The sequence below is a fragment of the Cupriavidus sp. GW822-FHT02D05 genome, from assembly GCF_058802485.1.
In genome coordinates this window covers 1-57,671 of the sequence record NZ_JBXAOE010000005.1, presented here as the reverse complement: position 1 = coordinate 57,671, position 57,671 = coordinate 1, and the positions used below count along the sequence as shown (strand labels likewise).

Below are 57,671 nucleotides of genomic sequence, written 5' to 3'. Positions count from 1 at the left end.
TCCGCACTCCAGGCAGAGGCGATAGAGCTGGACTGGGCCTGCGCCCCAGGCCTCGGCGTCAATGCTGCTCTGGCGCATGCGTTCGAAATGGCGGTCGAGCCGGGCGAGCCACGGGCGGAACTGATTGAACAGCCGCAAGGTGACGATGCCGGTGACGTACTCGACCAGCAGCCCGGACGCTTCGCGGAATTGCTCCTGTTTGCGCCGTCCGGCGCGCAGGAACAGCGCGCGCGCGGCATTGAGCAGCCACAGCGCCAAGGGCAGCGCCAGCAGCAGGCAAGTGGCCAGGCGCCAGTCCAGCCAGGCCAGCGCCGCCAGACCGAGCAGGGGCACGGCGAATGCCGTGACCAGATCGGCGGTGACGTGGGTGAAGATGCTTTCCACGTTCTTGATGTCAGCCGACAGCACTTCCGCCAATTGCCCGGCGCGCTGCTGCCGCAGGGTGTGCAAGGGCAGGCGCTGTACGGTGGCGAGCACATGCTCGCGATAGCCACCCATTAGCCGGTAAGCGCCCAGAAAGCAGCATAACTGGCCGACGTAGCCGCACAAACATTGCGCGGCGAGCGCCAGCAGCAACGCCAGGGCCAGCGCGCCGATGCTGGCCGGCTGCGCCGTGGGCGCGCCGCCGGCGACGGCGTCGCGGAACCAGGCGTAGCCGATCAGGAACGGCGTCAGCGCCAGCGCGCGTTCCAGCCCGCGCAAGCCAAGACCGAGATAGAAGGTGCGCGGCGAGGCGCCACTGAGCGCAATGACTCGCTGCAGCATGCGCAACAGGCCGGGCTCGGACTGGCGGGTGGAGGAGTTGGGGTCGTGCATCTCAGCCTCCCGCCGTGGCCGGCGCGGCCAGGTTGCCGGCATCTTGCGGGAGCAGCCGCCAGTCTTCGCTATCCAGATGGCGCCGCCACATGCCGCGGTACAGCAGATTGCGGTGCAAGAGCACCTGGTGGCGGCCGCAGTCCTGGACCCGGCCGTCCGCCAGCACCACGATTTGATCGGCCTGCGCCACAGCGTGCATGCGGTGGGCGACGATGAGAATGGTCTTGTCAGGATAGGTTTGGCGCAAGGCCTGGTAGAAACGGTGCTCGGTCAGGTTGTCGGCAAAGGCGGTGGCTTCGTCCAGCAGCAGGATGGGGGTGGCGGCCAGTAGCGCGCGGGCGACGGCGAGACGTTGGCGTTCGCCGCCGGACAGCGTCAGACCGCGTTCGCCCAACTCTGTATCGTAGCCGCTTGGCAGCGCCTGGATGAAGGCGTCGGCTTGGGCGACCCGCGCTGCCTGCCGCACTTCCTCGTCGCTGGCGTCGGTGCGCGCCAGGCGCAGGTTTTCCAGCAAGGTGCCCTGGAACAGAAAGGCCTCCTGGGTGGCGACACCGATCAAGAGGCAGCGCTGCGCATCGGACAGCGTGTCGAGCGCGATGCCATTGAGCGTGATCGTGCCCTGCGACGGCTGCAGAAGTCCGCCCAGCAAATGCACCAGCGTGGATTTGCCGGCGCCCGAGGGGCCGACCAGCGCCGTGACGCTACCCGCCGGCAACTGCAGGTCGACCGTGTGCAGCACCTGGCGCGTGCCATAGGCGCAGGACACGGCGCGCAGTTCGACGTTCAGCGGCGCCGGCATCGCCTGCTCGGGCCCGGGGGCCGCGGTTGCCGCGTCCAGCAGCGGCAGGATGCGCCCCAGGCTGGTTCGCGCCGCTTGGAAGTCCGAGAAAAACTGGGTCAGCTTGAGCAGCGGCTTGAGCATGCCGGCGCCGAGCATCATCGCTAGCATCACGCCGGCCAGATCGATATGACCCTCTCGGTGCAACCAGGCGCCCAGCGGCAGAATCAGAAAAGCACTGGCGCTCAACAGGACCGTAAACAGCGACCAGCCGGGTACGGTTTTGTGGGTCACCTCGCGGATCAAGGCGTAATAGTCGTGCAACTGTTGACGCAGCTGCTCGAAGCGCGTGACGTCCTGATTAAAGGCCTTCATTACCGGCATATTGCGCACATATTCGACCAGGGTGGCATTGAGCGCTGCTTCGGCACGGGTGTAGCGCTCGAAGTGTGCGTTCATCCGGCGCAGCGGCAGCGCCGAGGCCAGCGCCGCTAGCGGCACCGTGGCCAGGGTGGCCAGCGCTAGCCGCCAGTCGGTCCAGAACAGCAGCAGCGCGACGCACAGCGGAGTGACCAGGGCGGCCAGCAGTTCCACCGTATGGTGGGCAATGAAGGATTCCAGTTGTTCGACGTCCTGCAGCAGAATGCGCTTGAGCTCGCCAGAGCGAAAGCTCTGCAAGTCGCGCAGCGGCAACCACGACAGGCGCCGCGCCAGTTGCTGCCGCAGGTAGGCTAGCAACTGGTAGGCGGCTTGGTGGCTGAGGGCGTAGGCGGCGGTGTAGCACAGATATTTGCCGAGCAGCGCCAGCGCCAGCCAGGCAGCCAACTGGTACAGCGCGCTGGCCGCAAGTGCGTCGTCGGCCAGCAGCGTCAGTGCGATGGCGCGGTACAGTATCCAGTAGGGTAGTAGCTCCAGGGCCGCAGCGGCCACCGTGAGCGGCAGGGCGGCGAGCAATCGTTTCTTTTCCGTGCTCGCCAGGCAAAGTAACCGGCGGAGGAGAGCGGCGGAGGTCGGCATCTTTGGGTTCTCGCGATAGGCGCAGGCAGGCCTGATGGGCTTGCAGGATTGATGCCGACCACTCTGGGCCAGCCGCTACAGGCCCGCTCCCCGCAACGGTAGTGCTAATGGCCGGATCAGGAATATTTGTTGCATCCGCACGTCGATTTGTCCGGCCGCGCAACTGTGTTTTCGGGGGATTCGCTCCGCTTTCGGGTAGCCGACCGACGGCCGCGACGACTAGGATGACCTTCCTTACGCTGAGAGAAGGACGTCGTCGATGAAGCGAATGCTGCAATGTGCTGCGCTGTTGGTCGCGCTGCTGGCTGTCGGGCCGGTGCTGGCCGACACGTTTCCTGTGCGCGTGCAGGACGGCCGCGGCAAGGCCGTAACTATCGTCAAGCAGCCGGCGAGGGTAGCCTCGGTCTCGGCCTTCGGTGCCGACCTGATGGGCGCCTTGGGCCGCGATGTAGTGGGCGTGTCCTCAATGGGCAATCAGAAGCCGGCCTTTCTTGGCCGCCATGTCGCCAAGGCGGTCGATCTGGGCACAGCCAACGAGACCAATATGGAAATGCTGGCGCAACTGGCGCCGGATCTGACCATCGGCATTCGCACCTACACGGAGATGTTCGAAAAGCAGTTCGAGGAGATCGGCGGCTTCCTGGCCTATGACCTTGTGACCTACGAGCAGTCCCGTTATGCCATCGCCTCGGCCGCAACGGCGGCCGGCTTCGCCGAGCAGGGGCGCCGCTTGAACGCCGACTTCGCGCAGCGGCTGAGCGAAGTCGGACGGCGCGCTCCTGGTGGGGCGTCCGCCATCTTCATCTGGCACTGGGCGGATACCCTGTGGGCACACTACGATCACCATATGACCGCCACGCTGATGCGGGCGCTGAAGGTCCGCAACGCGCTGGGGCCGAGTCCGCATCCACGGCAGATGAACCCACATGGCAAGGCGATCAGCATGGAGCAACTGCTGCGGCTCAATCCGGATTTTATCTTCTCATTCCAGGCCGGCGATGCGCCGATCCGCGCCCATCCGGTCTGGCCGCGCTTGCGGGCGGTGCAGCGAAGGCAGGCGTATCGCGTTGGCAATCAATATGCCGAGGTACACGGTCCGCTGGCGCGCGACATGGTGCTGCGGGAAATGGCGCACTTGTTGTATCCAGGCGTCTTTCCCCCGGTGCAAGACATTCCGGATGCGGCTCGGGCGCGGCCGCTGAGCTTCAGGGATTGAGCGGGATGGCTGTATTTTCGGAGGGCCTCGCCAGAGTCGCGTTGATGGCGGCAACGGCGGTGGCGCTGACCGTCGGCGCTGCCGTGCTGTCGTTGACCCACGGCGACGCCGTCGTGTCGCTGCCGCAATTGGCTGCGTTGTTGTGGCGGCCGGACGACTCTGCCGCTGGCTTCGTGTTGTGGGAGTTGCGCTTGCCACGCCTGCTGGCCGGCATTCTGGTCGGCGCGGCGCTTGGGATGGCCGGCGCGATCGCGCAGTCAGTCACGCGTAATCCGCTGGCCTCGCCGGATCTGCTCGGCGTCAGCGCTGGCGCCGCATTGACTATCGTTGTTGCCACCATATGGCTGCCGCTGTCGGTGGCGGGCATGGTGCTGGCGGGCATCGGCGGTGGCCTGCTGGCGGCGCTCATGACTATGCTGATCGCCTGGCGCGCTCGGCTCGATCCGATCCAGTTGACCTTGGCAGGCATGAGCGTGGCGATCCTTTGCTCGGCGGCGATCATGGTGGTTCTGGTGGTGGCGGCCAATGAAGCCAATGGCCTGTATTTCTGGTTGATCGGCGGCTTGGCGGACCGCACCTCCGCGCATCTGGCGCAGCTGTTTCCCTGGGTGGCGCTGGGTCTGGTGCTGGGCTTGCTGTTTTCCCGGCCTCTCAATGTCCTGATGCTGGATGACGCCGTCTGCCAGGCATTGGGCGTCAAGGTGTTGACTTGGCGCGTGCTGGCCGGACTGGCGGCGGTAATCCTGACGGCGGCCAGTGTGGCCGTGGCCGGGCCGATCGGCTTCATCGGCCTGATGGTGCCGCATATCGTGCGCCTCTCGGTCGGCCATGCAGCCAGCGACCACCGGGTGCTGTTGCCATTGGCCGCGCTGGTCGGCGCGGCGTTGCTGGCGTCGGCCGATGTCGTGGCAACGAGGCAGGACATACCAGTCGGCATTCTGATGGTGGTGCTGGGCGGGCCGCTGTTTCTGTATCTGATCGGTCGACGGGTGCGTTGACGATGACGGAGATCCGCGTAAAGGCTTTGTCTCGGCCACCAGCCTGGTCGGCTGGCCGCTACCCCTTCTGGCCGTTGATGGCGGCGCTGCTATTGGGACTGACGGCGCTGTTGCTGGCGGCGCTCGCTTTTGGTTCAGTGGCCCTGCCCATCGAGCAAATTTGGGCCGGCCTGACCCGGCCGGCTGCTGAGGCGCCGCTGGCCCACCACTTGGTCTGGCGCTTGCGTTTGCCGCGCAGCTTGCTGGCGCTGATGGTGGGTGCGCAGTTTGCATTGTCCGGGTTGTTGTTGCAGACCGTGATCCGCAATCCGCTGGCCGACCCGGGCGTGATGGGCGTCTCGGCCGGCGCCAGCCTGTTCGTGGTGGGTTTCATTTTGTGGCTGGATGCCTTGAAGCTGGTGGCAAGCGCCCAGGCGCATTTCGAATTGTCCATCGGCATGCTGCCCTTTGTCGCCATAGCCGGCGCGGTGTCGACCGCGCTGTTATTGCTGGGTTTGAGCTGGCGCCACCGGCTTCATCCACTACGCATGGCTTTGTACGGGGTGGCGTTGGGCGCCATGTTGAACGCGGCGGTGATGTGGGTGGTGGTGGGCTGGGGCGGCGGGCGCACGGAAATCACCCTGCTGTGGCTGAGCGGCAGCCTTTATGGGCGCGATGTCGAACATATCGCGGTGCTGTTGCCCTGGCTGGGCGTCGGCGTGCTGGGCGTGGTCGTGGTGCTGCGGCCGCTGGCCGTGCTGCGCTTTGACGACGACATGGCAAGGTCGCTAGGCTTGGCGGTGCGCCGCTGGCGGCTGGCGGCGGTGCTTGTGGCGGTTGTATTCGCCGCCAGCGCGGTGGCGGTAGCCGGGCCGGTAGGCTTTGTCGGCCTGGTGGTGCCGCATTTAGCGCGGCAGTTGGTCGGTGGCGAACTGCGCTTCCTCGCACCGGCCAGTGCCGTGTGCGGGGCCGGCCTGATGCTCGCGGCCGACCTGATGGGGCGCGTCTTGTTTGCGCCGCTGGAGCTGCCGGCCGGCGCGCTCACCACCTTGATCGGCGTGCCGGTGTTCTTGACACTGTTGCAGCGACAGAGTGGGAGGTGTCCATGATTCTGCAAGCCACGGCATTGCAATTGGGCTATGGCCGGCACGTGGTGGTGCGGCCCACTTCGCTGACGTTGGAGCCGGGCCGGATCACCTGTCTGATCGGGCCCAATGGCTGCGGCAAATCCACGCTGCTGCGCGGTCTGGCCGGGATGCTTGCGCCGCAGGCAGGGCAGGTCTCACTGGACGGGCGGGCGTTGTCCGCCTGGCCGGCCGCAGCGCTGGCGCGGGCCATGGCAACACTGCCGCAGTCGCCCTCCGCGCCGGACGGGTTGTCCTTGCAGCAACTGGTGCGATATGGTCGCTATCCACATCATGGCTTGCTCGGCGGCTGGTCGCGGGACGATCAGACAGCACTGGATTGGGCGCTCGAGGCCACCGGCCTACGTCGCTTGCGTGAGCGCGATATCCGGACACTATCCGGCGGAGAACGTCAGCGCGCTTGGATCGCCATGGCGCTGGCGCAGCAATCCGCCTGGCTGCTCCTGGACGAGCCGACCACGTTTCTGGACATCGGCCATCAGATCGAAATACTGAGCCTGTTGCGCGCGCTCAATCGCGCCTACGGCCTGACCATTGTCATGGTCTTGCACGACCTGAACCAAGCCAGTCAGTTCGCAGATCGCCTGCTGGCGATGCAGGCCGGCCGCCTTGTCGCCGACGGTGCGCCGGACGCGATGGTGTCGCCCGAGCTGGTGCGCCAATTGTTCGGCATCGAGGTCGAAATCGTGCGGCGCCAGGATGGCGACGAAATCTATCCCTATTGCCTGCCGGCGCATTCCGCCGCGCGCGTGCCGGCAGGGGCTTAGCGTCGCGGCGCAGTTTTCCTTCCATCACGCATTTCCCGTTGGGGCAACGCGCGCGCCGCCATCCCTTCGACGTCGATCGAACATTGCGGCGCCGATTCAAAATCCCGATGCGGCCATTTCAATCCCGTTTCGAGTATTTGCTGGTAGCGAGAATCATTACTATTTGCGCATGGCGAATGCACGCCATCGGCCGCGATCGGCCAACGGTGACTTAACGGTCGCGGCACAGACCCGCAGGCAAGGCACGGCGGTGCTCGGCGCGGCGGCGAAAGGAGAGTAGTAATGATGATCAGGGATTTCACGCCTTGGCCCGAAGTCGAATGCCGTCGTTTTGAACAGGCTGGCTACTGGCAGCCGCAGACATTGGGCGAATGGCCGCAGCACTGGGTGGACAAATACGGCGACTGCACCGCCCTGGTCGAGGGCGACCACCGCTTGTCGTATCGGCAGTTGGCGCTCAAGGTTACGCACCTGGCTGCCGGCTTGCACCAGTTGGGGATAGGCAGCGGCGACAGGGTGCTGGTGCAACTGCCGAACGGCGTTGCTTTCGTTGCGGTCTGCTTTGCCTTGTTTCGCCTTGGCGCGATACCGATCCTCGCCATGCCGGCGCACAGAAAAAACGACATCGCGGCCCTGTGCACGCTGGCCGAGCCGTTCGCCTACATCTTCAAGGATCATTTCCTCGGCTTTGACTATTCGGCGCTGGCGCGCGAAGTGGCCGCCAGCCAGCCGACGCTGGCCCACCTCATCGTCGACGGCGAGGGCGGCGCCGACACCGCACTGAGCGCCATCGAAGCGGACGGCGCTTGCGCGCCGAGCTTGTTGCCGCCGCTACCGTCGCACCGCGATGTCGCGCTTTTGCTGCTGTCGGGCGGCACCACCGGAACGCCCAAGCTGATCCCGCGCACGCATGCCGACTATAGCTATAGCGCTCGCGCCTCTGCCGCCTTGTGCAGGCTGACGCCGGCCAGCGTCTACCTGGCGGCTTTGCCGGTGGCGCATAATTTTCCGCTGGCCTGCCCGGGCGTGTTCGGCACCTTGTCGGTCGGCGGCACCGTAGTGCTGGCGCATACGCCGGGGCCGGACGAGTGCTTCGCGCTGATTGCGCGCGAGCGCGTCAGTTTCACGGCGCTGGTGCCGCCATTGCTGCAGGCCTGGCTGGAGGCGCGCGAGTGGGATAGCGCCGACCTGTCCAGCCTCGCGTTCCTGCAGGTGGGCGGCGCGCGCTGTGAGCCGGCGCTGGCGGCTCAGGTAGCGCCGGGCTTCGGCTGCCGTACGCAGCAGGTGTTCGGCATGGCGGAAGGGTTGCTGTGCTATACCAGGCTCGACGACAGCGACGAGGTGGCACTGCATACCCAGGGGCGGCCCTTGTCGCCGGACGATGAGATTCGCATTGTCGATGCGCGCGGGCAAGACGCCGGGCCTGGTGAGGTGGGTGAGTTGCTGACTCGCGGACCCTATACCTTGCGCGGCTACTATCGCGCGCCCGAGCACAATGCCGGTGCTTTCACCGCTGACGGCTTCTACCGGTCAGGCGATCTGGCTCGCATGACGCCGCAAGGCAATCTGGTAGTCGCGGGGCGGATCAAGGAGCAGATTCAACGCGGCGGCGAAAAGATCGCCGTCCCGGAAGTCGAGCAAGCGCTGTGCCGCCATCCCGAGATCCGCGGCGCGGTCCTGGTCGCCGTTCCGGACGAACGCATGGGTGAACGCAGCTGCGCCTTTCTGCTTGCCGGCGAACGGCATTTCAGTGTCTGCGAGATCAGCGCCTTCCTGCTGCGCGAGGGGCTGCCGCAGTACAAATGCCCGGACCAGATCGCGCACATCGCCGCCTGGCCGCTGACCCCGATCGGCAAAGTCGACAAACAGCGGCTGCGCGTCCTGGCGCAGCGGCCGGCCGAGGAAACGGTCGAAGGCGCTTCCGGCGCGCTGTTTGAGGCCGCCCGCTACATGCAGCGTGAAGTGGCGATCAGCACGGAACCGCTGGTCCTGGCCGCCGCCATCGCGCAGGCCGGCTGGGCCGATGACTATGCAATTTATGAACGTCACGGTGAGTGGTCGTTGGGGCTGGGCGTCGCCGCTACCGTGCACGCCGATGCGGCCGGCGTGCACGTCCGGCATGGCGATCTGCAGCGCACCTGGCCTGGCGCACAGCCGTGCGAGAACATGGGAACGGCGCTTGCTGCTATCGGCATCGAAGGCTGGCGGGCATATGGTTGCGCTGATTTCGAGTTGGCCGACGCGATCTATGGCATCGGCGCCCCGTCGCTGGACGCGCCGCTATTGCAGTTGTTCATCCCACGCCAGGAAATCCGCTTGCGTCAGGGGACAGCCTTGCTCAGAAGCCTGGACGGCGCTCGCTTGCCGGACTTGGCCGACAAGCTGGCCGCGCTGGATCGCCAATGCATCCACGCGCCACCGGTATCCGGTGCTGGACGGAGCAGGCTCGCTGCGCCTGTCGCCAGCCATGATGCGCAGCGCTATCTGGGCCAGGTCAGCGATGCGCTGGCCGAGATTCGCGCCGGCCGCTATCAAAAGGTCATCCTGTCGCGAAAGGTGCCGGTGTGGGGCGACGTCGATCTGATCGCCAGTTACCTGTTCGGGCGCCGCCATAACACGCCAGCGCGGTCCTTCGTGTTGCAGCGCACGGCGTTGACGGTGGTGGGCTTCAGTCCAGAAACGGTCGTGGAAGTCAACGCTGCCGGCGAGGTCAGCACCCAACCGCTGGCCGGCACCCGATCGCGGGGCACGGGGCCGGACGACGAATGCCGCTTGCGGCATGAACTGGAAAACGACATCAAGGAGATTGCCGAACATGCAGTATCGGTCAGGCTGGCGGCGCAGGAACTGGCGTCGGTCTGCCTACCTGGCTCCGTGGTCGTGAGTGAGTTCATGACAGTGCGCGCGCGCGGCACGGTGCAGCATTTGGCCTCTCGCGTAAAGGCGCAGCTTCCGGCCGGCTGCAGCGCCTGGAGCGCCATGCAGGCGCTGTTCCCGGCGGTGACGGCTTCGGGTATTCCGAAGCGGGAAGCCATCGACGCCATCCACCGGCTGGAGGCGGATGGGCGCGGTCCCTATAGCGGCTGCATCCTGATCGCGGACTGCGACGGCAGTCTGGATGCGGCGCTGGTGTTGCGTTCGCTGTACCAGCGGCGCCAAGAGACCTGGCTGCAGGCCGGGGCCGGCATCGTCGCTCACTCCACGCCGGAGCGCGAGTTGGAGGAGACGATAGAGAAGCTAAACAGCGTCGCGCAGTACCTGATAGCCGCAGCTCTGCCGGCCCAGCTGCCAGCGGAGGCTCGCCGCGACGCGACGCTGCAGGAGGGCTGCTGATGTCCGACCCGAATCTTTTGGCGCCAGCGGCGCAGGCGACCCGGGCGGCAGTGCGCAAGCAGGTGTTGGATTTGCTTGGGCAGGCGCAGACGCCGGTAGCGGACGACGACGATCTACTCGGGCATGGGTTGGCATCCTTGCACATCATGCAGTTACTCAACCGTTGGCGACGCTCAGGCGCGGCATTGACATACGCGCAATTGATCGAGTGCCCCACCATCGCGGGCTGGTCAGCGCTGCTGGCGCCAAGCGGTAGCTTGCAACAGTCGGTTTGCCTTTCCGAGGAGCGGCGCTAGTGAATACACAGCAGAAGAATGACGGCGGTCAAGCGCAGTGGCGCAAGGCTGCACTCGGCGCCCAAGTGCGGGCTTTGCTGCCCGATCCCGATGTGCGACTAGCCGGCGATGACAACCTGATTTCGCTTGGACTGGATTCGCTCAGTGTCATGCGCCTGGCCAGCGGCTGGCGACGGGCGGGCGCTGCCGTGACCTTCGCCGACTTGATCACGGAACCGACGCTCAATGCGTGGTGGCGATTGCTGCTACCGGTGGCGGCACCTGGCGTTGTCGAAGCACCTGCCGCCAGCGCGGCCGTGGTCACCGGTAGCGGCACCGACGGTCAGCCGTTCGCATTGACCGATGTGCAGCACGCATACTGGATCGGCCGGCAAGACGGCCAGGCACTGGGCGGTGTCGGCTGCCACGCTTATCTGGAACTAGACGGCGACGGCGTCGATGCGCACCGGCTGGAGGTAGCCTGGCATCGGTTGCTGGCGCATCACGCAATGCTGCGCACCTGTTTCACCGAGGATGGACAGCAGCGCACAGAAGGGTTCGTCAGTCGCCCGACGCTGCCGGTACACAATTTGCGCGGGCAAAGCCCAGCGGCGGTCGAGGCCGCGCTGGCAGATATCCGCCAGCACTTGTCGCATCGGAGGCTAGCTGTCGAGCGCGGTGAGGTAATGGGCATGACCCTGAGCCTGCTGGACGCGGGTCGAACCCGCCTGCATTTCGATATCGACTTGCTGGTTGCGGATGTGCAGAGCTTGCAGATCATTCTGCGCGATCTGGCTGCCGCCTATGCACGCGAGGCGCGCCCGGCCGCAAATCCGGATTGGCGTTTCGGGCCGTATCTGGCTCAGGAGAACGCATGCCGGCAGGCGGAAGGACAAGACGCCGGCACCTATTGGCAGCGCCGGCTCGCCACTTTGCCGGGCGCGCCGGGCTTGCCTTTGCGCACGGAAAAGCTCGCCGTGCCACGCTTCTCACGTCGAGAACATAGGCTGTCACCGGCTTGCTGGCAAGCCTTGCGCCGCCACGCCGCCGCGCATCGGGTAACGCCGGCCATGCTGTTGCTGACCGCCTATGCGGAGGTGCTGGCGTGCTGGAGTTCAACGCCGCGCTTTCTGGTCAACGTGCCGTTGTTCGACCGGCAGGCAGGGCAGCCTGGCATTGATGAGGTAGTCGCCGACTTCACTAATCTGTTGTTGCTTGAAGTCGATTTTTCCGCGCCGCAGTCGTTCCTGGCGCGGGTGCGCCAAATTCAGGCGCAAGCGCATGCCGATATCGCGCACGCGGCCTATTCCGGCGTGCGGATACAGCGCGACCTGGCCCGGCAGGGGCAAGGCGGCGGCGTGGCCGCGCCGGTGGTGTTCGCCTGCAATCTGGGCACGCCGCTGATCAATGCCGAATGCCGTTCGACGCTCGGTCAGCTTGGCTACATGATTTCGCAGACGCCCCAGGTTTGGCTCGATCACCAGGTCTATGATCTCGACGGCGGCGTGCTGCTGGCCTGGGACGCGGTCGACGCACTGTTTCCCGATGGCGTGCTCGACGCCATGTTCGCGGCCTATGTCGGCCTGCTTGACTGGCTGGTGCAACAGGACGGCGCGTGGGAGCAGCTTGCGCCGGCATTGCAGCCGCCGACCCAGGCGGCGGCGCGGCAGGCGGGCAATGCGACGCGGCGCGAACTGGGTGAGCGCGTGCTGCATGCCGAGGTCTTCGCCCGGGCTGCGCTCCAGCCGGAAAGGGTGGCGCTGATCGCCGGCGACGGCACTGTGCTCAGTCACGGGGAACTGGCGCGACGGGCCTTGCAGGTGGCCGCTTGGCTGATGGCTAAGGGTTTGACTCCAGGCATGCCGGTGGCGGTGAGCCTGCCGCGCGGCGTGGAGCAGGTGGTTGCGGTGCTCGGCATCCTGGCAGCTGGCGGCTGCTATGTGCCGATTGGCATCGGCCAGCCGGCCAGCCGGCAGGCGCGCATGCACCGCGCGGCGGGGGTGAAACTGGTGCTTTGCAGCCGGACGCATTGGCCGCAGCTGACGGCGGACAGTGAGGTGGCGCGGCTGGACATCGCAGCGGCGGCGGACTGCGTGCCACTGGCGAGGCCGGTCGACGCTTCCGCGCAGCAGACCGCGTACGTCATCTTCACCTCGGGCTCCACCGGCGAACCGAAAGGGGTGGAAATCGCACACCGGGCTGCGGCCAATACAATAGTCGACATCAACGCGCGCTACGGCGTCGATGCCGACAGCCGCGGGCTAGCGGTGTCGGCGCTGGACTTCGACCTGTCGGTCTACGACCTGTTCGGCGTGCTGGGAGCGGGCGGCTCGCTGGTGCTGGTCGATGAGGCACACAGCCGCGATGCGGCGGCGTGGCTGGAACAGGTGAAACGGTACGACGTGACGCTGTGGAATTCGGTGCCGGTGCTGCTCGACATGCTGCTGACGGTGGCAGGTGCCGAGCAGCGCTTGCCCTTGCGCCAGGTGCTGTTGTCGGGCGACTGGATCGGTCTGGATCTGCCGCGGCGGCTGCGGGACGCTTGCGGTGGTGAGGCCAGACTGATCGCGCTGGGCGGGGCGACGGAAGCCTCGATCTGGTCGAACGCGTTCGAGGTGAAGGGCGAGCTGCCGGCGCACTGGACCTCGATCCCCTATGGCAGGCCGCTGGCCAATCAGCAGTACCGGGTGGTCGATGCACAGGGCCGGGATTGCCCGGACTGGGTGGCCGGCGAATTGTGGATAGGCGGCACCGGGGTAGCCCAAGGGTACTGCAACGAGCCGGCGCTGACGGCGCAGCGCTTCGTGAGCCATGACGGCGAACGCTGGTACCGGACCGGCGATCGGGGCCGCTACTGGTCGGACGGCACGCTGGAATTCCTGGGCCGGCAAGACCACCAGGTAAAGGTACGCGGTCACCGCATCGAGTTGGGCGAGATCGAGACGGCGATGACGGCGCAGGCTGGGGTGGCGCAAGCGGTGGTGGTGACGGTGGGCCAACCGGCGGTACTGGCGGCGGCCGTGGTGCCGGCGTCGTCGCCGGCCGAATCCGAGACCTTCCTGACCGCCTTGCGGCAGCAGCTGGGACAGGTCTTGCCCGATTTCATGATACCGGCATTGCTGCTGATGCTGGATGCGCTGCCCTTGAGCGCCAACGGCAAAGTCGACCGCCAGCAGATCCGTCAACAACTGGAGGCGCGGCGCCACGGCGGCGCATTGCCGTTGACGCCGCCGCAAGGCGAGCGAGAGCAACAGGTCGCGTCGCTGTGGCAAAGCCTGCTGCAGTTGGAGCGGGTCGGGCGCGAACAGAGCTTCTTCGCGCTGGGCGGCGACAGCCTGCTGGCCACGCAGGTGATAGCGCGCCTCAAGCAGATGGGCCTGGGGTCGGCGCAAGGATTGCGCATGCTGTACGCGCGGCCGGTGCTGGCCGATTTTGCGGCGCAACTCAAGCCGATAGCCACGGAGACTGAGCGCGTTATCGTGGCCGAGCTGCAGCAGCGGCATGCACCGTTCCCGTTGACGGAAGTGCAGCGCGCCTATTGGCTGGGGCAGTCTACCGGGCTACCGTTGAGCTGCGGCACCCATTATCTGGTGGAGCTGGACGGCCACGAGGTCGATCTGACGCGGCTGGAGTGGGCTTGGAACCAGTTGGTGCTGAGGCATGAGATGCTGCGCGCGGTCGTCGACGAGGACGGCCGGCAACGGATCCTGGCTACTGTGCCGCAAACTGAGATCCAGACGCAGGAGATCGAGCAGGGTGGCGCAGCGCAGGCGCAGGCGTGCCTGCATCTTTGCTGGGAGAGTCAGAGCCGGCAGCGGAGCGACTGGCCGCTGTTCAGTCTGCATGCGGTGCGCTATGACGGCGAGCGCTGTCGCATCGGCCTGTTTTTCGATTACATGATGCTGGACGGATTCAGCATCAAACTGCTGCTGGATCAATTGACGGCGCTCTATCGCGATCCGCGGATCATCATCGCCGCGCCGGATCTGTCTTTCCGGGACTACGTCAACCAGGCGCGCCCCGAACCGGAAGCGCTAGCGCGGGCCGAAGCCTACTGGCGTGGGCGGCTGGAGGCATTGCCGCTGGCGCCGGCGCTGCCGCTGGCGCGCGATCCGCAGTCGCTTGCCGAGGTCCGCTTCCAGCACCGCCAGACGGTGTTGCCGGCGGCGCACTGGCGGCGCCTGCGCCAGCGAGCTCGCGCGCAAGACATCACGCCTTCGGTACTGTTGTTGACCGTCTACGCGCATGTGCTGTGTCGATGGAGCGGCGGCGCGGCGCACACCTTGAACCTGACTCTGTTTGACCGCCAGCCGGTGCATCCCGATATTGACCGGGTGTTGGGTGACTTCACCTCCCTGGCGCCGGTGGCCTTCCACCCGCGCGCCGACGCCAGCCTGCTGCAACAGGCGCGCAATACGCAGCATGAAATCGCGGCGGCTATGGAGCATCGCGAAATCTCCTCGCTGTGGATACAACGAGAGCGCAGCCGGCAGACGGATCTGGTTAGCGCGGCGCTGCCGGTCGTGTTCACCAGCATGCTGGGACCGGAGGGCAGGTTGTTCGAGCATGCCGAAGCCGGTCAATTGGAACTGGTGGCCGGCGGCGGCCTGTCAGAAACGCCGCAGGTGTGGCTGGATCACCAGCTATATGAACACCGGGGTGAATTGGTGCTGACTTGGGACGCCGTCGACGCGCTGTTCCCGGAAGGAGTGCTCGATCAGATGTTCGCCGCCTATCGGGAGGCGTTGCTGCAGTTGCCCGATAGCGATTGGGATGGGCCGCTGGCGCTACCGCTGCCGGCGGCCCAGGCCGCGGTGCGGCAGATGGCCAATGCGACGCGGCGCGAACAGCGCGAACGCCTGCTACACGACGACATCTTCACCGAGGCTCTGCGCCAGCCGGAACGGGTGGCGCTGATCGCCGGCGACGGCGCGGTGCTTAGCCGCGGGGAACTGGCGCGGCGCGCCTTGCAGGTGGCGGCCGGGCTGGTGGCACAGGGCGTGATGGCGGGCACGCCGGTGGCTGTAAGCCTGCCGCGCGGCGTGGAACAGGTGGTGGCGGTGTTGGGCATCCTGGCAGCTGGCGGCTGCTACGTGCCGATTGGCATCGGACAGCCGGGCAGCCGGCAGGCGCGCATGCACCGCACGGCAGGGGTAAAACTGGTGCTGTGCAGCCGAGTGCATTGGTCACATTTGCTGTCGGAGAACGATGCGGAGCATCCCGTTGCGCTGCTCGACATCGTAGAGGCAGGCGATTGCACGCCGTTGGCAGCACCAGTGGTTGTGTCGGCTCAGCAGCCTGCCTACATCATCTTCACCTCGGGTTCCACCGGAGAACCCAAGGGCGTGGAAATCACCCACCAAGCGGCAATCAATACGGTCGACGACATCAATGCGCGCTACGGCGTCGATGCCGACAGCCGTGGGCTGGCGGTGTCGGCGCTGGACTTCGACCTGTCGGTCTACGACCTGTTCGGAGTTCTGGGAGCGGGCGGTTCGCTGGTGCTGGTCGATGAGGCACACAGCCGCGATGCGGCGGCGTGGCTGGTACAGGTGAAACGGTACGACGTGACGCTGTGGAATTCGGTGCCGGTGCTGCTGGACATGCTGCTGACGGCGGCAGGTGCCGAGCAAAGCTTGTCCTTGCGGCAGGTGCTGTTGTCGGGCGACTGGATCGGGCTGGATCTACCGCGGCGGCTGCAGGCGGCTTGCCGCGGCAAGGCGCAACTGGTGGCCCTGGGCGGAGCGACTGAAGTGTCGATCTGGTCGAACGCGTTCGAGGTGAAGGGCGAGCTGCCGGCGCACTGGACCTCGATCCCCTATGGCAGGCCGCTGGCCAATCAGCAGTATCGGGTGGTCGATGCGCAGGGCCGGGACTGCCCGGACTGGGTGGCCGGCGAATTGTGGATAGGCGGGTCGAGCGTGGCGACGGGCTATCGGAGAGCGCCCGAATTGACGGCGCAACGCTTCGTAAGCCATGGCGGCGAACGCTGGTACCGGACCGGAGACCGGGGCCGCTACTGGTCGGACGGCACGCTGGAGTTCTTGGGCCGGCAAGACCATCAAGTCAAAGTTGGCGGTCACCGCATCGAGTTGGGAGAGATCGAGGCGGCGCTGACGGCGCAGGCCGGGGTAGCGCATGCGGTGGCCGTGACGCTGGGTCAGCCGGCGGTATTGGCGGCAGCGGTTGTGCCGGTGTCACTGCCAGTGGGGTCCGATGCGTACCTTGCCGCTTTGCGGCAGCAATTGAGCTTGTCCCTACCCGACTACATGATGCCGGCATTGCTGCTGACGCTGGATGCGCTGCCCTTGAGCGCGAACGGCAAAGTCGACCGCCAGCAGATCCGTCAGCAACTGGAGGCGCGGCGCCACGGCGGCGCATTGCCGTTGACGCCGCCGCAAGGCGAGCGAGAGCAACAGGTCGCGTCGCTGTGGCAAAGCCTGCTGCAGTTGGAGCGGGTCGGGCGCGAACAGAGCTTCTTCGCGCTGGGCGGCGACAGCCTGCTGGCCACGCAGGTGATGGCGCACCTCAAGCAGATGGGCCTGGGGTCGCCGCAAGGCTTGCGCATGCTGTACGCGCGGCCGGTGCTGGCCGATTTCGCGGCGCAACTCGAGCCGATAGCTACGGAGACTGAGCGCGTTATCGTGGCCGAGCCGCAGCACCGGCATGCACCGTTCCCATTGACGGAGGTGCAGCGTGCCTACTGGCTGGGGCAGTCTACCGGGCTACCGTTGAGCTGCGGCACCCATTATCTGCTGGAATTGGATGGCCGCGAGATGGATCTGACGCGGCTGGAGCGGGCTTGGGACCAGTTGGTGCTGAGGCATGAGATGCTGCGCGCGGTCGTCGACGAGGATGGCATGCAAAGGGTGCTGGAGCAGGTGCCCAGCGTTAGGGTCACGCGGGAGCAGACAGAGGCAGCCAATGAAGCCGATGCCCAAAGGCGCTTGCTGCAGGTCTGGGAGTTGCGAAGCACAAACCTTGTCCACTGGCCGCTGTTCAGCTTGCATGCGGTGCACTATGGCGATCGGCGTTGCCGGCTGGGGCTAATGTTCAACTATATGGCGCTGGATGGCTACAGCGTCAAATTGCTGTTGAACGAACTGAGTGTCTTGTATCGGGATCCGGCAACCGCCTTGCCGCCAGTGGGGATTGCGTTCCGGGACTATGTCAACCAGGTGCGCCACGAACCGGAAGCACTTGAGCGGGCTGAAGCCTATTGGCGCGAGCGGCTGGAGGCATTACCGCTGGCGCCGGCCCTGCCACTGGCGCGTGATCCGCAGACGTTGCCTGAGGTGCGGTTCCAGCGTCGCAGCGCACGCGTGGCAGCGCAGGCCTGGCAGCGCTTGCGTGAACAAGCTCGGCGGCACGGCATCACGCCCTCGGTGCTGGTGCTGACCGTCTACGCGCATACGCTGAGTCGATGGAGCGGAGGGGCCGCGCTGACCTTGAACTTGACCCGTTTCGATCGTCAGCCGGTGCATCCTGATATCGACAGAGTGTTGGGCGACTTCACCTCGCTAGCGCCGGTGGCTTTCCATCCGCATGCCGAGGCCAGCCTGCTGCATCAGGCGCGCACCATGCAGAGCGAGATTGCCGAGGCCTTGGAATACCGGGAGGTCTCCTCCGTCTGGGTGCAGCGCGAACGCGGCAAGCGCGTCGGCATCGCAGCCGCGGCCTTGCCGGTCGTGTTCACCAGCACGCTCGGCATCGCCGACAGCTTGTTCGATGAGGCCTTGCCCGCGGGCTTCCCCGATCTGGCCGGTGGCGGTCTGTCGGAAACGCCGCAGGTCTGGCTGGATCATCAAATGTACGAACACCGCGGCGAACTGCTCTTTTCCTGGGACGTGGTCGAGGATCTGTTCCCTCCGGGAATGATGGACAGCCTGTTCGGTGCTTTTGTCCAATTACTGGCGCAGTTGCCCGACAGCGACTGGGACGCACCACTCGTGCCGCTGCTGCCGGCGGCCCAGGCCGCGGCGCGGCGGGCGGCCAATGCGACACGGCACGAACAGCGCGAACGCCTGCTACACGACGACATCTTCACCCAGGCTCAGCGCCAGCCGGAACGGGTGGCGCTGATCGCCGGCGACGGCGCGGTGCTTAGCCGCGGGGAACTGGCGCGGCGGGCCTTGCAGGTGGCCGCGTGGCTGGTGGCACAGGGCGTGACGCCGGGCATGCCGGTGGCGGTGAGCCTGCCGCGCGGCATGGAACAGGTGGTGGCTGTGCTGGGCATCCTGGCAGCTGGCGGCTGCTACGTGCCGATTGGCATCGGCCAGCCAGGCAGCCGGCAGGCGCGCATGTACCGCACGGCAGGGGTAAAGCTGGTGCTGTGCAGCCGAGCGCATTGGCCGCTGTTGCCGTCGGCGAACGATGCGGGGCATCCCGTTGCGCTGCTCGACATCGTAGAGGCAGGCGATTGCACGCCGTTGGCAGCACCGGTGGGAGTGTCGGCGCAGCAGACCGCGTACATCATCTTCACCTCGGGCTCCACCGGCGAACCGAAAGGGGTGGAGATCGCGCACCGGGCGGCGGCCAACACGATAGACGATATCAATACGCGCTACGGCGTCGATGCCGATAGCCGCGGGCTGGCGGTGTCGGCGCTGGACTTCGACCTGTCGGTCTACGACTTGTTCGGGGTGTTGGGTGCGGGCGGCTCGCTGGTGCTGGTCGACGAGGTGCACAGCCGAGACGCGGCGGCGTGGCTGGAACAGGTGATGCGGTACGGCGTGACGCTGTGGAATTCGGTGCCGGTGCTGCTGGACATGCTGCTGACAGCGGCCGGTCCCGAGGCGCGCAGCTTGCCGCTGCGGCAAGTGCTGTTGTCAGGCGACTGGATCGGTCTGGATCTGCCGCGGCGGCTACAGGCGGCCTGCGGCAACGAGGCCAGACTGGTCGCGCTGGGCGGAGCGACGGAAGCGTCGATCTGGTCGAACGCGTTCGAGGTGGAGGGCGAATTGCCGGCGCACTGGACCTCGATCCCCTATGGCCGGCCGCTGGCCAATCAGCAGTACCGGGTGGTCGACGCGCAGGGCCGGGATTGCCCGGACTGGGTGGCCGGGGAACTGTGGATAGGCGGCACCGGATTAGCTCAAGGGTATCGCAACGAGCCCGAGCTGACGGCGCAGCGCTTCGTGAGCCATGACGGCGAACGCTGGTACCGGACCGGCGATCGGGGCCGCTACTGGCCGGACGGCACGCTGGAGTTCCTGGGCCGGGAAGATCACCAAGTGAAGGTGCGCGGTCACCGCATCGAGTTGGGAGAGATCGAGACGGCGCTGACGGCGCAGGCCGGGGTGGTGCAAGCGGTGGCGGTGACCGTGGGCCAGCCGGGGGTATTAGCGGCAGCGGTTGTGCCGGCGTTGCCGCCGGCGGAGCCTGATACCTTCCTGGCCGCCTTGCGGCAACAGCTGGGACAGGCCTTGCCTGACTACATGGTGCCGGCATTGCTGCTGACGCTGGATACACTGCCCTTGAGCGCCAACGGCAAGGTCGACCGCGGACAGATCCGCCAGAGGTTGGAGCAGGGCGCCGACGCTGAGATCCATTATCAGCCACCGCTCGATGCCTTGGAGGCGGAAATTGCTGCCGTTTGGACGACGGTACTTCTGCGGGAGCGCGTCTCGCGCGACGATGATTTTTTCGCCATTGGCGGCGATAGCCTCAGCGCCACTCGGATCGTAGCGCTACTACAGCAAGGTCGGTTGGCCGCAGAGCCGGTAACGCTGCGCCTACTGTTCTCCTATCCCAGCATCGCCGCGCTGGCTGCGCAGATCCGCGGGCAGTGGCAAGCCCTGGGTGTGTCCGAGGGTGGTGACCTGATATTCGAGGAGGGCGCACTATGAGCGTGGCAAACAAGCGAGCCGAGGAAGACCTAGCGGTGCTCCTGTCAGGGCTGCGGTCCCAGGGCGTGCAGCTGTGGCAGGAAGACGGCCAACTGCGTTTCAAGGCCCCGGCTGGGGTGCTAACCGAGGCGTTGCGCCAGCGGCTTAAGCGCCATAAGGCAGCATTGCTGCAGCACTTGTCTACGCCACTGGTCGCGCACGCTGCGGCGCGCTTCGATCCGTTTCCGCTCACCGATCTGCAACTGGCCTATCTAGTGGGTCGCGGCAATCTGTATGAATTCGGTGGCGTAGGCTGCCACTGCTATATCGAACTGGAAGTACCGCAGCTGGACGCCGCTCGTCTGGAGCGGGCTTGGCACCAACTGATCCAGCGCCACGATATGCTACGCGCCGTGGTCTCGCCGGCCGGCCACCAACGGGTATTGCGACAAGTGGCGCTGCCGCCGTTGCGATTAGACGATTGGCGCGGCGCAACTGACGCGCAGGCCCAGGCCGGGTTGGCGCAAACGCGGGAGGCCATGGGCCAACGCTGCTATCCCCCTGATCAATGGCCGTTGCACGAGCTGCGGCTAAGCCACCAGGGCGAGATTTCCATCCTGCATTTTTCCATGGATCTCTTGGTCGCGGACTTTGCCAGCATCCAGATTCTGCTCAACGAATTAGGGAAGCTCTATCGCGATCCGGAACTGAAGCTGGAACCGCTGGCCATCACCTACCGCGATCTGCTGCTGGCGCAACAACAGGCGAAGGCCGATGCGCAGACTACGGCCGCTAGCGGGAACGACCGGCGTTACTGGTTGGAGCGCATCGCGAGTGGCTTTCCGCCGCCGCCTGAGCTGCCGGTATTGAGCAAGGAGGAGCGTGCCGCTGCACCGATATCGGCGGTGGCTTTCGGCCGCCTGCATTTCGCCTTGCCCGCAGCGCAATGGAAAAGCCTGCGTACCAAAGCCGCGCGCGGTAAGCACACGGCCTCGGGCGTGGTCTTGGCGGCTTTCGCCGAAACCGTGGCGCGCTGGTCGCGACACGGGGAGTTCTGCATCAATCTGACCTTGTTGAACCGGCCTGCGTTACACCCCGACGTCAACCGCGTGGTCGGTGACTTCATTGCAGTCAATGTGTTGGCGGTGTCGCTGGACGCGCAGGCGACATTTGCTGAGAGAGTCACCCAGTTGCAGCAGCGATTGTTGCAGGACATGGAGCACACGGGCTTTACCGGGATAGACGTGCTGCGTGAGCTCAGCCAGCGCCACGGCAGCCAGGTGATGGTGCCGGTGGTGTTCACCAGCACCGTAGGCGTCAAGGGCGAGGGGTTGGACGGTGGCGATTTCATGCAAGGCGCGAGCCTGCGTTATGGCATCACCCAGACGCCACAGGTCTGGCTGGATTGCCAGGTGACCGAGCGCGGCGACAGCTTGCAGGTGGATTGGGACATCCGCAACGGCGTTTTCAAGCCTGGGACGGTCGAGTCGGCGTTCGACGCGTTTTGTGGATTGCTAAGGCAGTTGGCCGATGACGATGACATCTGGCATACGCCCCATCCCATCACCTTGCCGAGAGAGATGCTGGCGGCGCGCGTTGCTACCAATTACGGCGCGGCACCGTTGCCAATGGATGGCCTGCATAGCGGCTTCTGCCGCAGCGCGCTGGCGCGACCCGAGACCGTCGCGCTGATCGCCGATGGACAGGCATTGAGTTACGGTGAGCTGGCCGCCTGGGCCTCGCGGCTGTGCCATCGCTTACGGCAGGCTGGCTGCGCTGCCGGTGCGCCGCCGGTAGCGATCGTGATGGACAAAGGAGCCGGCCAGATCGCAGCCATCCTGTCCGCGTTGCTGGCCGGCGTCGCCTACCTGCCTATTGATGGCACGCAGCCGCCGCTGCGCCGCAACCGCATGCTCGCCGATGCCGGCGTGCGCTGGGTTCTGACCGACGCCGCGCGCATGGCAGAAGACTGGCCTGCGACGCTGCGATGCATCAGTGTCGAACGGTCGGAGGACGGCGCTACAGCGGCCCCACAGGAATCCCTGCTGGCCGGTTGCATGGCCGGTGTGGCGGAGCAACCCGCCTACATCTTATACACCTCCGGCACCACTGGGCAGCCCAAGGGCGTGGCCATCAGCCATCGCGCCGCGCTGAACACGGTGCGCGATATCAATCGGCGCTTCGCCGTCGGGCGCGGCGACAAAGTGCTGGGACTGGCCCATGCCCACTTCGATTTGTCGGTCTGGGACATATTCGGCAGCTTTGAAGCCGGGGCGACGCTGGTGCTGCCGCAGGCGCGGCTGCGCAATGATCCTGCGCACTGGGTCGAACTGATTGCTGCGTGTGGGGTGACGCTCTGGAACTCGGTGCCCGCGCAGATGCAGATGCTGATGAGCAGCCTGGAGCGCGAGTCGGGGCCTGTGCTGCCAAGCCTGCGGCTGGCCATGCTGTCCGGCGACTGGATTCCCGTATCTTTGCCGGACGCGGTGCGGGCGCGCTGCCCCGGTATTCAACTGGTCGGCCTGGGCGGGCCGACCGAGACTGCCATCTGGTGCGTGTGGCATCCGATCGGTGAGGTGGCGCCCGGCAGCGTCAGCATTCCATATGGCAGGCCTTTGAGCAATCATCGCTTGGCCATTCTCAACGAGCGCTTGGAAGCGTGCCCGGATTGGGTGGCCGGGGAAATGTACATCGGCGGCGCTGGCTTGGCGATTGGCTATGTCGGCGACGAGGCGCGCACCCGCGAGTGTTTTATCCGGCACCCACTGAGTGGCGAGCACTTGTATCGCTCCGGCGATATCTGTCGCTACCGGTCAGATGGCGTGATCGAAATCCTTGGGCGGGAGGATAGTCAGGTCAAATTGCTCGGCCATCGCGTGGAACTAGGGGAAGTCGAGGCAGCGTTTCTGGCCCAGGACGGGGTCAGGCAGGCTGTGGCCGTGCTACGGGACGGGCCTGCGCTGGCCGCGGCGATCGTATGGCGTCAGCCGCCGCAGGAAGACGACGACCAGCAGACCGCCATCGCGCGCGTGAAGGCCGGAGTTGCTGCGCGGCTGCCAGACTACATGGTGCCGGCACAGATCCAGCCGGTGGCGGCCATACCCTTGAGCATCAATGGCAAGATCGATCGTGCCGCTTTGCGCCAGCTGCTGGCCCAGGCGCCGGTCGCCGCAGACAGCGTCTATGAAGCGCCGCGCGACAGTGGCGTGGAACCGGCGCTGGCTGAGATTTGGCAGGACTTGCTCGGCTTGGCGCGCGTCTCGCGCAACGACGATTTCTTCCAGGTCGGCGGCTCGAGCCTGTCAGCCATCACGTTGCTGAGCAAGTTGCTTGCCAAGAATTTCGCGGTCGATGTCGAGCTGATCTTCGGCAATCCGGTGTTTCATCAAATGGCGCAAGCACTGGAGCGCTCGAAGGTGCAGGAGCGCGCGTTCATCGATGGCATATGCCTGGATGATATCGCCGCTGCCTCGCTCGCCGATCTGGGGACGGCACTGCCTTGTGATTCAGGGCACGGCCTGCGCCACGTACTGCTGACGGGTGCCACCGGCTACTTGGGCATTCACACGCTGGTGGCCTTGCTGGCGGACACAGACTACACCGTGCATTGTCTGGTGCGTTGCCAGGATGCAGAGCAGGGCAGGCAACGCTTGCAGCACGCCGCCGAACAGAAGGGGCTGCAGCTCGACGCGCGCAATCCGCGCATCCACCTGGTCAGCGGCGACGTCGTGCAAGACCGGCTGGGGACTGACGAGAGCGCCTATCGGATGCTGTGCGAGGACGTGGACTGCATCATCCACGGCGCGTCGATGATTAATCTGATGGACCCGCTTGCGCGCCTGTATCCGACCAATGTGCTGGGCGCCGCCCGCATAATCAGTCTGGCCGCAACGAGCCGGGTCAAGCCGGTGCACTACATTTCAACTATCGCTGTGCATCATGCCTTGCCCAGCGAAACAGTCGAACCTGTGCCGGAGTCGACGCCGGCGACGCAAGCCTGGCGCGATATCACGCTGACTTACGAGCAGTCGAAGACGATGGCCGAGCAGCTGTTTTATCGTGCCAGGGCGGCCGGCCTGCCAGTCAGCATCCTGCGGCCGGGAACCATTACCTGGGACAGCGGCCTGTATGGCGGTCGGCGCGACGCAGACAGGGTCTTCATCAATGACGATGCGTTCCTGAAGTTCTATCGCGCCTGCCAGGCGATCGCGGCGTATCCGCGCTCGTCGCTAAGCATCAATATGGTTCCTGTCGATTACGTGGCCAAGTGCATCGCCTGCATTGTCCGTTCCGAACCGTTGTCGAGTGAGAACTATCACCTGGTTTCGGAGCGCAGCGTGCCGGTCGACGACGTCTACGACATTCTCACGCAGATGGGCGCGCAACTGGTGCCGCTGCCGTTCCCCGAGTGGAAAGCGCGCTTGCGTGACAGCTTTGTCGAAGGCTTTGTCAATCTGTACTTTAGGGACGGCATGGGCAACGGCGGCCATCACCAATATGGCAGCGACGCCTTGCGGCGAGTGTTGATGCCCCATGGCGTTGCCGGTTTTTCGGTCAGCCGCGACTACTTGCGCATACTGCAGAAGCATTGCCCTGAGTCCTAGAGCGTAGAGCGGCATATCTGCCTATGAATACGCTCATGAAGGAAATGCGACCGCCTGTCTCGCAGGCTGATCGCCACCGGCGGGCCTGCTGGCAACAGTGGGTGCCGGGCCAGTGCCATGGCAACGCCCACGCCATCATTCCCGGCTGGACCAGCGCTCGCCGCCGCGGTGTTTGTCCCCCTGGCACATGCACCCATCCGCTCACCCCCCGTCGCCGTTTCGGAATAGGTTAATCTTCCGCGCAGATGACCGACCTCAACTTGCCGGCCTCCGGGGCGTCCTCCGTCCCGGTGCCGGCTCTCGTATCCCATGATGAACGAACCTTCTCGCCCGCAGCTCGTTGGGGAGCATCCCTCCATCGTCGCCCTGCGTGAACTGGTCGCCCGCGTCGGGCGCAGCCAGGCTAGCACCGTGCTGATCTATGGCGAGACCGGGACGGGGAAGAGCCTGGTGGCGCGCATGCTCCACGCACAGTCCAGTCGGGCCGGGCGCGAGTTCATCGACATCAATTGCGCCGCGATTCCTGCCCAGTTGCTCGAATCCGAGTTGTTTGGCCATGAGCGCGGTTCGTTTACCGGCGCGGTCAGCAGGAAGGAGGGGCTGATCGAGGCGGCGAATGGCGGCACGGTCTTCCTGGACGAAGTCCGCGAGCTGGATCCTGTGATGCAGTCCAAGATCCTGACGCTGCTGGATACGCGGCGATTCCGGCGGGTCGGCGCGGTGCGTCCTATCAGCGTGGACGCCCGCTTTATCGCAGCGACCAACAAGATCCTGTTGAGCGAGGTCAAGGCCGGCAAGTTTCGCGAGGATCTGTATTACCGGCTGCAGGTGATCGCCATCAATATCCCGCCACTGCGCGAGCGTGGCGATGACATCTTCCTGCTCGCAAGCAACGCGCTGGCGAAGTACAACGCGCAGTACGGCAGCCACTTCCAGCGGCTGGATCCGGAGGTGGCGCGCATTTTCCGCGCGTACCGGTGGCCGGGAAATGTGCGTGAACTCGAAAACCTGCTGGAGCGCATCTGCCTGCTGGAGGAGGGCGATTGCATCCGGCCGCATCACTTGCCGGCGCGCATCCTGCGGGACGTGGCGCGGCCCGCGGGCGCAGCGGACGATGCCGTGGCGCAGCCGGCTGCAATGAACGGCCATGCTGCATCCGAGCAGGGGCAGGACTATCACGAGGCCACGGCTCGCTTCCAGCGTGCGCTGATTGAGCAGACGCTGGTGTCGTGCGGCCAGAACCTCGGTGCGGCGGCCGAGAGACTGGGGTTGAGCCGGCACGCTTTGCGGCACCAGATGATGAAGCTGGGACTGCTGGCCCCGACTGCCGGAAGCGACGAGGGGATGCGTGAACTTCACGCAATTACGGCATGGTTTTTGCGTGAAAATCACGCGAAAGGCGGAAGGTGTGGCGCTAAATCTATGAAATATAAAGATTTTTTCATGAGTCGCCCTGTGGCACGCAATCTGCTCTAGATGAATCGTCAAGCCCGGCTTGGGGAAGACACCATCTGGAGAACACTGCATGCAGTCCCTGAAGATCATTTGCCCTAATGGCCATCTCGGCTTTGCGCCGTTGCGCACCGAGAGCTTTGGGTTGGGGGTGGAGGCGGGCCCTGACTATATCGCGGCCGATTCGGGAAGCGACGACGTGGGCCCGGTGCCGCTGGGCTCGGACACCTCGACGAGTCCCGAAGCTTGGCAACGCCACGATCTGGAGCAAATGCTGTTGGCGTCGCGCCGTCTCGGCGTGCCGATGATCATCGGCTCGGCCGGCGATACGGGGTCGAACAGCCGCGTGGACCTGTACGTGCGGATCATCGGCGAACTGGCCGCCAAGCATGGCCTGAAGAAGTTCCGGGTCGGCTACTTCTATTCCGAGGTGGACAAGGCTTTTCTTCGCGAGTCAATGCGGCGCGGAAAGACGGTGAGCGGGCTCGATGGCTTTGCAGACCTGACCGAAAGCGAACTCGATGCAACCGACCGTATCGTTGCCATGGCCGGTGTCCATCCCTATGTGGCGCTGCTGCGCCAGGGCGCCGACGTGATTATCGGCGGGCGCAGCTCGGATGCCGCGGTCTTTGCCGCGCCGGCGCTACACCACGGCTTTTCCGCCGATCATGCCTATTACCTGGGCAAGGTGCTCGAGTGCGCATCGTTCTGTGCCGAGCCCTATGGCGGCAAGGAGACCGTGATGGGCGTCATTTCCCACGAGGACGTCCAGGTCACGGCGATGCATCCCGAGCAGCGCTGCACCGTCGCCTCGGTATCCGGCCATGCGATGTACGAGCGCTCCAATCCGTACGAGGAGTTCGTCGCCGGGGGCAGGCTGGACATGACGCATTGCCGCTACGCGCAGGTGGACGATCGCACCACGCGCATCACGGGCTCGCGCTTTATCGAGGCGGAAACGGTCCGGGTCAAGCTGGAAGGCGCGGGGAAGGTGGGTGAGCGCTTCGTCGGCCTGTGTGGCATCCGCGACCCCTACACCATCGCCAACGTGGACCGGGTGATTGCGTGGGCGCGCGAGCAGGTGCGCGCGCGTTTTGGCGACAGCGGCTATCAACTGCACTACAGCGTGTACGGCCGCGATGGCGTGATGGGCGAGCTGGAGCCGCTGCGCGACCGGCCGGGGCATGAGCTCTGCGTGCTGGTGCAGGGGGTCGCCCCGACCCGCGAGATGGCCGAGGAGGTGACGATGATCGGCTTGCGCCAGATGTTCTATGCGCGGCTGCCTGACGTCAAAGGCACGGCCGGTTCGGTGTCGTTCCCGCTGGATGAAGTCCTGCATGCCAGCGCGGCCTATCGTTGGACGCTGAACCACACGGTGGAGGTGCAAGACCCCATGGCGCTGTTCCCCACCCACCTCGTTGAAGTTGGCGTCTGAGCCTGGTGCCGCATATGACAACGACGACAACGACGACTACGATGACTACGACGACTACGATGGCAACGCAAAAACTGCATCAACTCGCCAAGACCATCCGCAGCAAGAACGCGGGGGTCAACAAGATCACCTTCGACATCATCTTTCGCGAGGCGCACGAGTACGAACGCGTCAAGCGCTCGCGCGTGCTGAGCCGGGAAAGCATGGCCGCGCTATATGGGATCCCGGTCGAACGGATCTCCGATTTCGTCGAATACGATCCCGCGTACGCCATCAAGTTCACGATCTATCGCACCCGGCCCAGCGGCAGCGCCGGCGATGGCGACATCTTTGGCGCCCAGCAGTACGCGCCGCTGCTGGACCTTGATATCCCCGTCTAGGCAGGACGTCGCCGGATTCCACGGGACCCCGGGTGGACATCCGGCTCCCGGATCCTGACATCCATGCTGCTCTCCCCATTGCTACCCATTGCTACCCATTGAGACAGGAGCGCCGAATGCGAAAGACGTTAGCCCACATTGCGCTGTTGCTTGCCGCGATGTCCGCGGTAACCATGGTGGCGGCCCAGACCGATGCCAAGGTGCCGCCTTTGATCAGAATTGTCGTGCCGTTTTCGGCGGGCGCGAGCAACGACGTGATCGCGCGTGCGATCGCGCCGGGGCTGGCAAAGCGCCTGGGGACCACGGTCATCGTGGAAAACAAGCCGGGTGCGGCAGGCGTCGTCGGTGCCGATTCGGTTGCCAAGGCGCCACGGGACGGGTCCGTGCTGCTTCTGACGTCGTCCACCTTCCTGACCGCTGCCGCCACCCAGCCGCGCTCGCCCTACGATCCGCTCGCCGCGTTCGCGCCGGTGTCCATGGTCGCCGAGGGGCCGCTGTTGCTGGCGGTCTCGTCCTCGACCCAGATCAGGTCGCCGGCCGAGCTGATCGCGGCAGCGCGCGCGAAGCCGGGCGCGCTGACCTACGGCTCGGCGGGGATCGGTTCGCTGGCGCAGCTGGCGACGGAGTTGCTGTGCGACATCTCGAAAGTCCAGATGATGCATGTCCCGTACAAAGGGGCCTCCAACGCGATGATCGATCTGGCCGCGGGGCAGATCGACGTCATGATGTCCAACTACAGCTCGCTGGTGACGCAGTTGAAGTCCGGCAAGGTACGGGCGCTGGCGGTGACCTCGCAGCGGCCGAACCCGGCGTTTCCCGAATTGCCGTCACTGGCGGCATCGGTGCCAGGCTACGGGATCGAGATCTGGGTCGGTGTCCTCGCACCTGCCGGCACGCCCGCGCCGCTGGTCCAGCGGCTGAACCGCGAGATCAATGAGATCGCTGCGTCGCAGGATGTGCGTGTCGTGCTTGAGCCGGACGGCTCGGCGCCCAAGGCAATGAGTCCGTCCGAATTCGGCGCGCGCATGAGGCAGGATCTTGCGCAGTGGAAGCACATCGCCAGCGACAGGAAGATCGTGGCGGAATGAGGGGCGGGCATAGGCCCCTCAGGCGCCGCCCAGCAAGTCGCGCGCGTTCAGGATCGCGTATGCTATATCCGGCTTTGTCTCCAGGCAACGGCGTATCGCCGCGGGAATCGCCTGCTTGGTCTTGCGGCATAACCCGGTTTGCTCTTCCACCTGGATGTTGATGCCGCGCACCGTGCGCACTTCGTGGATGCTGGGCGTGATCGTCAGCACGATGCCCAGTTGCGCATGCATGCGCTTTTCCATGTCCTTGAGCTCGGCAAGACTCGACAGGCTTTCCAGGCGGGCGATCAATCGCTTTTCCTCTTCCCGGGTCAGCCTCAGAATCCGCATGTCGGATTGCGGGTCGTCCAGCAGCGCTTCGCGACCGCACGTGCAGGCGCCTGGCGGACACTCCTTGCGAATCGGAAAGGGGACGTTCATGTCGTCGAGGCGATATGCGCCTCATCCGGAGGGGGAGGGGATATCTTAAATCAAGAGGCCAACTGGGCGCTGGCCCTTGTTGGGATTGAACCCGACAGGGCCGGCGCGAGCGAAAGCGGCTTGACGTGCGCCCGCAAAGCACAAATCATAGTAATGATTCTCATTTATACTCAAGGAGTCAACAACATCCGGATCTTGGCTCCGCGCCCGCGACCGCCATGCCCGACTTTCACTTGAGGCCTCCCATGCCCGTACTCCACCTCGCCCGCACACCCGCAACGCACGCCGCCAGCGTGCATAGCGCATGACCAAAGCCCAGGACTTCGAATGCCTGGCGCAGGAGCATGGTGTGCTGATGCTGCAATATGGCTACGCGCAGGCGCGCTGCAGTGAACTGCTGGTCACGCAGGCCGCCGAGATCGTGCGCTTGCAGGCTGAGGCCATGCGCCTTCGCGCCGCGGTGATCGTGCGCGACACGGCGCTGGCCTATGCGCGCGAGGATGGTGTCGTGCCGATCCGCCTTGGACGCATGACATGGCTTGGCGGCGGCATTGCGCTGTGGATGCGCCTGCGTGAATGGACGAGCGCGTGCCTTGGCCGTGGGGGGGCGTCGGCAACGCACACCGAACCGGTCGGCGAGAGGGCTAGTCTGCGCGCGAAGTCCGTGCTCTGCGTGGGGCAGGACAAATCGGGTGCCAGCGTCGCGCAGCGCGTGGTGGAGATGGCCGGTGGCCAGTTTCTGCACCACGATGGCGGCGACGCCGCCGATCCTGATGACGGGGAGGCACTGGAAGCCAGCCTGATCGCAGCCGACCTGGTGATCTGCCAGGCAGGCTGCGTCAGCCACAACGCCTATTGGCGCGTGCGGGACCATTGCACGCGTACGGGCAAGCAGTGCGTGCTGGTCGAGCAGCCGCAGGCCATGCAGCTCGTGCGCAGCGCGCAAGCGCCGTCGGCGCAAGCGAGCCACCAGGAATGACTGGCGCGCCGAGCGTGCCATCGAACCCTATGGAGAGGATGTAATGTCTGCCGATATCGATCTGGCCGATCTGGCGCTTTCCGACCCGCAGAAGGTGGCCTTTGACTTCCTGCTGACGCGGCAGTCGCCGTGGCCGCTGGGCGCGCCCGCGCCGTCGCCGAAGGAACTGGACCTGGTGTTCGAGGCGGCCTTGCGGGCGCCGGATCATGGCCAGCTCCAGCCCTGGCGCTTTATTGTGATCCGCGACGAGGCGCGCGCCGCGCTCGGCGAGGTGTTCGTGCGGGCGGCGCGGGCCCGCGACCCGCAGAGCGATGGCGAGCGCTTCCGGGCCAAGGCCATGGCCGTACCGATGCTGATTGCGCTTGGCGTACACGTGGAGCGCGGGCACAAGGTGCCGGAGATCGAGCAGTTGCTGGCAACGGCCGCGGCCACCATGAATATGCTCAACGCCCTGCATATCCTGGGTTACGGCGGCTTCTGGGCAACTGGCCTGAACAGCTATGACGAAAGTGTCCGTTAGGCGCTCGGCCTTGGTGAGGAGGAAACGCTGGTTGGCTTCCTGTATGTCGGCACGCCCAAGGACGCGGTGCGCCCGGCCAGCCGGCCGGCGCCCGAGGGCTTTGTCCGCGAGTGGCGGGGACCGGCCTGAGGCTTCCCGGCCTTCATTCCCGCTCGCCGGTTTGTGCACGCCCGCGGCCCCCAGCGGCCGGCCGGCGAGAAACCGCTGGAAGGTTTATCCTCGCCGTGTCGCGCAACCCGCCGCGGCGCAATTTGCGCGCTGGCGGGATGCCGCGTCTGGCAATCACTACCCAAGGACACCCCCATGTCGCTCTCGATGTATGAAGTATCGATCCCGGCCTTTATCCGGGCTTTCGGCAGCTTGTCGGCCATCCTGGACAAGGGCGCCGCATTCGCGCAGGCGCAGGGCATGGACCCGGCCGACCTGATCCAGACCCGCCTGGTGGCGGACATGGACCCGCTGCCGGCACAGGTGCAGCGCGCCAGCGACAGCGCAAAGGGTTGCGCGGCGCGGCTGGCTGGCATCGAGATGCCGTCCTTTGCCGACACCGAAACCACCTTCCCGGAACTGCAGGAGCGCATCGCCAGGACGGTGGCCTTCCTGAACACCATCCAGCCCGCCCAGCTAGAGGGCAGCGAAACGCGCACCATCGAGCTCAAGCTGCGCCCCGAGCCCGTCACGTTCGACGGCAAGTCCTACTTGCTGGGCTTTGTGCTGCCGAACTTCTATTTTCACGTGACCACGGCTTACGACATCCTGCGCCACAAAGGCGTGCCGGTGGGCAAGCGCGACTACCTCGGCCTGTCCTGATCGAGAGGGCGGCCTTTGCCGGCCGCCCCTGCTGCGCCTATGGCCTTTTTTTACCAAGCAGTACAAATCAGACCATCTAGGATGCCAGCCATGGTGCCGCCGTCGCGCAAGGCGCCAGCCTCGGCGCGGAGCCCGCGCCATGCGGGCCGCCCATCCCGGTCCGTTGGTCAATACCGTGCATACGTTGGTCATCAATATCGGGCTGGCGGCGTGTCCGTGCTGGAACAGGCGTGATGCGCCGGGGTCAGGCCCTGGTGGCGGCCAGCTTGCGCTCGCTCTTGGGGTGTTGCGCCAGCCGGTCCAGCTGGTCCAGCCGCCCGCTCAACACGGTCAGGCCAAGCGCCGCCAGTACCACCAGCGCGCCAATCCACGGCGTATGCATCAGGCCCATATGGGTCACGATCAGCCCGCCTGCCCAGGCCGCGCCGGCAATGCCCAGATTGAACGCGGCGATATTGAGGCCCGATGCCACATCGACGGCACCCGGCGCATAGCGCTCCGCCTGCTTGACCACATAGACCTGCAGCGCCGGCACATTGCCGAAGGCGACGGCGCCCCAGGCCAGCACGGTCACCACCACCAGCCAGCGGTGCGGCGCGGTGAAGGTCAGCGAAAACAGCACGATGGACAGCAGCAGGAACACGATCTTGAGCGCGGCGATGGGGCCGTGGCGGTCGGCCAGGCGGCCGCCCCAGATGTTGCCCGCGGCGACCGATACGCCGTACACCAGCATCACCAGCCCGACCGCGCCGGCGCTGAAGCCCGATACGTCCTGCAGGATGGGGGCGAGGAAGGTGAAGGGGATGAACGAGCCGCCATAGCCGATCGCGGTCTTGGCGTAGACCAGCAGCAGGCGCGGTTCGGCCAGCACCTTGGCCTGTTGCAGCAGCGAGGCAGGGGCGCCATGGCGGATGTTGGCCGGAACGAACATCAGGCTGCCGACGAAGGCGACCAGGCCGAGCGCCGACACCGCGAGGAAGGTCTCGCGCCAGCCGAAATGCTGGCCGATGAAGGTGCCCAGCGGCACGCCGGTGACGAGCGCCACGGTCAGGCCGGTGAACATGATGGCGATGGCGCTCGCGGCCTTTTCCTTCGGCACCAGGCTGGTGGCGATGGTGGAGCCGATCGAGAAGAACACCCCGTGGGCCAGGCCGGTCAGGATACGCGCCAGGATCAGTGATTCGTAGCCGGGCGCCTTCCACGCCAGCAGGTTGCCCAGCGTGAACAGGGCCATCAGCGACAGCAGCAGCGCCTTGCGCGGCAGGCGGCCGGTGAGGGCGGTCAGCACCGGGGCGCCGATGGCCACGCCGAGCGCATAGAGGCTGACCAGCAGGCCGGCCGATGGCAGGGTGATGTGCAGATCGGCGGCGATGGTGGGGATCAGGCCGACGATGACGAATTCGGTGGTCCCGATGGCAAACGCGCTGATGGTCAGCGCGAACAGGGCAATGGGCATGGTGGGCTCCAGGAGCGTCCGGAATTAGGATGGGCGCAGTTTGCCGCAGTCTTTCTTGCTGATTAAGTGGGTGATCTGGATAAGATATTTGATTAGTATTCAACAATGAAGATCACACTCGAAGAACTGCAGGCCTTTGCCACCGTCGTGGACAGCGGCTCCATCACGGCTGCGGCCGAGCAACTGGGGCAAACCGTCTCCGGCATCAGCCGTGCGCTGAGCCGCCTGGAAGACAAGGTGGGCACCACCCTGCTGCACCGGACCACGCGCCGGCTGGCGCTGAGCGAGGAGGGTGAGGCACTGCTGGCCCACGCGCGCGCGATCCTGGCTTCCGTGGAACTGGCGGAGGAGCAGATGGCCGTGCGCCGCCAGCGGCCGGCGGGACGGCTGCGGGTCAACGCGGCATCCCCGTTCATGCTGCACGTGATCGTGCCGCTGATCGGGGAATTCCGCCGGGCGTATCCGGAAATCGAGCTGGAGCTCAATACCAACGACCAGATCATCGACCTGCTCGAACATCGTACCGACGTGGCGATCCGTATCGGCACGCTGCGCGACTCCACCCTGCATGCGCGTGCGCTGGCCAGCAGCCGTGTGCGCGTGCTGGCCAGCCCAGCCTATCTCAAGGCGCGGGGCCGCCCGGAAAGCGTGGCGGACCTTGCCGGCCACAGCCTGATCGGCTTTAACCAGCCCGAGTCGCTCAATCGCTGGCCCTTGCGCGGTGCCGTGGGTGAAGAGGTGCAGATCACGCCGCATCTGTCGGCGTCGAGCGGCGAAACCCTGCGCCAGCTGGCACTGGCGGGCGAGGGCCTGGTCTGCCTGTCGGACTTCATGACCGACGCGGACCGGCGTCGCGGCGACCTGGTGCAGGTGCTGATGGCGCACACCATTGACGAGCGTCAGTCGATCAACGCGGTCTACTACCTCAATACCCAGCTTTCGGCGCGCATCGCCAGCTTCCTGGATTTTGTCGGTGGCAAGCTGCGTGAGGCGGCTTGGGCGCAACTGTAGGCCGGCGCGGGCCATGGGCAGCGCCTGAGCGTGGCCTTGGCAATAGGGGAAATCAAGGAGGCGGCTGGAGCGGATTGCGCTCCTGTGCGAAAATAGCGAGTTCGCCGCAGTTTCCTGGCCAATAGTCTGGCCAAGAGTCGCCACGCGTCGCCAGTTGCCCGCCCGGCATTCGCCGCGCGCCGTGCACCGACTGCCTCACTGCACCGCCCACAGCACTACCTATAAAAGCGATCAGAGCTTTACCAGCCAGCATGACTTACGCCGTCAAGGAAATCTTCTACACACTGCAGGGCGAAGGCGCCAACGCGGGCCGCGCAGCCGTGTTCTGCCGCTTCTCCGGATGCAATCTCTGGAGCGGGCGCGAGGAAGACCGTGCCAGCGCGGTCTGCCAGTTCTGCGACACCGACTTCGTCGGCACCGATGGCACCGAGGGCGGCAAGTACCGCACTGCCGAGGCGCTCGCCGACAAGGTGGCGGCCCAGTGGCCGCAGGCGGTGGATAGCAGCGCCGCCGGGCGTCCGCTAGTGGTCTGCACGGGCGGCGAGCCGCTGCTGCAGCTGGATGCGCCGCTGATCGACGCGCTGCATGCGCGCGGCTTCGAGATCGCCATCGAGACCAATGGCACATTGCCGGTGCCCGAGGGCATCGACTGGGTTTGCGTGAGCCCCAAGATGGGTTCCGAACTGGTGGTGAAGCGCGGCGACGAACTCAAGGTGGTGATCCCGCAGGATGGCCAGGATTTCGCCGCATACGAGCACCTTGATTTCCGCTATTTCCTGGTGCAGGCCATGGATGGCCCGCTGGCACGGCAAAATACCGCGCTGGCGGTGGAGTTCTGCCAGCGCCGCCCGCTCTGGCGCCTTTCGCTGCAGACCCACAAGCTGCTCGGCATCCGGTAGGCAAATCGCGCAAATCGCGCCGGTACGCACCGGCACACCTCGGCACCCATTGGCCCACATGAACAAGCAAGTTTCCATTACCCGCCGGCTGGAGTTCGACTCCGGCCACCGCATTCCCAACCATGGCGGCCAGTGCCGCAACATCCATGGCCACCGCTATCGCCTGGACCTGACGCTGTCGGGCGAGGTGCTGCATCGCGCCGGCGCCTCGGATGAGGGCATGATCCTGGACTTCAGCGATATCAAGGCGCTGGCCACGGAACACCTGGTGTCCAAGTGGGACCACGCCTTCCTGATCCATCGCGGCGATACCGCGCTGCTGAACTTCCTGCAGACCATGGACGGGCACAAGACGGTGGTGCTCGATGCCATCCCGACCGTGGAGAACCTGGCCCAGATCGCCTTCGACATGCTTGCCCCGGTGTTCAAGGATTGCTTCGGGCACCAGTTGCAGCTCACCCGCCTGGTGCTGTTCGAGACCCCGAACTGCTGGGCCGAGGTCAGCGCTGCCTTCAGCCTGCCGGCGCAGGACTGACTCGCCGCATGATGCAGCCGCGATGACCGAGCCGACCCTCCCGCCCGAGGCCAGCCTGGCAAGCCCGGATCTGTCCATGGATCTGGCGCTTGCGCGCGACCGCCGCTATATGCAGGCCGCGCTCGACGAAGCGCGCCTGGCCGAAGCCGCCGGCGAAGTCCCGGTGGGCGCGGTCGTGGTGTGGAACGACACCATCATCGCGCGCGGCCACAACCTGCCGATCCGCTCGGTCGATCCTTCCGCGCACGCTGAAATGCAGGCGCTGCGCGCCGCAGCCCGCGTGATCGGCAACTACCGCATGCCGGAGTGCGAGCTGTACGTGACGCTGGAACCCTGCGTGATGTGCAGCGGCGCGATCCTGCATGCGCGGATTCGCCACGTGGTGTTTGGCGCCACCGATCCCAAGACCGGCGCCGCGGGCAGCGTGCTGAACCTGTTCGAGCAGGCGCAGCTCAATCACCAGACCACCATTGCCGGTGGCGTGATGGCCGACGCGTGCTCGCGCATGCTGAAGGATTTCTTCGGCGGCAGGCGCCGGGCCCAGAAGGCCGCGCAGAAAGCGGCGCAAGAAGCCGTACAAGTAGCCGCACAGGAAGCCGCGCAGGTTGCGGGGACAAGCGATGCGCCTGCCTGCGCGCATTGCGCCGCTGCCGCGCCTGCTGCCTCCACCGACACCGACCCAAGCCAGAACCCCGACGCATGAGCCAGCCCACGCCTACGCCAGCCACCGAAGTCCGCCTGATCGCGTCTTCCGGCTATCCGCACGACGTCGCCATCGCCGCGCGCGGCTGCGCCTGGCTCAAGGGGCAGGGCTTTCATGTCGGCAACCCGGATGTGCTGGCGCGCCGCTACCTGCGTTTTGGCGGCAGCGATGCCGAACGGCTGGCCGATCTGCATGCCATCGGCACCGGCGCGCCGCACGAGCTGACGCTGGCTGTGCGCGGCGGCTACGGTATCGCACGGCTGCTGGAGCAGGTGGACTTTGCCCGCATCGCCGAGCAGGCGCGCGCGAGCCAGACGCCCATCGTCGGCCACAGCGATTTCACGGCCTTCCAGCTGGCGTACCTGGCGGCCACCGGTGGCGTCACCTTTGCCGGCCCGATGCTGCTGGCGGATTTTGGCGCGGACGTGGTCGACCCGTTCATGTGGCAGCACTTCAGCGGCGTGCTGCGAGATCCGGCGTACACCATCGACGTGGATGCGCCGCAGGCTGGCGGGCAGCCTTTTTCGGGCGCGTTGGCGGGCACGCTGTGGGGCGGCAACATGGCGATGCTGTGCAGCTTGCTGGGTACGCCGTTCATGCCGGCGGTGCAGGGCGGCATCCTGTTCCTGGAAGACGTCAACGAGCCGCCTTACCGGGTCGAGCGCATGCTGCTGCAGCTGGACCAGGCTGGCGTGCTTGGCGCCCAGCGCGCGATCCTGCTGGGCGACTTTTCCAATTACCGCGTGACGGATTACGACAACGGCTATGACCTGCCTGCCGTGGTGGCGTACATGCAGGAGCGCCTGTCGGTACCGGTCCTCACCGGCCTGCCGTTCGGCCACTGCCCGCGCAAGTTGACCCTGCCAGTGGGAGGGCAGGCGCAGTTGAGCGCACGCGCGGATGGATTTTCGCTGTCGCTGTCGGGTTACCCGGTGTTGAAAGCGGCGCCTTGCGCCCACATCTGAGGCTTATCGCTTCGTTCCTTTGCCCGCCAGTGGTAAAATCGCGGGTTGTTTCCCGAATTCCCTGCCCGGGCCCCGCGCCAACGCGCCACCAGGTCGCCATGCCTGGCTTTGCGCCGTCCACGCAGCTAAGCAAATCAAGCGATTAGCCATTTGCACAGCCATCAGCAGGGCGGCAGCCCGAGGCAAGCGCGGCAAGTCCCGCGCCTCATCATTCATACAAGGTCCCAGACGTGCTTTCTACCGCAAACATCACCATGCAGTTCGGCCCCAAGCCGTTGTTCGAGAATATCTCGGTCAAGTTCGGCGAGGGCAACCGCTACGGCTTGATCGGCGCGAACGGTTGCGGCAAGTCCACCTTCATGAAGATCCTCGGCGGGGACCTCGAGCAGTCCGCCGGCACCGTCATGCTGGAGCCTGGCGTGCGCCTGGGCAAGCTGCGCCAGGACCAGTTCGCCTATGAAGACATGCGCGTGCTGGACGTGGTCATGATGGGCCACACCGAGATGTGGGCCGCCGCCGCCGAGCGCGACGCGATCTACGCTAACCCGGAAGCCACCGACGAAGACTACATGAAGGCCGCCGAGCTGGAGGCCAAGTATGCCGAGTACGACGGCTACACGGCCGAAGCGCGCGCCGGCGAGCTGCTGCTGGGCGTGGGCATCCCCACCGACCAGCATCAGGGCACCATGAGCAACGTGGCGCCGGGCTGGAAGCTGCGCGTGCTGCTGGCGCAGGCCCTGTTCTCGAACCCGGACGTGCTGCTGCTCGACGAGCCGACCAATAACCTCGACATCAATACGATCCGCTGGCTGGAACAAGTGCTCAACGAGCGCAATTCCACCATGATCATCATCTCCCACGATCGCCACTTCCTGAACTCCGTGTGCACGCACATGGCCGACATGGACTACGGCACGCTCAAGGTCTACCCGGGCAACTACGACGACTACATGGAAGCCTCCATGCAGGCGCGCGAGCGCCAGCTGGCGGCCAATACGCGCGCCAAGGAGCGCATCGGCGAGCTGCAGGACTTCGTGCGCCGCTTCTCGGCCAACAAGTCCAAGGCCCGCCAGGCCACCTCGCGCCTGAAGCAGATCGACAAGATCAAGGTCGAGGACATCAAGCCGTCGTCGCGCCAGAACCCGTTCATCCGCTTCGAGTTCGACAAGAAGCTGCACAACCTGGCCGTGGAAGCCGAGGGCGTGACCAAGACCTACGATCGCAAGGTCATCAACAACCTGTCGATCGCGATCCAGGCCGGCGAGCGCGTGGCCATCATTGGCGAAAACGGCGCCGGCAAGACCACCTTGCTGCGCAGCCTGCTGGGCAGCACCGTCAAGGGCGGCGTGGAAGTCGATCGCGGCACCATCAAGTGGGCCGAGAACGCCAATGTCGGCTATATGCCGCAGGACACCTTCGAGGAATTCCCGGTCGACCGCGACCTGATCGACTGGATGAGCCAGTGGACCCAGGCCGGCGACGACGACCAGTCGCTGCGCGGCACGATGGGCCGCCTGCTGTTCTCGGCCGACGACATCAAGAAGTCGGTCAAGGTGCTGTCCGGCGGCGAGAAGGGCCGCATGATCTGGGGCAAGCTGATGCTGGGCCGCCACAATGTGCTGGCGCTCGACGAGCCGACCAACCACATGGACATGGAATCCATCGAATCGCTGCAGATCGCGCTGGACAAGTTCACCGGCACGCTGGTCTTCGTCTCGCACGACCGCGTGTTCGTCAGCGGCCTGGCCACGCGCGTGATCGAAGTGCGCAACGATGGCACGCTGACCGATTACCTGGGTACGTATGACGAGTACCTGGAGTCGCAGGGTATTGACGGCTGAGCCGCTAGCGCCAGCCGAGCCAACAAGAAGGGCCGCCATGTGCGGCCCTTCTTGTTTTTGTGGCCGGGATCCATTGCGGCCACTAAAGGCCACTAAAGGCCACTAAAGGCAACTAAAGGCAACTCAGGCCGATGCATGCCCGTCGTCGCGCACCATCCTGTCGAGCTGGTCGATGATGGCGCCGGCGGTGATCTCCCCTTTGGCCTTGTGCAGGGCGCTGTATAGCGGATCGCGCAGCGCCGCCAGTTCCGCCGGGCTGCCGGCCTTTTCCACCTTGACTTGCAGCAGGTAGCCGCGCAGGCCCAGGTGATGGCCGATGACATCCGTATAGAAGTGATAAAGCTGCTGGTAAGTGCCGCCCGCGGTTTGCGGGGAGGCTGGCGCAGGCAAGGCGTCGTCCCATGACGGTACATTGGCACCACGCATGCCGTACATGGAGAACAGGCTGTCGGCCTTGGCATCGCCATGGCGATCCCCGCTGGCGGGCGGGTTTGCAGGGCTGGCAGCCGCTGCCGCAGGCTGCGGCGCATTCTCCGCGCGGATCAGACCGGCAGCCAGCAGGGCGTCAATGCTCTCCGGCCCGACGCCCATGCCGCCGGTCTGTGCCAGCAGTTCGCTGCGCCGGCGCTCGCCATTGACGATCAGCAGCAAGGCGCGCAGCTTATGGTCCAGCTTGCGCGCGCGCGTGCGGATTTCGTCCTGGCCTTGCTCGGTCTTATGAAAAACCGGGTCGGTCATGTCTCTGTCTCGCTCCATTGTTATAGGCCGGCCGGTGCCGTGCCGTGCGGTAGGCCGCACTTTGCGTCATGCGGCTCGCCGGCCGATTATCGGCACGTTGTTTGGGCTGCTGGCGCGCTGCAAAAAAAAGAGTCGCCAAAGCGCACTACAATGTGATGCACCATAAAAGTAACAAAATTTGCACCCGCCTATTCACCCAACTGAAAACTGTGGCCATGCAACAACGAGACAAACTCTTTATCAACGGTAAGTGGGTTGCCCCGCACGGTACCGGCCTGATCAACGTCATCCACTCCACGACCGAAGCCGTCATGGGCCGCATCCCCGAAGGCCACGCGCGCGACGCCGAGGATGCTATCCAGGCAGCGCGAGCCGCCTTCGACAGCTGGTCGGCCACGCCGCCCAGCGTGCGCGCGGACTATATCCGCAAGATTGCCGAGGGCCTGAAGGCGCGCAGCGAGGAACTGGCGCAACTGATCGCCGGCGAAGTCGGCATGCCGATCAAGATGGCGCGCGCGATTCAGGTGGGCGGCCCGGTCTACAACTGGGCACAGGCTGCCAAGCTGCTCGAGACCTTCGCGTTCGAGGAAGAAGTCGGCAATTCCCTGGTGGTTCGGGAGCCGGTGGGCGTGGTCGCGGCCATTACGCCGTGGAACTACCCGCTCAACCAGATCACGCTGAAAGTGGCGCCGGCGCTGGCCGCGGGCTGCACGGTGGTGCTCAAGCCTTCGGAGGTGGCGCCGCTCAATGCCTTCGTGCTGGCAGAGGTGATTGAAGCCGCCGGGCTGCCACCGGGCGTGTTCAACCTGGTCACCGGCTACGGTCCGGTGGTGGGCGAGGTACTGGCCAGCCACCCGGAAGTCGACATGGTGTCGTTCACGGGTTCCACGCGCGCTGGCAAGCGGGTGTCGGAGCTGGGCGCGCAGAGTGTCAAGCGCGTGGCGCTGGAGCTGGGCGGCAAGTCCGCTTCGGTGATCCTGGACGACGCGGACCTGGCTGCCGCGGTCAAGGGTACCGTTGGCGCCTGTTTCCTCAACTCCGGGCAGACCTGCTCGGCGCATACCCGCATGCTGGTGCCGCGCGCGCGCTACGACGAGGTCAAGGCCATTGCCAAGAAGGTGGTCGAGGGCTATACCGTGGGCGACCCGTTGCTGGAAACCAGCCGCCTCGGCCCGCTGATCTCAGCCGCGCAGAAAGACCGCGTGACCGGCTATATCCAGCGCGGCATCAACGAGGGCGCTGAGCTGGTTGCAGGCGGCCCCGAGGCGCCCGAAGGGCTGGACAAGGGCTTCTTTGTCAAGCCGACGGTGCTGGGCAATGTCGATCCCAAGGCCACGGTGGCGCAGGAAGAGATCTTCGGCCCGGTGCTGTCGATCATCTGCTATGACACCGAGGAAGATGCCGTGCGCATCGCCAACGACAGCATCTACGGGCTGGGCGGCGGCGTGTGGTCGGGCGACGAGGCGCGCGCCATCCGCGTGGCGCGCCGGATCCGCACCGGCCAGGTTGACATCAACGGTGGCCCGTTCAACATGCAGGCGCCGTTTGGCGGCTACAAGCAGTCCGGCAACGGGCGCGAGGCCGGCAAGTACGGGCTCGAGGAATTCCTCGAGTACAAGTCGCTGCAGATGAAGAAGCCGGCTGCCTGAGGCCGGCGGTTGGCGAGGAAAAATGCCCGGCTGGTCCGGGCATTTTTCATGGGTGGGTTCGCTGGCTCGATTCACGTTGGCTGCAGGCATGATTCGGCGATAATGCCGGAGTGCCATTGGCCGGCAAGCGGGACTGAACGCGGGACTGAGCGCGGACCTGCGGACGGGGCAAGAGGCATGGGACCAAAAACATAAATAAGAGCGCGGGCGCGACACGCCACGCGGGGAGAGGGATCGATGCGTTGGTTGAAACGGCTGACCTGGCTGGTATTGACGCTGGCGGTGTTGCTGCTGGTCTGCGCGTTTGGCGCTTATGTCTGGTATCGGCAAGCATCGCAGCCGCAGACCGCGGGCACGCTGAAGTTGCCCGGCTTGCGCGAGAGCGTATCGATCGTCCGGGACCGCCATGCCGTGCCGCATATCAAGGCGGCCAATGCACAGGATGCCTACTTTGCGCTCGGCTTCGTCCATGCGCAGGATCGGCTGTGGCAGTTGCAGATGAGCAAGCGCATCGTATCCGGCCGGCTGGCGGAAATCCTGGGGCCGAGCGCGCTGGATACCGACCGTTTCCTGCGTACCCTGGGCGTGCGGCGCAATGCCGAAGCCATCCTGGCCCAATCCTCCGCCGAGACCCGGGCCATGTTGCAGGCCTATGCCGATGGCGTGAATGCCTGTATCGATGGCCGCAAGGGGCCGTTGCCGCCGGAGTTCCTGATCTTGCGTACCCAGCCCGAGCGCTGGGAGCCGGCCGATACACTGGCCTGGCAGACCATGATGGCGTGGGACCTGGGCGGCAACTGGACCCAGGAGACGTTGCGCATGCGGCTCGCGCAGGTGCTGCCCGTGTCGCGCATCAACGAGCTGCTGGCGCCTTATCCTGGCGAACGGCCGCTGCGCACCATGGACTACGGCAATCTCTACCGGCACCTGGCGCCGCTGGCCACGGCCATGGCGCGTGTCGAGCAGCAGGCGCCGGCAGGCTATGTGGAGGGCATGGGCTCGAACAACTGGGTGGTATCTGGCGCCCATACGCGTTCGGGTAAGCCGCTGCTGGCCAATGATCCGCACCTCGGGCTGCAGGCGCCGGCGCTGTGGTACTTCGCCCAGATGCAGGCTCCCGGGCTGGATGTCACGGGCGCCACGCTGCCCGGCATGCCGGCGGTGGTGCTCGGGCATAACCAGCGCATCGCCTGGGGCTTCACCAATACCGCGCCGGATGTGCAGGATCTCTATATCGAGCGCTTGCAGCCTGGCAGCACGCAGCGTTACCAGACGCCGGACGGCTGGGCTGAGTTCGTCACGCGCACCGAGATCATCCACGTCAAGGGCGCGCCCGACGTGACGCTGAACGTGCGCGAGACGCGCCACGGCCCGGTGATTTCGGATGCGGCCGAGCCGGTGGCGACCGCCGCGGCCCCGCTCGGGGCGCAGTACGTGGTGGCTTTCCAGTGGACCGCGCTGCGTGCCGATGACCGGACCGTGCAGGCCGGGCTGGCGCTGAACCGCGCCACCGACTGGGCCAGCTTCCTGGCGGCGCTGCGCGATTTCCATTCGCCGCAGCAGAACATCGTCTACGCCGATGTCGATGGCAACATCGGCTTTATCGCGCCGGGCCGCGTGCCGCTGCGCCGCGCCGACAATGACCTGAAGGGGTTGGCGCCGGCCCCCGGCTGGGACGCGCGCTACGACTGGAGCGGCTTCATCCCATTCGAGCAATTGCCGCGCAGCTTCAATCCGCCCGAGGGCGTGATCGCCACCGCCAACCAGAAGATCGTCGAGGACGATTACCCGTATTTCCTGACCAGCGAATGGACCGTGCCGTATCGCTACCAGCGCATCCGCACGCTGATCGACGCCACCGAGCGGCACACCATGGACAGTTTTGGCGCGATCCAGAAGGACACGCTCTCGCTCGCCGTGCGCGATGCCTTGCCGCTGCTGCTGGCATCTCCCATCGCCAGCGACCCGGCGCTGCCGGAGCGCGAGCGCGCGCTGATCGCATCGCTGCGCAAATGGGATGGCGATATGCAGCCCAGGCTGTCCGAGCCGCTGGTCGCAACCGCATGGCTGCGCGAGCTATCGCGCGTGCTGTTCGAGGACAAGGTCGGAGATACGCTGTTCAACCGCCTGTGGGAGCAGCGTAACGTGCAGCAGCCCATGCTCAACGTATTGCGCAATCCGCGGGGGCAAGGCGCGTTCTGGTGCGACGACAGCACGACCCCGGCAACGGAGAGCTGCGACGATGCCGTCGCCAAAGCCTGGCGCCTCGCCATTGCCGACCTGGACCGGCGCTACGGCGACAAGCCTGAGCGCTGGCGCTGGGGCCAGGCGCATGCGGCCCGCTCCGAGCACAAGCCGTTCGGCAAACAGCCTTACCTGGCGGGTTTGTTCAACGTCAAGGTACCCAGTGGCGGCGACACCTATACGGTCAACGTAGGGCGCCATAACCTGCGCGACGAGGCGGCGCCGTTCGAGAGCGTGCACGCGGCCAGCCTGCGTGCCATCTACGACCTGTCAGACCTGGCCGAGTCGCGCTTCATGGATTCGACCGGGCAATCGGGCAACGTGACGTCGACCCATTACCGCGACTGGACCGACAAGTGGGCCGCGGTGCAGTACATCACCATGGCGCCGGGCCGCCGCGCGCCGGGCAATGAGGCCTTCGACTCGCTGGTGCTGCAACCGGCCGGCAGGCGATGACGATGACGATGACCGAGGTGTCCATTCCCATTGGCTGCGTGTTGCTGGGCACCGTGCGCCCGTTTGGGCCCAAGGGTGTGCCTAGCGGCATCGACAAGCAGGCGGTGGACGGGGCGGTGCGCGTCACCGTGCTGGGTTTGGCCGGGGACGGGCAGGGAGACTCCAGGCACCATGGCGGCCCGGAAAAGGCCATCCACCACTACGCCTTCGATCACTATCCGGCCTGGCGCGAGGAACTCTCACCGCTTTCCACGCAGACGGCCGAGGTACTGGCAAGGCCCGGCGCGTTTGGCGAGAACGTGAGCACCGCTGGCCTGACCGAGGCCGATGTCTGCATTGGCGATCGTTTTCGCCTGGGCGGGGCGTTGGTCGAGGTGTCGCAGGCACGCCAGCCTTGCTGGAAGCTGAACCATCGGTTCGGGCACGCCGGCATGGCGCGCGCGGTCCAGCAAAGCCTGCGCACGGGCTGGTACTACCGGGTGCTGGAAGAGGGCGGCCTGGCGCGGGGCGACAGCCTGGTGCTGGTCGAGCGGCCATATCCGGACTGGAGCCTGCAGCGGCTGCTGCACGTGCTCTATGTGGATCGCCTGGATGCGGGCGCCTTGTACGCCATGGCGACGCTGCCGGCACTGGCCGAGAACTGGCGCAAGCTGGCGCGCCAGCGGCTGGAGCGGCGCGAGGTGGAGGATATGGAGCGGCGGCTGGCAGGCGGCTAAGCCTAAGCCGGCCACCGTGGGCGGAAGAGTCGGGCCTGGCTCAGCCCTGGCGGAAGCGCTTGCCTTTGCCCTCGCGTGTGATGCGTTCCCACACGGCCTGCTTTTCCGTGTCGTCCATGAAGACCCAGTTGCTGACTTCCATGGCGCTGCGCCCGCAACCCTGGCAGATCTCGTCGAACAAGGTCGAGCAGATGCCGATGCACGGGCTGTCCGGGCGGTCGAACAGGCTTTCGTCGCCGCGTGGTGCATTCGGTTGTGATTCCGGCTGTGACTCCGGCTGCCCGTCGGTTGGCTGGGCGGATTGGCTGGGGTCTTGCGGGTTTGACGGCATGCGGCTGGGTGGCGGGGCGGATGGGCGCTCATTATAAACGGCTGGCTGCGCCGGCCTTGGTTGCCGGTTGATGACGTGGGAGGTCATTGAGCGGCGCCGCCGTCGCGTCTACGCTGGAACCAGCCTGATCGTACCGATCCTCCCAAGGAGACCATGATGCTGTCCCTGATTCCCGCCTTGTCCAGCGCCGCGAGCGCCGCCGCCACGCTGCCTGTCGACCCCCGTATCCGCCATACCGTTGAGCAGGTGCTGATGGGCTCGCCCGTGGCCCGTGCCCTGGGCATCACGCTGGATGTGCTGGCTGTCGACCAGGTGGAATTGCTGCTCCCGTTCCGGCCCGACAACGTGACGGTCGGCGAGATCGTGCACGGCGGTGTGATCGCCACCTTGATCGACGTGGCGGGCGCGGCAGCGGCGGCTTCGGGCGCCGATGCCGGCAACCTGCGCGGCGGCGCTACCAGTTCGCTGAATATCCAGTATCTCGAAGCGGCTAGTGCGGCCAACCTGCGCGCTGTTGCCAGCGTGGTGCGGCGAGGGCGCCGCCAGGTGGTGTCGGAGGTCTCGGTCTATGCCCAAGGGGAGAACCAGGTTGAACTGGTGGCCAAGGCCTTGATGAGCAGCACCTTGTTCCTGAGAGAGGGGACGTCCTGAATTGGCACCGCCGCCACGCCGGCATCGGTCAGGATGCCGGCGTCTCGCACCGGATCAGAACTTGTGGCGAATGCCGACCGTCGCGCCAAGCTGGTTCGCGCCAGCCTGAACGTACGCACTATCGGTCGGGCTGTTGTTGTTGAAGCCGTTCACGCTCAGGTTCGAGTTGCCCTTGTTCTTGACGTAAGACAGGGAAGCGTAAAGGTCGGTGCGCTTGGACAAGGCGTAATCCGCCGTGGCGACAAAGTCCCAGGGGTCGGCACCGCTATTGCGGAAGTCCTGATAGTACGCGGCGCCCGTGAGCGAAAATGCCGGGGTCAGCTGGTAGGCCAGGCCTGCCCAGTACAGGTTCGCCCCGCCGTTGGTGAACTGGCCGCCAGGCAGCGAGGCGCCGTTGTAAGCCTTTGCCCAGCGGTAGCCCAGGAATGCCTTGGCAGCACCCAGCGTGTACGAGCCAGCCGCGGTGGCACGACGAATCATCTGCGCACTGGCGGCGCCGGTGTTGTTCGCTTGGTCATAAGCCGCGCCCACCGCGAAGGGACCCGCCGCGTAGCTGGCCAGGAAGCTGTATTCGCGGCCGTTGGTGAAGGCTCCCGCCACTTCGTTGCCATTGTTGGTGAAGCTGTAGAGACCGGACACGGTCAGGCCGCCGAACGTGCCAATGTACTTGCCGCTGTTGTCGGCACGCGAGCCAAATTCCGGCGCGGTCGAGGTAATGCCGTAGCGTGTCGAGATCGCCATCGGGTCGTAGAGCAGGCCGAAGTCGAAGAACGGGGTCGTGTGGCGGCCCAGGGTGAACGTGCCGTACGGGCTTTGCAGGCCGACATAGGCTGCGCGCCCGAAGAGGCGGCCACCTTGGCCCGACGAGCCGGTGTCAAAGTTCACACCGCTTTCTAGTACAAAGATGCCCTTCAGGCCGCCGCCGATATCCTCGACGCCGCGCATGCCCCAACGCGAGCCGGACTGATTGCCCGAGGTCAACCGATAAGCGTTGCCGCCGGGAGCGCCAGCGGCCGTCGCGGAGGATTTGTTCGTGTACTCGAGGCCGGCATCCGCCACGCCGTACAGCGTCACGCTCGACTGAGCATTTGCGCCGACAGCGGCCAGGGCAGCCATTGTGGCCGCAAGCAATTTCATTCTCATTTCAACGATCTCCTCTAAGGTTCTTGGTTTTTTCGAGCACGGCTGGTCCCGTGCCGATGTTTTTGCACAACCGCGAGCCGCTATGAGTGCGCCGTGCGCCGTGCCGATGGGCGTGCATCCGCTAATCGTGGGCAGCACTTTGCCTAGGCCGCGAACGCGTGCGCGTTCGGGCCCGGCAGGCTTGTCGCGGCCTGTGTTTCGTCAGGTGTCAGGAGTGGAGTGCGGGGGAGCCGAGGTTGGCAGCCGCCGCGCTGGGCGCAGCGCGTTCACGCGCCATCAGGAAGACGATGGCGGCGGCGATCAGGTCGAACACTGCCAGCAGGACGAACAGCGGGCTGTAGCCGATATGCGTGACGGCAATGCCGAACAGCAGCGTGAACAGGGTCGCGCCCAGGTAGCCGCTCATGCCGGCCAGGCCGGTGGCTGTCGCCACTTCGTTCTTGCCGAACGCGTCGGACGTGATCGAGTAGAGTGCGCCCGACAAGGTCTGGTGGGCGAAGCCGCCGACGCACAACAGCGCGATGGCGCTGTATGGGCTGTCCACCAGGCCAACGCAGGCCGGACCGATCATCGCCAGGCAGCCGACCAGCATGACCAGCTTGCGCGAGGTAAACAGCGACACCTTGAGGTGCTTGTGGAACCACGGGCTGAGATAGCCCCCCAGCACGCAGCCGATGTCGGCGGCGAGGAAGGGCAGCCATGCGAACATCGCGATCTCCTTGATGTTCATATGGCGCTCGGTTGCCATGTAAAGCGGAATCCAGGCGTTGAAGGTTTGCCAGGCCGGCTCCGACAGGAAACGGGGAATCGCGATCGACCAGAAATTCCGGCTGCGCATGATTTCGAGCCAGCTTGCCTTGGCCACGTTGGCATCCTTGTGCTGCGCCTCCTGGCCGGCAAGGATGTACTCGCGTTCCTGGTCCGACAGGCGCTGCTGATTCTTCGGGTGCTTGTAGCAGAGCATCCACAGTACGGTCCATGCCACGCCCAGCGCGCCGACGATGATGAAGGCCCGTTGCCAGCCGCCGTTCAGGATCGTCCACACGACCAGCGGCGGGGCGCATAGCGCGCCGATCGACGAGCCAATGTTGAACCAGCCGATGGCGATCGAGCGTTCCTTGGCGGGGAACCATTCCGTCGTTGCCTTTACGCCACCGGGGATGCCGGCGGCTTCGGCCAGGCCAAGCAAGCCGCGAAAGAACGCCAGGCCTTGCCAGCCGGAGGCCAGCGCGGCGGCGGCGCATGCCAGCGACCACGCCAGCGCGAAGATGCCAAAGCCGATCTTGGTGCCGATGGCGTCCAGTACCAGGCCGGCGACCGGCTGCATCATGGCGTAGCAGACCTGCCAGGCCACAACCACATAGGAGTACTGCTGGGTCGTCATATGCAACTCCGACATCATTGTCGGTGCGGCAACGGATAGCGTATTGCGCGCCAGGTAGTTGACGATCAGGCCCATCGTGACCAGGCTGACCATCCACCAGCGCATGCCCTTTATGTGTTTCATCATGTCTCCTTGTATTTATGGATTCGCGGCAAAGCCGTGTGCCGCGCTACGTCGTTCTCGATCCCGGTTGGCCCCAGGGCCAGCCCACGCAGGTCAGGTGGCCAAAGCAAGCGGCCATTGATCCTCGGCGTGGGGCATCGGTTGGAAATCAAGCCTCTTGGCTTAGGGGCTACCCGTGGGCGCCGCCATGGCGCTGCGCCTCTGGCGTGAAATCGATGCTCGCGAAACTGCCGCCCTGGTACTGGCGGCCGATGGCATCGAGCGGGTTCGGGGCTGCGAGAATCTCTTCGGCGAAGTCTTCGGCATTCTGTTTGGGCTGGTAGCGCAGGCGCGCCGCGCCATCGTTGTTCCAGCAGCTGCGCGTATTGGCGGAGACGCCCCACACAACGAGGAAGCCAAGGTCAGGCACCGTGATGCCCTGCTCGATGAGATGCGCGAGATCATCGTGTCCCAGCCAGGTACTCAGATGCCGAAACTCTTGCGGTCTCTCCACGCAGCTGCCGATGCGCACACAGACGCTCTCGATGCCGTGCTTGTCCCAGTAAAGACGGGCAAGCCCTTCGCCCCACATCTTGCTCAAGCCGTAAAAGCCATCCGGGCGAAACTCGCAGTCAGTCGAGAGTTGCTGGTCCACCGGATACATGCCGATCGCGTGATTGGAACTGGCGAACACGATGCGGCCGACTTTCTGGCGCCGCGCGCCCTCATAAACCTCGACGAGCGCCCGCAGGTTGTTGTCGATGATCTCCGGCAGGGGGCGCTCGACACTCGTTCCCGCCATGTGAATCAGCACGTCGACACCGTCCAGCAGGCGGTCGACCACGGCCGGGTCGCGCAAGTCGCCACGCATTACCTCTTCGCCCTCGGCGACCGGTGCGAGCGACTGCGAGTTGCCCGACGAACGCAGGCCATAGCCTCGCGCCAGCAGGGCGGTCCGCAGGACGGTGCCCAACTGGCCGCCGGCGCCGCTTAATGCAATCTTGGTCACGATATGAAATCTCCGTCTTGTTTGGTCTGGCCTGGCGTATGGAGCGCTCGCGCCCGGATCCCATGGAGAGTGCGAGCTGAACCGGCCTCGCGATCATTCATGGGACGTCATACAACTAAATTTAAACTTATTTGTCCGACAAGCGCATTTAAAGTAGGACAACTTTCTTAGGATTTCAAAGGGTTGTCAACGACAACGATCGGGAAATCGGGTTTACCCCCGGCCGTAGATGGCTTAATGACCATATTTCAAAAGTGAATTGGCTTGCTGAACTGTTGATAGACCTCACATGCAGTATGTTAGTCTGACAGCTTGCGCAACAACCCATACGCCGGCCAACCGGCGCAGCAGCAGGAGCAAGGTGTGGACGAATTGGTATTGACGGCAACCGACAGCACCAGTCTTTCGGAGCAGGTTTGCAAGCTGATCATCGGAGCGATCCTGCGGGGAGAGTTCTCCGCGGACCAGAAGCTACCGACGGAAGCCGATCTGGCCAGCCGTTATGCGGTATCCCGGACAACCGTGCGGGAGGCGCTGTCGCGCTTGCGATCCGAAGGCATCGTGGTCTCGCGGCGGGGATCCGGAAGCTATATCCAGCGCATGCCGGTACGCGGGCAGCCGGTCACTCCCCAGATCTCCAGCATCGCCGACATCGAGCACTACTATGCATTCCGCCTTTGTGTGGAAGTCGGCGTGGCTGAGATTTCAGCGCAGATGCGCACTGATGCGGACATCGACGCCATTCGCGCCGCCTACGCCGCGCTGGACCGCACACAGGAAAGCGAGACGTCGGGCGTGGAGGAGGACCTGCAGTTGCATCTGTCCATTGCGCGGGCATCTCACAATCCTTTCTTCGTGCCCACGGTCGAGCATGCGCTCGGCCCGATTCGCCAGTGCATGGAACTGGCCCGTAACCTGGGGCAGACGCGCAATCCCACGCGCTTCGAGCAGGTCCAGGCCGAGCATCTGGCGATCATCGAGGCTATTGTGCAGCGGTCGCCGACTCAAGCCTCGATCGCGATGCGCCGGCATATCGAGAATGCCAGGCGTCGAATCTTCGAGGGTGCCTGACTCATCGTCGTGCGCCGGCGCGCGTCCTGTCCAGGTGCGGTAGGGCCGTGCTGACCTATGTCGGGGCGCTCGCTTGCTTGATGTTGTATGGCAACTTTGCCTAAGTCCGGCAGCTTGGTTGTCTTTCGCAAGTGCCGTCACGAATCATGGTGCTTCGGCACCAATCTCAGCTGGCAGGCTGGTACAAATGAGGTTCGCGATGCGCTCCATGTTGTAGGACATCAGGTGTCTTGGGCTGGGAGATGGCGAGCCACTCGCGAAAGCCGTGTCAGCCGGGCTGGCCCTGGGCGACGTTCCGCGGCTCGGCGTCGAGTTGTCGCGCCAGCTCATCCACCGCGCGCCGGATTGGCTGACCGCTCCTGGCTACTTTGGCAAGCGTCAGTGCCCCTTGCCAGCCGCAGATCACCAGGCCGGCGAGCTCGGTGGCGCGTACCCGCGGGATCCCGCGCGCCGCGAAGGCATCGGCCAGCACGGCTTCCCATGCGGCAAAGGCCGCGTTGCCCGCTGCCGCCACGCCCTCGGCCTCCGGGGCGATTTCCAGCAGGATGGTGGAGATCGGGCAGCCGTCACGATAGTCAGACTGGGCCATCCAGCCGGCCATCAAGACGCCATAGGCCCGCACGATCGCCCCCGGCGAGTCGTGTTCCGCGCATAGCTGCGCGAGCGTCGCACGCACCAGTTCGCCGGCGTACACGATGACTTCCTCGGCAATCTGCTCCTTACCTTTCGGGAAGTAGTGATAGAGCGAGCCCTTTGGCGCACCGCTCAATGCAACGATGTCATTGGTGCCGCTGGCGGCGTAACCATACCGGCGAAAGAGCACGGCGGCGGCGCGGACGATCTTGTCCCGATGCTTGGCTTGAGCGGCCATGTGATGAAGTTCTCGGTCGTTGGAGGGGTTGATATCCTGCTGGAATTATATAGACTGGTCTACATTAAAAATAGTGGTTGAGCCATCACAGCCTCAACGATTCAACCAGGAGACATCACGATGACCAACGCCACGGCCGAACATGCCGACCTTCCCGCCGGCTTCGCGCCGCATTTTCGCCATAGTCCGCTGACCGACCCCTGGGAGCCGCTGTACTCGATGCGCACTGACCAGGCCATCGTGCTGGCGGTGAAGCTCGCCCAGGCCCACACCAACGCACGCGGCTTTGCCCATGGCGGGCTGATCACGGCCTTGGCGGACAACGCCATGGGGCTGTCGTGCGGCATGCAGTTCGCCGAGCCGCGCAGCCTGGTCACCGTGAACCTGTCGATCGACTTCCTCAACGTTGCCAGGATCGGGCAGTGGCTGATGTTCGAAACGTCATTCACCAAGGTTGGCGGCACGCTGTGCTTTGCCCAGGCTTTCGTCACCGCCGACGGCGTGGCTTGCGCCAGGGCCAACGCTACGTTTCGGGCCATGCAGTGAGTTTTTTCCTTGGATCTCAATCAGGCAGGGCAATGCAATGACAGCAGATATGAGCAGCACCAACGCGGCCACCAGCGCGACCACCAACGGCGCCTATTCGCTGGACACGGTCAAGCGTGTCAACCAGAGCGCCGCCTTCAACCGATGGCTGGGCTTCGAGGTGATCAGCGCGCAGGGCGGGGCGGCGGAGCTGCGCATGGCCTGGCACGACCAAGCCACGCAATATGCGGGATTCCTCCATGCGGGCGTGATCGGCGCCCTGGTCGATACCGCCTGTGGATTCGCGGCCACCACGGTAGGAGGGCCGGTGATGGCTTCCCACTTTTCGGTGAACTGCATGGCGCCGGCCGTGGGGCAGGCGTTCGTGGCGCGGGCCAGCGTGACCAAGGCAGGCAAGCGGCAGGTGTTTGCGAGGGCGGAAGTGTTTGCGGAGCAGGCCGGCGGCGAGCTTCGGCTGGTGGCCTCGGGCGAGGTCATCTTCGTGCCTGTCGAGCCACAGACCGCCAAGCCACCTGCGCAGCACGATTGAGATCTCTGGATTGACATCATTAGCGCAATTAACGGCCACGTATTTGCGCCCTACGACCCAACCGGTGCCGCCTCACGGGATACCGCAATTTAGGCCACACACGGCTTCGGCGAGCCAGGCAAGCCTGCAGGGCGAGAGGTAAGGCTTGAATGGAAAATGGCAGTCCGCTCGCTACGCGACCGGACTGCCATTCGCGCGGGGCGGACGGGGCGGGAGACGCTGATCCACTCTGGCGATCGTTGCAGATAGTGGCAGCTTCGGGATAGTCCCGGTGGCGGGCGCCATGGCTGGCCGTGCAGACTACGCGTGCCTTGCAAAATCTGCCTGCCATGACTGACACGAAATTTCGCCTCGCACGATTGGATGACCTGGATGGCTTGCTCTCGCTTTACAGGGAGTTGCGGCCGGCAGATCCGGACTTTGATGGCCCGCCGGCTGCACAGGCGCTGGCGCGCGTGCTGCAGAGCGATGCAACGCGTCTTGTGGTGGCGGAGCACGGCGGCAAGCTCGCCGCTACTTGCATGCTGGCGATCATCCCGAGCCTGCCCAGGCTCGGCCAACCGATTGGCCTGCTCGAACATGTGGTGACCGCAGCCGCCTGGCGTGGGCGCGGGATTGGCCTGGCTATGCTGCACCATGCCCTGGCGCTGGCCTGGCAGGCGGGCTGCTGCAAGGTCGTGTTGCTGTCCGGGGCGCAGCGCGAGGCGGCGCATCGGCTGTATGTCGCGGCGGGATTCGACGGCGACCGCGAGCACGGCTTTGTCATCAAGGCGCCCATGGTGGGCTGAAACGCAGGGGGCCGGCATCAAGCCGGGTCCCCTGGAACTACACCGCTACGCAGCTAAGGGCATGGCCCCCCGGTCAAGCGCAATCAACCCAGCGTGAAACCCATGCCGCCACGTCAGCGTGCCTCAGAACGCGTCGCCGGGCACGCGCACCCATCCTTCCATCAGCACCCGGGCGCTGCGGCTCATGATGGCCTTGGTCACGGTCCATTCGCCGTCGACCTGGCTGGCTTCGGCACCCACCCGCAAGGTGCCCGAGGGATGGCCAAAGCGCACTGCGTTGCGCTCGCCGCCGCCGGCAGCCAGGTTCACCAGCGTGCCGGTGATGGCCGCCGCGGTGCCGATGGCGACCGCGGCCGTGCCCATCATGGCGTGATGCAGCTTGCCCATGGACAAGGCGCGTACGAGCAGGTCGACGTCGCCTGCGGCAACCTGTTTGCCGCTGGAGGCTATGTAGTCGGCCGGCTCGGCGACAAAGGCCACCTTCGGCGTGTGCTGCCGGGTGGCGGCCTCATCGATATGTTTGATCAGGCCCATGCGCACCGCGCCGTGGGCGCGAATGGTCTCGAACATCGCCAGCGCCTTGGGGTCGCCGTTGATGGCGTCCTGCAGCTCGGTGCCTTTGTAGCCGATGGCTTGCGCATTCAGGAAGATGGTCGGGATGCCGGCATTGATCATGGTGGCCTTGAGCGTGCCGACGCCTGGCACCTCCAGGTCGTCGACCAGGTTACCGGTGGGGAACATGGCACCGCCGGCGCCATCTTCCTCGGCCGCCGGATCCATGAACTCAAGCTGGACTTCGGCGGCGGGGAAGGTCACGCCGTCCAGCTCGAAGTCACCGGTTTCCTGCACGGCGCCATTGGTGATGGGTACGTGCCCGATGATGGTCTTGCCGATATTGGCCTGCCAGATGCGCACGATGGCCACGCCGTTGTGCGGGATGCGGCTGGGGTCGACCAGGCCGGCACTGATGGCGAAGGGGCCGACGGCGGCGGAGAGGTTGCCGCAGTTGCCGCTCCAGTCGACAAACGGCTGGTCGATGGAGACCTGGCCGAACAGGTAGTCGACGTCGTGATCGGGCTTGCTGCTTTTTGAGAGGATGACGGTCTTGCTGGTGCTGGAGGTAGCGGCACCCATGCCGTCGATCTGCTTGCCATAGGGATCGGGGCTGCCGATGACGCGCATCAGCAGCGCGTCGCGGGCGGCGCCTGGCACCTGCGCGACTTCGGGCAGATCCTGCAGGCGGAAGAACACACCTTTGCTGGTCCCGCCACGGATGTAGGTGGCGGGGATCTTGATCTGGGGTACGTGGGCCATGGAAAATTCGTCCTGATGAAAGCGGGCGGTACGTCGCCATACCGCCCGAACACGTTGCGGGTCGATGCGCCTGCGCGCGCTTACGCAGCGGCCTTCGACGATTCGAGGAAGTCCTGCGCGAAGCGCTGCAGCACGCCGCCGGCTTCGTAGATCGACACTTCTTCCGCGGTATCGAGGCGGCAGGTCACCGGCACTTCCACGCGCTCGCCGTTCTTGCGATGCATCACCAGGGTGAGCTCGCAGCGCGGCGTGCGTTCGCCGATCACGTCGTAGGTCTCGGTGCCGTCGATGCCCAGCGTGGTGCGGTTGACACCAGGCTTGAATTCCAGCGGCAGCACGCCCATGCCGACCAGGTTGGTGCGGTGGATGCGCTCGAAGCCTTCGGCCACGATCGCCTCCACGCCGGCCAGGCGCACGCCCTTGGCGGCCCAGTCGCGCGAGGAGCCCTGGCCGTAGTCGGCGCCGGCCACAACGATCAGGGGCTGCTTGCGGGCCATATAGGTCTCGATGGCTTCCCACATGCGGGTGACCTTGCCCTCCGGCTCGATGCGGGCAAGCGAGCCCGGCTTGACCTTGCCGTCCACCACCACCATTTCGTTCTTCAGGGTGGGGTTGGCAAAGGTGGCGCGCTGCGCCGTCAGGTGGTCGCCGCGGTGGGTCGCGTAGGAGTTGAAGTCTTCCTCCGGCAGGCCCATCTTGGCCAGGTACTCGCCGGCCGCGCTATCGAGCATGATGGCGTTGGACGGCGACAGGTGGTCGGTGGTGATGTTGTCGCCCAGCACGGCCAGGGGCCGCATGCCGGTGAGCGCGCGTTCGCCAGCCAATGCGCCTTCCCAGTAGGGCGGGCGGCGGATGTAGGTGCTCATCTCGCGCCAGTCGTACAGCGGGTTGGCCTTTTCGCCGGTGTCGGCGGTCACGGCGAACATTGGCTCGTAGACCTTGCGGAACTGCGCAGGCTTCACGCTGGCGGCAACCACCGCGTCGATCTCTTCGTCGGACGGCCAGATGTCTTTCAGCGTCACCGGCTTGCCATCTGCGTCGGTGCCCAGCACATCCTTCTCGATATCGAAGCGGATGGTGCCGGCGATGGCGTAGGCCACCACCAGCGGCGGCGAGGCCAGGAAGGCCTGCTTGGCATACGGATGGATGCGGCCGTCGAAGTTGCGGTTGCCGGACAGCACGGCGGTGGCGTACAGGTCGCGGTCCACGACTTCCTTCTGGATCACCGGGTCCAGTGCGCCGGACATGCCGTTGCAGGAGGTGCAGGCATAAGCCACCACGCCAAAGCCCAGCTGCTCCAGTTCCGGCAGCAGGTTGGCTTCTTCCAGGTAGAGCGTCACCGCCTTGGAACCCGGCGCCAGCGAGCTCTTCACCCACGGCTTGCGGGTGAGGCCGAGCTTGTTGGCGTTGCGCGCCAGCAGCCCGGCGGCCACCATGTTGCGCGGGTTGTTGGTGTTGGTGCAGCTGGTGACGGCGGCGATGATCACCGCGCCGTCCGGCATCAGGCCGGGCTCGTTCTCGACCTTGCCGCTGATGCCGCGCGCGGCCAGCTCGGAGGTGGGCACGCGCTTGTGCGGATTGGACGGGCCGGCGATGTTGCGCACCACGGTGGACAGGTCGAACCTGAGCACGCGCGGGTACTCGGCATTTTTCAGGCTATCCGCCCAGAGGCCGGTTTCCTTGGCATACGTTTCCACCAGCTTGACCAGCGCATCGTCGCGGCCGGTGAGCTTGAGGTACTTGATGGTCTGCTCGTCGATGTAGAACATCGCGGCAGTGGAGCCAAACTCCGGCGCCATGTTGGAGATGGTGGCGCGGTCGCCCAGCGTCAGGTGGGTGGTGCCTTCGCCGAAGAACTCAAGGTAGGACGACACGACCTTTTCCTTGCGCAGGAATTCGGTCAGGGCCAGCACGGTGTCCGTCGCGGTGATGCCAGGCTGCGGCTTGCCGGTCAACTCCACGCCGATGATGTCCGGCAGGCGCATCCAGGAAGCGCGGCCCAGCATCACGCTTTCGGCTTCCAGGCCGCCCACGCCGATGGCGATCACGCCCAGCGCGTCCACCATGGGGGTGTGGGAGTCGGTGCCGACCAGCGTATCGGGGAAGGCCACGCCGTCTTTCACCTGCACCACCGGGCTCATGCGCTCGAGGTTGATCTGGTGCAGGATGCCGTTGCCCGGCGGAATCACGTCGACGTTCTTGAAGGCCTTCTTGGTCCAGTTGATGAAGTCGAAGCGGTCTTCGTTGCGGCGGTCTTCGATGGCGCGGTTCTTCGCGAACGCGTCGGGATCGAAACCGCCGCACTCGACGGCCAGCGAGTGGTCCACCACCAGTTGCGTCGGCACGACCGGGTTGACCATGACCGGGTCGCCGCCCTGGGCAGCAATGGCATCGCGCAGCCCGGCGAGATCGACCAGCGCGGTCTGGCCCAGGATGTCATGGCAGACCACGCGCGCCGGGAACCAGGGGAAATCCAGTTCCTGCTTGCGTTCGATGATCTGCTTGAGGGAATCGGTCAGCGTAGCCGGGTCGCAGCGGCGCACGAGGTTCTCGGCCAGCACGCGCGACGTGTACGGCAGCTTGTCATAAGCGCCCGGCTGGATGGCGTCGACCGCGGCACGCGTGTCGAAGAAATCCAGCTGGGTGCCGGGCAGCGGTTTGCGGTTTGCAGTGTTCATTTTTTAGGGACGAAAGAGAGTAATGATCAGGGGGTAGTGGCCCAGCTTTGCGGCCAACTACCCCCTTCTCCCACGGGCGGTACAGGGGAGCAAACCGGCAGCCGGCTAGATTACTTGCGATCCTTGATCGGCACGAACTTGAGGTTTTCCGGCCCGGTGTAGTTGGCGCTGGGGCGGATGATCTTGTTGTCGATGCGTTGCT

40 protein-coding genes and 1 pseudogene (1 of these 41 running past the window's edge) are annotated in these 57,671 nt (G+C 65.5%); 29 read left to right on the top strand and 12 right to left on the bottom strand.

The window, feature by feature from the left end; translation table 11 throughout:
* Together AC1RQK_RS08370 and AC1RQK_RS08365 are read right to left on the bottom strand one after the other, a co-directional pair.
* Positions 1-816: the start of an ABC transporter ATP-binding protein gene (locus AC1RQK_RS08370; RefSeq protein ID WP_492808478.1), read on the bottom strand. The gene continues 1,017 nt to the left of window position 1, outside the view; the window shows 816 of its 1,833 coding nt (coding positions 1-816); its start codon is at positions 814-816; the stop codon falls past the left edge of the window.
* 1 nt (position 817) lies between these two features.
* Complete coding sequence (locus tag AC1RQK_RS08365) at positions 818-2,548, bottom strand: ABC transporter ATP-binding protein (RefSeq protein WP_492808476.1); 1,731 nt, start codon at positions 2,546-2,548, stop codon at positions 818-820.
* Positions 2,549-2,900: 352 nt separating this feature from the next.
* Between AC1RQK_RS08365 and AC1RQK_RS08360 the strand changes: the two genes are divergently transcribed.
* From AC1RQK_RS08360 to AC1RQK_RS08305, 12 genes are all read left to right on the top strand, one after another.
* Positions 2,901-3,827 (top strand): ABC transporter substrate-binding protein, encoded by a 927-nt coding sequence (locus AC1RQK_RS08360; protein ID WP_492808474.1) that lies wholly within the window; start codon positions 2,901-2,903, stop codon positions 3,825-3,827.
* Positions 3,828-3,871: 44 nt separating this feature from the next.
* Complete coding sequence (locus tag AC1RQK_RS08355) at positions 3,872-4,825, top strand: FecCD family ABC transporter permease (RefSeq protein ID WP_492808472.1); 954 nt, start codon at positions 3,872-3,874, stop codon at positions 4,823-4,825.
* A gap of 2 nt (positions 4,826-4,827) precedes the next feature.
* Positions 4,828-5,913 carry a FecCD family ABC transporter permease gene (locus AC1RQK_RS08350; protein ID WP_492387163.1) on the top strand — a complete coding sequence of 362 codons (1,086 nt, stop codon included), beginning with the start codon at positions 4,828-4,830 and terminating at the stop codon, positions 5,911-5,913.
* Positions 5,910-6,716: an ABC transporter ATP-binding protein gene (locus AC1RQK_RS08345; RefSeq protein WP_492808469.1), complete on the top strand. Its 807-nt coding sequence runs from the start codon at positions 5,910-5,912 to the stop codon at positions 6,714-6,716. The genes AC1RQK_RS08350 and AC1RQK_RS08345 overlap by 4 nt, the downstream gene beginning before the upstream one ends.
* Positions 6,717-7,001: 285 nt before the next feature.
* On the top strand, positions 7,002-10,049 hold the full coding sequence (locus AC1RQK_RS08340) for a salicylate synthase (protein WP_492808676.1): 3,048 nt from the start codon (positions 7,002-7,004) through the stop codon (positions 10,047-10,049).
* Entirely contained in the window at positions 10,049-10,345 is a 297-nt protein-coding gene (locus AC1RQK_RS08335) for a phosphopantetheine-binding protein (protein ID WP_492808467.1), read from the top strand. The genes AC1RQK_RS08340 and AC1RQK_RS08335 overlap by 1 nt, the downstream gene beginning before the upstream one ends.
* Positions 10,345-20,172: an amino acid adenylation domain-containing protein gene (locus AC1RQK_RS08330; protein WP_492808465.1), complete on the top strand. Its 9,828-nt coding sequence runs from the start codon at positions 10,345-10,347 to the stop codon at positions 20,170-20,172. The genes AC1RQK_RS08335 and AC1RQK_RS08330 overlap by 1 nt, the downstream gene beginning before the upstream one ends.
* Complete coding sequence (locus tag AC1RQK_RS08325; protein ID WP_492808463.1) at positions 20,169-24,755, top strand: non-ribosomal peptide synthetase; 4,587 nt, start codon at positions 20,169-20,171, stop codon at positions 24,753-24,755. Before AC1RQK_RS08330 ends, AC1RQK_RS08325 begins: the two co-directional genes overlap by 4 nt.
* Before the next feature lie 309 nt (positions 24,756-25,064).
* A complete protein-coding gene (locus AC1RQK_RS08320; RefSeq protein WP_492808461.1) occupies positions 25,065-26,231 on the top strand; it encodes a sigma-54 interaction domain-containing protein in 1,167 nt (388 codons plus the stop codon).
* Positions 26,232-26,280: 49 nt separating this feature from the next.
* Positions 26,281-27,642 (top strand): acyclic terpene utilization AtuA family protein, encoded by a 1,362-nt coding sequence (locus tag AC1RQK_RS08315; RefSeq protein ID WP_492808459.1) that lies wholly within the window; start codon positions 26,281-26,283, stop codon positions 27,640-27,642.
* A gap of 59 nt (positions 27,643-27,701) precedes the next feature.
* A complete protein-coding gene (locus AC1RQK_RS08310; protein WP_492375515.1) occupies positions 27,702-28,022 on the top strand; it encodes a DUF4387 domain-containing protein in 321 nt (106 codons plus the stop codon).
* Positions 28,023-28,138: 116 nt separating this feature from the next.
* Positions 28,139-29,110: a tripartite tricarboxylate transporter substrate binding protein gene (locus tag AC1RQK_RS08305; RefSeq protein WP_492808457.1), complete on the top strand. Its 972-nt coding sequence runs from the start codon at positions 28,139-28,141 to the stop codon at positions 29,108-29,110.
* 18 nt (positions 29,111-29,128) lie between these two features.
* On the opposite strand, the gene AC1RQK_RS08300 is transcribed toward AC1RQK_RS08305, so the two are convergent.
* Positions 29,129-29,530, bottom strand: coding sequence for a hypothetical protein (locus AC1RQK_RS08300; protein ID WP_492375517.1), 402 nt, complete (start codon positions 29,528-29,530; stop codon positions 29,129-29,131).
* Positions 29,531-29,834: 304 nt separating this feature from the next.
* On the opposite strand from AC1RQK_RS08300, the gene AC1RQK_RS08295 reads away from it, so the two are divergent.
* From AC1RQK_RS08295 to AC1RQK_RS08285, 3 genes and pseudogenes are all read left to right on the top strand, one after another.
* Complete coding sequence (locus AC1RQK_RS08295) at positions 29,835-30,509, top strand: DUF2325 domain-containing protein (protein WP_492808455.1); 675 nt, start codon at positions 29,835-29,837, stop codon at positions 30,507-30,509.
* Between the two features lie 43 nt (positions 30,510-30,552).
* A pseudogene (locus AC1RQK_RS08290) lies at positions 30,553-31,158 on the top strand (nitroreductase family protein).
* Between the two features lie 174 nt (positions 31,159-31,332).
* Positions 31,333-31,839, top strand: coding sequence for a DUF1993 domain-containing protein (locus AC1RQK_RS08285; RefSeq protein ID WP_492375520.1), 507 nt, complete (start codon positions 31,333-31,335; stop codon positions 31,837-31,839).
* 244 nt (positions 31,840-32,083) lie between these two features.
* On the opposite strand, the gene AC1RQK_RS08280 is transcribed toward AC1RQK_RS08285, so the two are convergent.
* Positions 32,084-33,295 carry an MFS transporter gene (locus AC1RQK_RS08280; protein WP_492375521.1) on the bottom strand — a complete coding sequence of 404 codons (1,212 nt, stop codon included), beginning with the start codon at positions 33,293-33,295 and terminating at the stop codon, positions 32,084-32,086.
* A 105-nt stretch (positions 33,296-33,400) separates the two neighbouring features.
* Between AC1RQK_RS08280 and AC1RQK_RS08275 the strand changes: the two genes are divergently transcribed.
* From AC1RQK_RS08275 to AC1RQK_RS08250, 6 genes are all read left to right on the top strand, one after another.
* A complete protein-coding gene (locus AC1RQK_RS08275; protein WP_150983378.1) occupies positions 33,401-34,306 on the top strand; it encodes a LysR substrate-binding domain-containing protein in 906 nt (301 codons plus the stop codon).
* A 251-nt stretch (positions 34,307-34,557) separates the two neighbouring features.
* Entirely contained in the window at positions 34,558-35,205 is a 648-nt protein-coding gene (gene queE, locus AC1RQK_RS08270; RefSeq protein WP_492375522.1) for a 7-carboxy-7-deazaguanine synthase, read from the top strand.
* Positions 35,206-35,263: 58 nt separating this feature from the next.
* Positions 35,264-35,740 (top strand): 6-carboxytetrahydropterin synthase QueD, encoded by a 477-nt coding sequence (queD, locus tag AC1RQK_RS08265; protein WP_006159634.1) that lies wholly within the window; start codon positions 35,264-35,266, stop codon positions 35,738-35,740.
* Between the two features lie 22 nt (positions 35,741-35,762).
* Positions 35,763-36,443, top strand: coding sequence for a tRNA adenosine(34) deaminase TadA (tadA, locus tag AC1RQK_RS08260; RefSeq protein ID WP_492808451.1), 681 nt, complete (start codon positions 35,763-35,765; stop codon positions 36,441-36,443).
* Positions 36,440-37,408, top strand: coding sequence for a muramoyltetrapeptide carboxypeptidase (ldcA, locus tag AC1RQK_RS08255; RefSeq protein WP_492808449.1), 969 nt, complete (start codon positions 36,440-36,442; stop codon positions 37,406-37,408). The genes tadA and ldcA overlap by 4 nt, the downstream gene beginning before the upstream one ends.
* A gap of 230 nt (positions 37,409-37,638) precedes the next feature.
* A complete protein-coding gene (locus AC1RQK_RS08250) occupies positions 37,639-39,249 on the top strand; it encodes an ABC-F family ATPase (protein ID WP_492375525.1) in 1,611 nt (536 codons plus the stop codon).
* A 123-nt stretch (positions 39,250-39,372) separates the two neighbouring features.
* Here the strand turns inward: AC1RQK_RS08250 and AC1RQK_RS08245 are convergent, their stop codons facing one another.
* Positions 39,373-39,987, bottom strand: a complete 615-nt coding sequence (locus AC1RQK_RS08245; protein WP_492808446.1) for a hypothetical protein — start codon at positions 39,985-39,987, stop codon at positions 39,373-39,375.
* 215 nt (positions 39,988-40,202) lie between these two features.
* On the opposite strand from AC1RQK_RS08245, the gene AC1RQK_RS08240 reads away from it, so the two are divergent.
* The 3 genes from AC1RQK_RS08240 (at position 40,203) to AC1RQK_RS08230 (ending at position 45,052) form a co-directional block, all read left to right on the top strand.
* On the top strand, positions 40,203-41,636 hold the full coding sequence (locus AC1RQK_RS08240; RefSeq protein ID WP_183031158.1) for an aldehyde dehydrogenase family protein: 1,434 nt from the start codon (positions 40,203-40,205) through the stop codon (positions 41,634-41,636).
* A 237-nt stretch (positions 41,637-41,873) separates the two neighbouring features.
* Entirely contained in the window at positions 41,874-44,336 is a 2,463-nt protein-coding gene (locus AC1RQK_RS08235; RefSeq protein WP_492808444.1) for a penicillin acylase family protein, read from the top strand.
* A 2-nt stretch (positions 44,337-44,338) separates the two neighbouring features.
* Complete coding sequence (locus AC1RQK_RS08230; protein ID WP_492808442.1) at positions 44,339-45,052, top strand: MOSC domain-containing protein; 714 nt, start codon at positions 44,339-44,341, stop codon at positions 45,050-45,052.
* 40 nt (positions 45,053-45,092) lie between these two features.
* Here AC1RQK_RS08230 and AC1RQK_RS08225 read toward each other — a convergent pair whose 3' ends face one another.
* Entirely contained in the window at positions 45,093-45,383 is a 291-nt protein-coding gene (locus AC1RQK_RS08225; RefSeq protein WP_492375529.1) for a DUF1289 domain-containing protein, read from the bottom strand.
* Positions 45,384-45,539: 156 nt separating this feature from the next.
* Between AC1RQK_RS08225 and AC1RQK_RS08220 the strand changes: the two genes are divergently transcribed.
* Entirely contained in the window at positions 45,540-46,034 is a 495-nt protein-coding gene (locus AC1RQK_RS08220) for a PaaI family thioesterase (RefSeq protein WP_492808674.1), read from the top strand.
* Between the two features lie 54 nt (positions 46,035-46,088).
* Here AC1RQK_RS08220 and AC1RQK_RS08215 read toward each other — a convergent pair whose 3' ends face one another.
* From AC1RQK_RS08215 to AC1RQK_RS08205, 3 genes are all read right to left on the bottom strand, one after another.
* A complete protein-coding gene (locus AC1RQK_RS08215; RefSeq protein WP_492375530.1) occupies positions 46,089-47,177 on the bottom strand; it encodes a porin in 1,089 nt (362 codons plus the stop codon).
* Positions 47,178-47,385: 208 nt separating this feature from the next.
* Positions 47,386-48,684: an MFS transporter gene (locus AC1RQK_RS08210; protein ID WP_492808673.1), complete on the bottom strand. Its 1,299-nt coding sequence runs from the start codon at positions 48,682-48,684 to the stop codon at positions 47,386-47,388.
* A 169-nt stretch (positions 48,685-48,853) separates the two neighbouring features.
* Positions 48,854-49,672 carry an NAD-dependent epimerase/dehydratase family protein gene (locus AC1RQK_RS08205; protein WP_492808440.1) on the bottom strand — a complete coding sequence of 273 codons (819 nt, stop codon included), beginning with the start codon at positions 49,670-49,672 and terminating at the stop codon, positions 48,854-48,856.
* Between the two features lie 363 nt (positions 49,673-50,035).
* Between AC1RQK_RS08205 and AC1RQK_RS08200 the strand changes: the two genes are divergently transcribed.
* A complete protein-coding gene (locus AC1RQK_RS08200; protein ID WP_492808438.1) occupies positions 50,036-50,743 on the top strand; it encodes a FadR/GntR family transcriptional regulator in 708 nt (235 codons plus the stop codon).
* 268 nt (positions 50,744-51,011) lie between these two features.
* Here the strand turns inward: AC1RQK_RS08200 and AC1RQK_RS08195 are convergent, their stop codons facing one another.
* Positions 51,012-51,614: a TetR/AcrR family transcriptional regulator gene (locus AC1RQK_RS08195; protein ID WP_492375533.1), complete on the bottom strand. Its 603-nt coding sequence runs from the start codon at positions 51,612-51,614 to the stop codon at positions 51,012-51,014.
* 120 nt (positions 51,615-51,734) lie between these two features.
* Between AC1RQK_RS08195 and AC1RQK_RS08190 the strand changes: the two genes are divergently transcribed.
* The 3 genes from AC1RQK_RS08190 (at position 51,735) to AC1RQK_RS08180 (ending at position 53,477) form a co-directional block, all read left to right on the top strand.
* Complete coding sequence (locus AC1RQK_RS08190; RefSeq protein ID WP_492375534.1) at positions 51,735-52,160, top strand: PaaI family thioesterase; 426 nt, start codon at positions 51,735-51,737, stop codon at positions 52,158-52,160.
* A 49-nt stretch (positions 52,161-52,209) separates the two neighbouring features.
* Positions 52,210-52,689 carry a PaaI family thioesterase gene (locus tag AC1RQK_RS08185; RefSeq protein WP_492808435.1) on the top strand — a complete coding sequence of 160 codons (480 nt, stop codon included), beginning with the start codon at positions 52,210-52,212 and terminating at the stop codon, positions 52,687-52,689.
* Positions 52,690-53,018: 329 nt separating this feature from the next.
* Positions 53,019-53,477 carry a GNAT family N-acetyltransferase gene (locus AC1RQK_RS08180; protein ID WP_492808433.1) on the top strand — a complete coding sequence of 153 codons (459 nt, stop codon included), beginning with the start codon at positions 53,019-53,021 and terminating at the stop codon, positions 53,475-53,477.
* Between the two features lie 123 nt (positions 53,478-53,600).
* Here AC1RQK_RS08180 and prpF read toward each other — a convergent pair whose 3' ends face one another.
* Positions 53,601-54,791, bottom strand: coding sequence for a 2-methylaconitate cis-trans isomerase PrpF (gene prpF, locus AC1RQK_RS08175; protein WP_492808431.1), 1,191 nt, complete (start codon positions 54,789-54,791; stop codon positions 53,601-53,603).
* A gap of 80 nt (positions 54,792-54,871) precedes the next feature.
* A complete protein-coding gene (gene acnD / locus AC1RQK_RS08170; RefSeq protein WP_459373858.1) occupies positions 54,872-57,469 on the bottom strand; it encodes a Fe/S-dependent 2-methylisocitrate dehydratase AcnD in 2,598 nt (865 codons plus the stop codon).
* Positions 57,470-57,671: the final 202 nt, after the last annotated feature.

What these genes read in the sequence shown, in the direction of transcription:
- AC1RQK_RS08355 (WP_492808472.1), top strand. Translation starts at nt 3,872, where the DNA reads ATGGCGGCAACGGCGGTGGCGCTGACCGTCGGCGCTGCCGTGCTGTCG.
- AC1RQK_RS08350 (WP_492387163.1), top strand. Translation starts at nt 4,828, where the DNA reads ATGACGGAGATCCGCGTAAAGGCTTTGTCTCGGCCACCAGCCTGGTCG.
- AC1RQK_RS08345 (WP_492808469.1), top strand. Translation starts at nt 5,910, where the DNA reads ATGATTCTGCAAGCCACGGCATTGCAATTGGGCTATGGCCGGCACGTG.
- AC1RQK_RS08340 (WP_492808676.1), top strand. Translation starts at nt 7,002, where the DNA reads ATGATCAGGGATTTCACGCCTTGGCCCGAAGTCGAATGCCGTCGTTTT.
- AC1RQK_RS08335 (WP_492808467.1), top strand. Translation starts at nt 10,049, where the DNA reads ATGTCCGACCCGAATCTTTTGGCGCCAGCGGCGCAGGCGACCCGGGCG.
- AC1RQK_RS08325 (WP_492808463.1), top strand. Translation starts at nt 20,169, where the DNA reads ATGAGCGTGGCAAACAAGCGAGCCGAGGAAGACCTAGCGGTGCTCCTG.
- AC1RQK_RS08320 (WP_492808461.1), top strand. Translation starts at nt 25,065, where the DNA reads ATGATGAACGAACCTTCTCGCCCGCAGCTCGTTGGGGAGCATCCCTCC.
- AC1RQK_RS08315 (WP_492808459.1), top strand. Translation starts at nt 26,281, where the DNA reads ATGCAGTCCCTGAAGATCATTTGCCCTAATGGCCATCTCGGCTTTGCG.
- AC1RQK_RS08310 (WP_492375515.1), top strand. Translation starts at nt 27,702, where the DNA reads ATGGCAACGCAAAAACTGCATCAACTCGCCAAGACCATCCGCAGCAAG.
- AC1RQK_RS08305 (WP_492808457.1), top strand. Translation starts at nt 28,139, where the DNA reads ATGCGAAAGACGTTAGCCCACATTGCGCTGTTGCTTGCCGCGATGTCC.
- AC1RQK_RS08300 (WP_492375517.1), bottom strand. Translation starts at nt 29,530, where the DNA reads ATGAACGTCCCCTTTCCGATTCGCAAGGAGTGTCCGCCAGGCGCCTGC.
- AC1RQK_RS08295 (WP_492808455.1), top strand. Translation starts at nt 29,835, where the DNA reads ATGACCAAAGCCCAGGACTTCGAATGCCTGGCGCAGGAGCATGGTGTG.
- AC1RQK_RS08285 (WP_492375520.1), top strand. Translation starts at nt 31,333, where the DNA reads ATGTCGCTCTCGATGTATGAAGTATCGATCCCGGCCTTTATCCGGGCT.
- AC1RQK_RS08280 (WP_492375521.1), bottom strand. Translation starts at nt 33,295, where the DNA reads ATGCCCATTGCCCTGTTCGCGCTGACCATCAGCGCGTTTGCCATCGGG.
- AC1RQK_RS08275 (WP_150983378.1), top strand. Translation starts at nt 33,401, where the DNA reads ATGAAGATCACACTCGAAGAACTGCAGGCCTTTGCCACCGTCGTGGAC.
- queE (WP_492375522.1), top strand. Translation starts at nt 34,558, where the DNA reads ATGACTTACGCCGTCAAGGAAATCTTCTACACACTGCAGGGCGAAGGC.
- queD (WP_006159634.1), top strand. Translation starts at nt 35,264, where the DNA reads ATGAACAAGCAAGTTTCCATTACCCGCCGGCTGGAGTTCGACTCCGGC.
- tadA (WP_492808451.1), top strand. Translation starts at nt 35,763, where the DNA reads ATGACCGAGCCGACCCTCCCGCCCGAGGCCAGCCTGGCAAGCCCGGAT.
- ldcA (WP_492808449.1), top strand. Translation starts at nt 36,440, where the DNA reads ATGAGCCAGCCCACGCCTACGCCAGCCACCGAAGTCCGCCTGATCGCG.
- AC1RQK_RS08245 (WP_492808446.1), bottom strand. Translation starts at nt 39,987, where the DNA reads ATGACCGACCCGGTTTTTCATAAGACCGAGCAAGGCCAGGACGAAATC.
- AC1RQK_RS08240 (WP_183031158.1), top strand. Translation starts at nt 40,203, where the DNA reads ATGCAACAACGAGACAAACTCTTTATCAACGGTAAGTGGGTTGCCCCG.
- AC1RQK_RS08235 (WP_492808444.1), top strand. Translation starts at nt 41,874, where the DNA reads ATGCGTTGGTTGAAACGGCTGACCTGGCTGGTATTGACGCTGGCGGTG.
- AC1RQK_RS08230 (WP_492808442.1), top strand. Translation starts at nt 44,339, where the DNA reads ATGACGATGACCGAGGTGTCCATTCCCATTGGCTGCGTGTTGCTGGGC.
- AC1RQK_RS08225 (WP_492375529.1), bottom strand. Translation starts at nt 45,383, where the DNA reads ATGCCGTCAAACCCGCAAGACCCCAGCCAATCCGCCCAGCCAACCGAC.
- AC1RQK_RS08220 (WP_492808674.1), top strand. Translation starts at nt 45,540, where the DNA reads ATGCTGTCCCTGATTCCCGCCTTGTCCAGCGCCGCGAGCGCCGCCGCC.
- AC1RQK_RS08215 (WP_492375530.1), bottom strand. Translation starts at nt 47,177, where the DNA reads ATGAGAATGAAATTGCTTGCGGCCACAATGGCTGCCCTGGCCGCTGTC.
- AC1RQK_RS08210 (WP_492808673.1), bottom strand. Translation starts at nt 48,684, where the DNA reads ATGAAACACATAAAGGGCATGCGCTGGTGGATGGTCAGCCTGGTCACG.
- AC1RQK_RS08195 (WP_492375533.1), bottom strand. Translation starts at nt 51,614, where the DNA reads ATGGCCGCTCAAGCCAAGCATCGGGACAAGATCGTCCGCGCCGCCGCC.
- AC1RQK_RS08190 (WP_492375534.1), top strand. Translation starts at nt 51,735, where the DNA reads ATGACCAACGCCACGGCCGAACATGCCGACCTTCCCGCCGGCTTCGCG.
- AC1RQK_RS08185 (WP_492808435.1), top strand. Translation starts at nt 52,210, where the DNA reads ATGAGCAGCACCAACGCGGCCACCAGCGCGACCACCAACGGCGCCTAT.
- AC1RQK_RS08180 (WP_492808433.1), top strand. Translation starts at nt 53,019, where the DNA reads ATGACTGACACGAAATTTCGCCTCGCACGATTGGATGACCTGGATGGC.
- prpF (WP_492808431.1), bottom strand. Translation starts at nt 54,791, where the DNA reads ATGGCCCACGTACCCCAGATCAAGATCCCCGCCACCTACATCCGTGGC.
- acnD (WP_459373858.1), bottom strand. Translation starts at nt 57,469, where the DNA reads ATGAACACTGCAAACCGCAAACCGCTGCCCGGCACCCAGCTGGATTTC.